Here is a 57671-nt window from a genome sequence, read left to right on the forward strand (position 1 = left end):
AATCACGATCTCGCGCGCCGCATAGGCCGCGACATCCACCTCATGCGTCACCAGGATGATCGTAATGCCCTCATCGCGGTTCAGCGCTTCCAGGATTCCCATGATCTCCCGGCTTGACTGGCTATCCAGGTTGCCGGTCGGCTCGTCGGCCAGGAGCAATGAGGGCGATGTGACCAGCGCCCGCGCGATCGCCACACGCTGCTGCTGCCCGCCGGACAGCTGCGTCGGATAATGGTCTTCCCTGCCGTGCAACCCCACACGCCCTAACGCCGCCGCGGCCTGCGTCCGTTGGTCCTTGAGCGACAGCCCTCGATAGAACAATGGCAATTGGGCGTTTTCGAGCGCGCTGGTGCGAGGGATCAGGTTGAAACTCTGAAAGACGAACCCGATCTGCTGATTGCGGATCCCGGCCAATTCATCTGGCCGCAGCCCCCCGACCTCGACCCCGTTCAGGCGGTAACACCCTTTGGTGGGTTGATCGAGACAGCCCAGAATATTCATGAGGGTGGATTTACCGGAACCGGAGGAGCCCATGATCGCGACAAACTCGCCCTGCTCGATCGTCAGACTCAGGCCGCGCAGAGCCTGAACCTCCACGTCGCCGACGCGATAGACCTTCCAGACATCTTCGCATTCAATCAGCGAGCTCATCGTCCTATCTCGTGAAACGTGAGAGGTGAAACGTACAACGCGTCACAGGTGGCTACAGGCCCCGGTTGCGCGAAGAGCCCTTCTGGCCGCCGCTCCCGAATCCCGGTGGCAGATCCTTTCCGCCCCGCTCACCTTTGGGTCGCTCGATTCCCACAATCACCGGCGTCCCCTCGGATAATTCCTCCGACACAATCTCCGTGGCCACCCCGTCAGAAATGCCCGTTTGAACCTGAATCGGCTCAGGCTCTCCAGACGGTCCCTGCTTCCAGATGGTTCGATTGATTGCCGTGGCCCCTCTGTTGGCGCCTACCTGAGGCTCTGCGCTCTTCGCCTTGGCCGGTTTACCGCCTGACGCAGCACGATCGGACGGACCGGCGGTCGGAGGCGTGAATCGCAAGGCGGCATTCGGCACCTTGAGCACGGCGTCTCGTTGCGCCACCACGATGGAGACATTTGCCGTCATGCCAGGCTTCAGCCGGAGGTCTTGATTATCGACGTTGACCACGACGTTATAGGTCACCACATTTTGCACATTGATCGGGGCAAGACGGACCTGACGGATCGTGCCGGAAAATTGATGGCCGGGATAAGCATCGACGGTAAAGGTCGCTTCTTTCCCTTCGGTGATCCCACCGATATCGGACTCGCTGACGTTCGTATCGACCTGCATCTTTGTCAAATCGAGCGCGATCAGGAAAAGGTTCGGTGTGGCGAAACTGGCCGCAATCGTCTGACCGACCTCCACGGTTCGCGCTACGACGATCCCGTTCACCGGCGACCGGATGACGGTGTACTTCAAATCCAGCTCTGCGGCATTCAACGCCGCCTCTGCCTGTTTCACCTGCGCCACAGCCACGTTGACTTGGGCCTCGGCCGATTGGAAATTCGTCGTCGCCACATCCACGTCGTTCTGCGACACGTACTGCTGCGCCACCAGCGACTTCACCCGATCCAACTCGCGCTTGCGCTGCGCCAGATCGGTTTTGGCCCGCGAGACATTCGCTTTCGACATTTCAAGATTGCTGGCTGCTTGATCGCGGCGGGCTTTGAAGGGTTCCGGGTCGATCAGAGCTACGATGTCGCCGGCCTTGACCACCGAATTGAAATCGGCATGCAGACTTTTGATCATGCCGGACACTTGGGTCCCGACCTGAACCGACACGACCGGATTGATCGTGCCCGTCGCCGTCACGAGCGACACGACGGAGCCTCGCTCAACCACGGCGCTCCGATAACGGACCGGCGCTTTCCGCTCCCCATTGAAGAAAACATAACCGCCGATGGCGGCTCCAACGGCCAGCACTCCGACGATCAAAATAGCACGACGCATCAATTCGTTCTCCAGTTCCCCCGTCTACGTGAGTGGCATTGTATCAACAGGGCCGAAGGGAATCACCTGGCAGCGACGATCCCAACAACAAACAGGCCGTCCACCACACGATGGACGGCCTGTCAAACTGCGCACCATGCCTTCGATTAAGGACCGACGCTGATCCGATCCTTGATCATGTCGAAAATATCTTTAGTCACCACGTTCTTCGCCACCAACTCACCCTTCACCCGGTAGGGGCGGTTGGCCACGATACGATCGGCCACGTCCTTGGGGAGACCGAGCACCAACACGATGTCCCCGACAGAAGCCTTATTGATGTTCATGGAAGACGACAAGGCTTGAGGCGCGCTCGTCACAGGAGGGACAGGGGCCGCAACCGATGGGACGCTCGGAGTCGGAACGGCAGACTCGAGCGCTCCCGCCGCGGAGCGGGACTGGTCCTTGAGCTCTTTCTGATACCGGGCGACCAGGGACTTGAGCGTTTGATTGTGCCGCTTCACATCCTCATATTCCTGATGCACCGCCCGGTTCTGCAGGGCGAATTGCCTGATGCGATCTTCGAGTTCTTTAATTCGGCTCTCGGCGCTGCCGCGCTCCTTGTCGCGCCCGTGCTGGATACGCTCCAGCTCGTCGTGAGCGACTTGAGCCTCATTCCCGAACTTCGAGTTGAGATCCTTGAGCGTCTTGACTTGTTGTTCCAGCGAGTTCTTCTGCGCGCGAAGCTTCTCCAACTCGGACCGGGCCGAGTCGACATCGACCACCGCTTCATCATATTTCTTTTGAGAGACACACCCGACCATCGATACTGCGCCGATCATCACGACCGCCGCCATCCATCCTGATTTCATGCAAACCTCCCATCCACTAAACGTGGCACCTGCAACAGATACCAGCTACCGCCCTCATCCAACAGGCCTGTCGAGAGAAGAGGATCGTCCGGCACCTATACGTATGGTGTTGATGTATGCCAAGCCCCTCACTTTGTCAACAGATTTGCCAGTCGCCCGACCCCGCAGACCGGCGTGGAGGGCTGAGATCAATTCTCCGCCTGCTTGACGGACCGTCACCACTTTGTGAATATGCGCCAGATACGCAGTCCGCACTGTCACCTGTCTCAGAAAGAGATCGCATGAACGAATGGGGCCCCGGTCTCGCCACGATCCTCGGTATCGTGGAGGGGCTGACAGAGTTTCTCCCTGTCTCGTCGACCGGCCACTTGATTCTCGTTGGGCATGCCTTGGGATTCGAAGGAGATCTCGCAGCCAGCGCGGAAATTTCAATCCAGCTTGGCGCCATCCTCGCCGTCATCGCCTATGAGCGGCAGAAGCTGGCCTTCATAACCGGACAAGCCTGGCGTGAACGGCAGGAGGCCTCGGCCATGATCCGAGCCCGTGGCGCCACCTCCTGGACGGCAACCCTGCAAGCATCGTGGGTGGCCCACCGGAATCTCTGGTTTCTCCTCGGACTCGGGCTCGCCTTTCTCCCGGCAGCGGCGATCGGGTTCCTCACCCATAGCTGGATCAAGAGCCATCTCTTTACGCCACAAACCGTCGCCATCTCCTCCATCGTCGGGGGCCTGATCATTCTTGCTGTCGAGGCCCGCCGTAATCAGCCAACGGTCCAACAGCTTGAACAAGTCAGCTTGCGATCGGCCTTCTGGATCGGTATGGCCCAATGCGCCTCATTACTACCAGGCATGTCCCGATCCGGCTCCACGATCATCGGAGGGCTCTTGGTCGGGCTGGACCGGAAAGTCGCGACGGAATATTCTTTCTTCCTCGCCCTTCCGACCCTCATCGCGGCGACCTGCTATCAAATGTGGAAATCTCGGGACCTCTTCCGGCAGGAGGACTATCTGGCGCTCGGAGTCGGGATGCTGGTGTCGTTCGCCGTCGCCTGGATCGTCATCGCCGCCTTCCTCACCTTCGTGAAGCGCCATACGCTCCGCCCCTTCGCCTACTACCGAATCGTGATGGGCATTGCCGTATTCTACATCTTCGGGTTTTAATAGAGCGCTCACAGGCTGCTCAAAAAGCCCGTCAGCAAGGCCGCAGGCGAGTGGAAACCGGAGGCGTACCCTCAGGGGTACGTTGAGGATTTCGATGAGCCGAGAACGAAGCTGGCGGGATTTTTCAGCAGCCTGCTAGGAAGCGGGAGGAAACCCTTGAGACAAGAGTGCTTCGTCTTTCTTTTCGAAAGCAAAGTGAATAATCAAGAAGACCACCCCCACGCTAATCGCCGAATCTGCGACATTGAAGGCAGGCCAATGGTAGGAGTTCACATAGACATCGAGGAAGTCGATTACCTCCCCATACCGTAACCGATCGATCAGATTCCCGATCGCCCCTCCCAGGACCCCGGAAATACTGAGCTGCCCCACCCAATCCTTTTCCGGCAACCGGAAGAGGATCGTCCCCAGCAGGGCCAGAGCAATCAGCGACGTCACCCCGAAGAACACCATCCGAAAAGCATTGCTGCTGCCGGCCAGCAGCCCGAAGGCGGCGCCGGGGTTGCGGATGTAGGTTAGGCTGAAGAAATCCTGAACGATCGGGATGGATTCATGCAGCCGCATCGACTGCATGATGGACAGTTTCGTCACCTGATCGATCACGATGATCGTGCCGGCGAGCAGGGCCAGGAACGCATAGCGAAAAGACCGTCGCATCACTGCACCGCCTCCACACAACGTTCGCACAAGGTGGCGTGACTCGCGTCTTCCCCCACTGCCTCACGATAATTCCAGCAGCGTTCGCATTTTCCAAACGAGGACTTCGTCGCCACAATCGCCAGTGGGCCTTTGGCCGCGCCACTGGCAATCAACTTCACCTGCGAAACGATGAAGAGCGTGGTCAAGTCCTTTTGATAGGACTGGAGAAACTCATAGCTATCAGCATCGGCTCGAAGTTCCACCGATGCCTCCAGCGAGGACCCGATCACTTTGTCACGTCGACTGCCTTCCAACACGCCCTGCACTTGTGTGCGGTAGCCCAAGAGCTTCTCCCATCGCTGAGCCAGCTCGGCATCCTGCCATTGAAGCTGGACCTCCGGGAATGTACTCAGATGGACGCTGCTCACGCCCTGCTTCCCTCCCGGTTGAGTCGCCAGGGTCCGCCAGATCTCTTCCGCCGTAAAGCTCAAGACCGGCGCCATCAGCTTCGTCATGGCCACGAGGATCTCGAAGAGCACCGTCTGCGATCCGCGCCGCAAGGGCGAATCGGCCCGGAAGGTATAGAGACGATCCTTCAGAATATCGAGGTACACAGAGCTCAGATCCACCGAACAGAAATTGTTGAGCGCGTGGAAGATCGTGTGAAACTCAAAGTCGTCGTAGGACTTTCTGACCCGCAGGATCAGCTCGCTCAGCCGATGCAGAGCCCAACGGTCCAGCTCGGGCAATTGCTCATAGGGGATGCGATCCTTCTCCGGATCGAAGTCGTACAGATTGCTCAGCAGGAAGCGGCAGGTGTTCCGGATCTTTCGATAGGCCTCGATCATATGGGTCAGGATTTCCGGAGAAATTCTGAGATCGTCGCGATAGTCCTGCGCCGAGACCCACAGACGCAGAATTTCCGCGCCAGACTGTTTGATTACGTCCTGCGGCGCGACGACGTTCCCCGCCGACTTGGACATCTTCTTGCCCTGCCCATCAAGAACAAAACCGTGGGTCAGCACGGCTTTGTAGGGCGCGCGGCGATCCGTCACGACACCAGCCAGCAAAGCGCTATGGAACCAGCCACGATGCTGATCCGACCCTTCAAGGTAGAGATCGGCCGGCCACCACTTGCGCGGCTTTAGCACCGCCGCATAACTGACCCCCGACTCGAACCAGACGTCGAGAATATCCCGTTCCTTTTCGAAATCAGTCCCCCCGCACTTCGGACAGGCCGTGCCCTTGGGTAACAGCTCGGCAGCCGATTGCTCGAACCAGACGTCGGCCCCTTTGGATTCCATCAAGGTCGCCAGATGCTCGATCACGGTCGGATCTGCCAAGACAGACCGACAACCGGTACAGGTAAAGCCTGGAATCGGCACACCCCAGACCCGCTGCCGCGACAAACACCAATCGGGGCGGTTCTGGATCATCCCGTTAATCCGATCGCGGCCGTAGGAGGGAATCCAGCGGACCCGTTCGATCTCCGCCAGCGCTTCTTTCCTGAGATCGTTCGTCTCCATCGACACGAACCATTGTTCGGTGGCGCGGAAGATGACGGGATTCTTGCAGCGCCAACAGTGGGGATAGGAATGGTTCAGCGAGCCATGGCCCAGCAACCGTCCATTGGCCTGGAGGAACTCCACGATCTTCGGATTTGCCTTCAAGACATGCTGGCCGGCAAATTCCTTCACGATTTCGGTAAAGCGCCCGCCGTTGTCCACCGGCGCCAGAATCTCCAACTTTTCTCCCGCCGACGCCTTGGCATTGTGTTCCAGGACGAGGATGTAGTCCTCCATACCGTGGCCTGGCGCAATATGAACGCAGCCGGTTCCCTGCTCGAGCGTCACGAAATCGCCGAGCAGAATCGGCGAGAGGCCGGTGCTCATGGGCCGTTGGGTCTCGATCCCTTCGAATCCTTCTTTCCCCTTCTTCACCCCGAATACTCGCGTCCCTTCGAGCTTGCAGCCCTTCGCCATGCTCTCGACCAGCTTCTCCGCCACGATCAAGACCTCGTCGCCGACCTGGACGAAGGCATAGTCGATATCACCATGGAGACAGACCGCTTGATTGGCCGGGAGGGTCCAGGGAGTCGTCGTCCAGATCACGACAGAGACCAGCTTGATGCCGCCGGGGAATGAAATGCCGGGGAAGGTCTTGCTCAGCACCGTGGGCGACGTAACCAGCGGGAACTTCACATAGACCGAGGGAGAGGTGTGATCTTCATATTCGACTTCCGCCTCGGCCAGGGCTGTCTGGTCCGCCGTGCACCAGAGCACCGGCTTCAGTCCCTTGTAGACACCGCCCCGCTCCACAAACTTTCCGAACTCGCGAATGATCGTGGCCTCATAGCCGGGATTCATCGTGAGATAGGGACGCTGCCAATCGCCCAGAATGCCGAGCCGCTGAAACTCTTCCCGCTGAATCGTATAAAACTTCTCCGCATATTCACGGCAGAGCTTGCGGATAGCCGGAGTATCGAGCGTCTTTTTCTTGTCACCAAGCTCTTTGAGCACTTGATGTTCGATCGGCAGACCATGGCAATCCCACCCAGGCACATAGGGCACCTGGAAGCCGGCCATCGTCTTGGATTTGATGATGATGTCTTTGAGGATCTTGTTCAGCGCATGGCCGATATGGATGCGGCCATTGGCGTAGGGCGGCCCATCATGCAAGACATACAGAGGCCGGCCCTTACCCGCTTCCTGAATCTGTTCGTACAACCGTTCCTGCTCCCACGAAGCCAGGAGCTCAGGCTCCCGCTGCGGCAGATTCGCCTTCATGGGGAAATCGGTCTTGGGGAGATTAAGCGTTGCCTTGTAATCCATAGCCTATCTGGTCTCTCTAGAGAATCTGCGCACGTGATGGGAATCAGGGGTAGGAATATACCGGAATGGCAGCCAGGGCACCAGCCCATAGCGTTGATGCGGGATCGTCAAAAACGTCTTCCAGCAAGGCCGCAGCGAGCGAAAGGCCGAGGCGTACCCGGAGGGTACGTTGAGGGTCTGAGCGACGCGAGAACGAAGCTGAAGGCGTTTTTCACGATCCCGCTAGCTGACCGCCATCATGCGATCAAGCGCAATCTTCGCCCACCGCTTTTCATCGTCCGGCACGACGATGTGGTTCACGACATGGCCTTCAACAAGGTTCTCCAGAGCCCAGCAGAGATGGGCTCCATCGATCCGGAACATCGTCGCGCACTGGCAAACCGTGGAAGAGAGGAAGAAAATCTTCTTGTCGGTGAGATCCCGCTTCAATCGATTGACCAGGTTCAATTCCGTTCCCACCGCCCAGACAGACCCGGCGGGCGCCGCCGTCACCGTCTTGATGATGAACTCGGTTGATCCTGAGAGGTCCGCCTTATTGACGACATCCTCGTGGCATTCCGGATGGACGATGACCTTCCCGTCCGGATACTGTTTGCGGAAATTGTCGATATGCACGGGCTGGAACATCTGGTGCACACTGCAATGGCCTTTCCAGAGAATGAGTTTTGCCCGCTTGATCGCCTCACGGCTATTGCCCCCGTTGGGTTGATAGGGGTCCCAGACGATCATCTCTTCTCGCGGCAATCCCATCTTGTTGGCCGTATTGCGGCCCAGGTGCTCGTCCGGGAAAAAGAGGATTTTCCCCCGCCTGGCCCAGCACCATTCCATCACCGCCCTCGCGTTGGAAGAGGTGCAGGTGATCCCGCCATGTTCGCCGCAAAAGGCCTTGAGCACTGCGGCAGAGTTCACATAGACCGCCGGCATGACCGTCTCTTCTACGGGGATGATCCGTCCCAACTCCTCCCAACATTGATCGACCTGTTCGATGGCCGCCATGTCCGCCATGGAACAGCCTGCCGCCATATCAGGAAGGATGACCGTTTGTTTGGAGCGGCTCAGGATATCGGCGGTCTCGGCCATGAAATGCACGCCGCAAAACACGATGTAGGGTCGCTCTGACCGCTCAGCTGCCAGTTTTGACAAGAGAAGAGAATCCCCACGGAAGTCCGCATGTTCAATGACTTCATCCCGTTGATAATTATGGCCCAGGATCATGACCCGGTCGCCGAGCACACGTTTTGCCTCAACCGTCCGGCGGAAGAGTTCCTCCGCAGACAGTTGCTGGTAGTCCGTGATCGGTTTCGGAAGTGTCGAGATAATTTGCATAGCTTCCCTAGCAAAATGACAGACCACACCATTCTACGTTAGGGGTCACCGACAATCAATGAACCGGCCCTGCGAGGAAGTCCTACACCGGCGATGGTCCACTCGGTTCGCCCCCGATAGGCCTAATACCCCGTTGACAACGGAGGGGGCCAGCGATACGATTCTTGCTCGAAGCTAGGGGAGCCACGTGGCTGAGAGTCCGCCCGAACGGACGACCCTCAGAACCTGACCTGGGTAATACCAGCGTAGGGAAGCGAGAACAACCAGACACTGTTGGTCTCTCTGCCGCACCCCTTTTCTCGGTGCGGTTTTTTTATTTCTGATTACTAAGCACAGTTCACGTTTCGGAGAAAGGATCTCCTCATGAGCGACCAGACAATCGGCAACGGATCTGCCACTGGCAACGGACAGAAATCTGCCGGATCGACCTTGACGACCACGCCCTTCCCCGCCTCGCGCAAAGTCTACGTGCCGGGCACCCAGGCCGGCGTGAAGGTTCCGATGAGAGAGATCAGCCTGACGCCGACGAAGGCGATGAACGGAGGGACGCCCACCCCCAATGAGCCGATCACGATCTACGATACCTCAGGCCCCTACACAGACCCGAACGTCACGATCGACGCAAAGGCCGGACTGGCTCCCTACCGGAGAAACTGGATCCTCGGCAGAAACGACGTAGCCGAACTCCCGGATGTCTCCTCGCTATATGGCCGCCTGCGCGCAGCCGATCCCAAGCTGGACGAGCTCCGGTTTCAGCACATTCGCAAGCCGCTGCGAGCCAAGCCGGGCATGAACGTGACCCAGATCCACTACGCCAGAAAAGGCATCGTCACACCGGAGATGGAGTTCATCGCGATCCGGGAGAACCAGTCCTGCGAAGTGGCGCGCGAACTGGCCTCGCGGAATGGCCATGGCGGCGGAGTCACCCAACATCAGGGCCAGTCCTGGGGCGCCAGCATCCCCTCCGCGATCACGCCGGAATTTGTCCGCGATGAAATCGCCCGTGGCCGCGCCATCATCCCGGCCAACATCAACCATCCGGAAAGCGAACCGATGATCATCGGCCGCAACTTTCTGGTGAAGATCAACTCCAACATCGGCAACTCCGCCGTTGCCTCCTCCATCGAAGAAGAAGTCGAAAAGATGATCTGGTCCATTCGCTGGGGCGCCGACACGGTGATGGACCTCTCCACCGGCAAGAACATCCACGAGACCCGCGAATGGATTATCCGCAATTCGCCCGTGCCCATCGGCACCGTGCCGATCTATCAAGCGCTCGAAAAAGTCGGGGGTAAAGCTGAAGACCTGACCTGGGAACTCTTCCGCGACACCTTGATCGAGCAGGCGGAACAAGGCGTGGACTACTTCACCATCCACGCTGGCGTACGCCTGGCCTATGTGCCAATGACGGCCAAACGGATGACCGGCATCGTGTCCCGCGGCGGGGCGATCCATTCGAAATGGTGCCTGGCCCATCATGAAGAAAACTTCGCCTACACCCACTTCGAAGAAATCTGCGAGATCATGAAGGCCTACGACGTCTCGTTCAGTTTGGGCGACGGGTTACGTCCCGGCTCCATTGCCGATGCCAACGACGAAGCGCAATTCGCCGAACTGGACACATTGGGCGAACTCACCAAGGTTGCCTGGAACCACGACGTGCAGGTCATGATCGAAGGACCGGGCCATGTGCCCATGCACATGATCCAGGTCAATATGGAAAAGCAGCTGAAGGTCTGTCAGGAAGCGCCCTTCTATACACTGGGGCCCCTCACGACCGACATCGCGCCTGGTTACGACCACATCACCTCCGGCATCGGGGCTGCCATGATCGGCTGGTTCGGCTGCGCGATGCTCTGCTACGTGACGCCTAAGGAACACCTGGGCCTCCCGGACCGGGAAGATGTGAAGACCGGCGTCATTACCTACAAGATCGCAGCCCATGCCGCGGACCTGGCCAAAGGCCATCCCGGCGCGCAAATCAGAGACAACGCGCTCTCCAAGGCCCGCTTCGAGTTTCGTTGGGAAGACCAATTCAACCTGTCGCTCGATCCGGACACGGCGAAACTCTTCCACGACGAAACCCTGCCGGACAATGCCGCGAAGATCTCGCACTTCTGCTCCATGTGCGGCCCTCATTTCTGCTCGATGAAGATCACGCAGGATGTCCGGGACTATGCCGCGCAGCTGCAAGTGGATGAACAGAAAGCGATCCAAATCGGCATGAAAGAAAAAGCGGAAGAATTTAAGAAAGCCGGCTCCGAGATCTATCGATAAGACTGTTCAAAATGGCTTTCCGGCAAGGCCGCAGGCGAGACCAAACCGGAGGCGTACCCTCAGGGGTACGTTGAGGATTTGGTAGAGCCGAGAACGAAGCCGGAAGTCATTTTCAGCAGTCGACGAAGGGAAGACACAATGGCAAAGCCACCAACACCAGCCCCACTACGAGAAAAAGATATTACCCGTCACATCGCGCGGGAATATTACAAAGAATTCGATCAGCTCATCGAAAGCGATGTGATCATCGTCGGGGCCGGGCCGTCCGGCTTGATCTGCGCCCATGACCTGGCTGAAATGGGATTCAAGACGGTCGTCGTCGAACAGAGCCTCGCCCTGGGCGGCGGCTTCTGGTCTGGCGGCTATCTCATGAACAAGGCCACGATCTGCGAACCGGCCAATGAAATCCTTGAAGAAATCGGCGTGCCCTGCAAGAAGATTACGGAATGCGCAGGCATGTACATGGTCGATCCCCCTCATGCCACCGGCGCGTTGATCGCCGCGGCCTATCGAGGCGGGGCGAAGATCATGAACCTCACGCGAGTGGTGGATCTCATCATCCGGCGCGACGGGATCCTCGAAGGGGTGGTGGTCAACAGCACGACGGCAGAAATGGCAGGCCATGACATCATCCATGTGGACCCGATCGCCCTCGAAAGCAAAATCGTGGTGGATGCGACAGGCCATGATGCCATCGTCGTGGAACTCTTGCATAAGCGGAATCTCCACAAGGCAGTCCCCGGCAACGGAGCCATGTGGGTCGCGCAATCGGAACAGGAAATCATGGACCGGACCGGCGAAGTCTACCCCAACTGTTTCGTAATCGGGTTGGCCGTGGCGGCAGTCTACGGCACGCCCCGCATGGGTCCGGCCTTCGGCTCGATGTTACTCTCAGGGCGCTACGGGGCTGAGCTGATTAAGAAGAAACTGAAACAAGAGTAGGAGCGTATAGCTGATAGCGAATGGCTAATAGCACGGACTCGGACGCTTCGAACTGCTATTAGCCATAAGCCATCAGCTCTTGAGGCTACACATGGATGTACAAGATTTCCTCATACAAGGCGGCGGCCGCGAAGAAGACAAGCGTGAAGCTTGGCAGCTATTCCAGCAGGCCTATGAACGGCAGATGAAAGGCGAGCTGGAAGCAGCCGTCTCTCTCTACAAGCAATCGCTTGAGACTCACCCGACCGCCGAGGCCCATACCTTCCTCGGCTGGACCTATAGCTTCATGGGACGGCTCGATGATGCCATCGAGGAATGTCACAAGGCCATCTCGCAGGACCCGGACTTCGGCAACCCCTACAACGATATCGGGGCCTATCTGATCGAAAAGGGCGAACTGAACGAAGCGATTGTCTGGTTCGAGAAGGCCCTGCAGGCGAAACGGTATGAAAGCCCGGCCTTCCCCCACCTCAACCTGGGTCGCGTCTACGAGCGCAAGGGCCGATGGACCGAAGCTATCGACTCTTATAAGAAAGCCCTGGCCCTCAATCCCAATTATTCCTTGGCGAAAAAAGCACTGGGACGATTGATCAGTTCACTCAACTGAACTGGTCTATCTGGTCTGGCTGGTCTATCTCGTCTGTCTCGTTCAGTCATGAAGAAGATCCATCAACTCTGATCCGAAAGCAGACCCACACAATGACCACGCATTCTCACCAGACCGACAAGACAGACCAGATAGATCAGAAGACCATCCTCGTCGGCGTCACCGACATCTTTTTTCACACCAAAGTCCGCGACGCTCTGATGGCGAAGGGCTACAAGTTCGAGCGGGCTCGTACGCAACAGGACATCGCCGAGAAGGCATCCACAAACAGCCCCGCCGCGGTGATTTTGAATATGAACGACGAGACCCTGAACGCCTTTCAAGCCTTGGAAACGCTCGCAGCCGACGCGCAGCTCAAAACCATTCCCATCCTTGCCTTCGCCAATCACGAAGAAGTCGATACCTTTAACCGGGCCAGAGCGCTGGGCGTAACCAAAATCGTCTCGCGCAATGAGTTCTCCGCTCGATTGAAAGATCTGGTCGAAGAAGTCGTAGGGAATCACGCATGAAACAGTCACGCCTCCACGATCACCACACGAAGCTCGGCGCCACCTTTGAAGAGGCCGCAGACTGGAACATGCCCGCGCACTATGGCAAATGGGTCGAGGAATATCAGGCGGTGCGCCAGGCCGTCGGCCTCTCAGACCTCTCGCACCGGGGCAAGATCCGCGTCACCGGCGACGACCGCGTGAAGTGGCTGCAAGGCCTCATCAGCAACGATATCCTCCCGCTTCAGCCTGGCCAGGGCCGCTATTCGAGCTTCCTCACACACAAGGGCAAGATGCTCGGCTATTTCCGGGTCTATGTCCTGGCCGACAGCCTGTGGGTGGAAGATGTCGGCGAGGTCGGCGACGCCACCATCCAAGCGCTCAAAAAATTTCTGCTCTACGGCATCAAAGCGAAGATGGAAAACTGCGCAGAATCCTGGGGACTTTTGCTCGTCAGCGGGCCCAAAGCCTGCGCGACCGTCAGCGCCGCCTTTGGCGTGGAGATGAGCGACCTCAAGCCAGTGAGCGCCGTCGCAGCCCAGATCGGCGGGCATGCAGCCTTCGTCCTGCGCACAGAGGAAACCGGAGAAATTGACATCGAAGTATTACTGCCCGCCGAGGCCCTCAACACGGCCTGGGAGCGCCTCATGGAGGCAGGGGCGACATATGGCATCAAAGCCATCGGAGGTCTCGCTCGTGAGGCCCTCCGCATCGAAGCAGGCCTACCCAAGGCAGGACCGGACCTCAACGAAGAAATCGTCCCGCCGGAAGCGAATCTGGAAGGAAAAGCCTTCAGCTTGAATAAGGGCTGCTACCCGGGGCAGGAAGTCGTAGCGAGGATGGATACCTACGGCAACGTACGGCGGCACTTAGTCGGGCTGGTCATGAAGGGCTCGACCATCCCGCCGAGAGGCGCCAAGCTCTTCAGCGGAGACCGTGAACTCGGCTGGGTCAGCAGTGCGACCCAGTCACCTCAGATGAAGGCCCCCATCGCCCTGGCATTCCCGCTTCGGGACTTTTCAGCCCCCGGCACAATCCTCACCGTTGAAGTCGATGGCGCTCGTCATGATGCGACGGTGCAGGCTCTCCCCTTCTACCGTCGCGCCTGACCCCTCAGGCTGCTGAAAAATCCCGCCAGCTTCGTTCTCGCGTCGCTCAGACCCTCAACGTACCCAGAAGGGTACGCCTCCGGTTTCGACTCGCCTACGGCCTTGCTGGACGGTCTTTTTGAGCGTCCTGCAAATCCCTACTTTTCGGGGTTCCTGACAGATGAGACCGCACTGGCAAAGGCCAGAAGGCTCGTCCGCTCTTCGTCTTCCAGCGCCAACAAGAGGTGGGCCTCTTCGGCATGCATCAGACGGAGGCTCAAGAACGGCTCTTCCTTGCGCTTTTCCTTGTTGTCCCACATGGCATCGATCACCTGGACTTTGTCCAACTGACCGACCGAGACCACATCGTAACGGAAATAGGAATCGCCGATGACCATATCGAACACCACATTCCCGGCGGTCAGCAGCACCAGGTTGAAGCGCCCCTGATCTTCGTAGCCCTCGGGCAAAAACTTGTTGATGTGGCAACGTGCAACTTTGCGGTCACCCAGGGCAGCGCGGATCTTTTCCTTCAACGCCGGGTAATCGATCTGCATGGCCTTTTCATCAGCATTCGTGGCCGCCGCTGCGGCATTCTGCGCCTTTTCAAAAATCTCATCCGCCGACATCAAACCCGCCATGTGCATATTCCTTTCATCCGAACCCTGTTAACTCGCGGTACGCCTGGTCTTCACGGCCCTGGCTACGCCGACCAATCCCAGGCCGGCCCACGCAAACTCCAAAAAAATAAATTCCACCCGCTGATCCGCAATCGCAACAATCCCCAGTAACAACGACCCGACGATATTCAGTGCAAGGTAACCCGCATCCAATTCACGCCAGACCCCGCCCTGAATCAAGCCATAAGCCGACAGGACCATCAGAGCGCCCAGCACGGAAATTACCTGTAAGAGCATCACGAACCTCGCCTGGGCCCCATTCACGCATAGAGAGGACCGTGTACCGTAACTGGCCGCCAGCCTATATTTCAAGAGGATTTTCCAGAAAGCCCTGGTTGCGAGCTCAGCAGAAACTGGGACGCAGTGCGCGACCAGCCGATTCAAGCCAGCGGGCGACCAGGTTGATAATCAGCCCGTCCGTCCTGCATACTATGGACTCTGAACCGGAGGATGGAATGCACGACCTGACCTGCATGATCAAAGGCTGCCAAACAAGAGTCTATGCCCCAGCCGGCACGCACAGTATCTGCCGTGAACACTTCCTCGCCTATCTCACCTGGCGCCGCCGCAAAGGCCCGCAGATGTTCATGAAGTATGCAGGGATGACAATGGAAGAACGTGACCCCCTCGTAGCCGAATGGGCCAGCACCATCCGAGTCGAAGAAGCCCCCACCGCCGCCACACCGAAATCCTAACGCCCCCACGCCTTCACACAAGAACACGGTTCCTGTCGCAAAGAATTTGGAGCGTCAAGAGCTAGTGGCCTCTTGCTGAGGCGTGACCTCTTCAAGGCGAAAAGGATTTATTTTCGTTATATACCGTCTTGATATTCCGCCCCCACTCCGAGTTGTAACCTGAATGTCGAGCTCATAATGATAGTGCCCTGGAGGCCCTATCAGCGGATGCTCCTGCTCGACCCATTGAAATTGAAGCCAAGGCTGAGTTCTCGCATTCCAAACCCATTGCACAACATCTATATATTCACAATCTCTTGCATTAATGCTGAATTCCTTCTTGGGTGGCTCTGGAGGATTATTTCCTTTTAGATGGAGGGCGGCTGGTAGCTTCCCATCAAATAATGATTCGCATTTCTCTTCTGTAACCAACCGAACTCCCATCAATTTAGCCTTAACACCATCAATCTCATCAAATGCTTCATTCTGAACTCCTAGGCGGAGCAACTTGAAATTATCACCTTCGTGATAATACGGAGGGACCTCATTCCCTTTGCATAATATCGAAATGACCGGCTTCAGCTTGCCCTCAAGAGCACTTTTCTCATCTATTAGACCGGCAATCTTCTGGTCTTTTTCTCTACAAATCAAAATTGGTGCGCGAAATACATTTATCAGGAAAATGGCCACTGCAATTGAAGCAATTGCGCCTAACCCAGCCGCCGCCAAGTTCATCTCGCCAAAGACCACATTCCCTTTACCAAACAGCCATAAATAAAACCATATAATTGGGACCGCCGAAGCAGAGATAACAAGAAGACGTAATTTCTTATGCCAATCCAGCACCTTGCATGTTTCTGTATAGGCCCTACTAAAGAACATAAAGACCATCGCGCGCTCCCTTTGAAAGGTTACGCAATCATATCGGTTAGCTCTGCATCAAATAAATAATTTCGACCGCATTACGGTTATGGGCTGATTAGTTCCCCCACTCCGCCCGTCGAACGGGCACTCTGCCTTTTCTCTTTCCACCCTCTCAATGGGGGAGTGGCCTGCCAGCTCTCACAGTGCGCGCGTCGATCGAGGCCCTTCCACGGGCGCGCGATCCGCGAGCACAGAGAGCGGCAGCCTGCTACCCCCTCAAACCCGATCCGTTCGAAGAGACTCGACACTCGCCGTTTTTCCACCCTCTGTCCCCATCTAACGGTCACCCCCTCGACTTCCAATAGCCGGGACGGCGACTTTGGTGTGCGACAGCCTCAATGCACAGAACATCGCCTATGACGCTGTAGTATAGGGTGAAGGGGAACGGGTCAGAATGAACTTTCGAAGGCCGGGACCGACGGAAGTCCCGATCTCAGGTTGATCGAGCAACAACTCAGTTGCGTAGCGGATCTCGGATTCAAAACGCTCGCCTAAACCTGAGACTTGTTTGTCGTAAAACACAGCGGCTTCGATGAGTTCCACCTCCGCTTCGGGGTGGAACTCCAGTCTCATTTCTTGAGGCGGGCGCGAAGGCTTCGAAAGACTTCTCTGGCAGGTATCGTCTTCACTTTCCCTTCAACAATCTCACGATGCCGTCGTTCTGCCTCTAGTGCCCAAGCCTGCTCAACATCGGCGTCAGCCGGGCCATCGAGCTCGGCAATCAGGGAGCGAAGCAATTCGGCTTTATCTTCGGGACTCAGCGCTCGAATCCTGGCTTCAATCTCAGCGACATCGGTTGACATGGCGACCTCCGTGCTACCGGCTATTTCTCACTGAACGAGACTCTAGCCAGAGGACCCTAAGTTGTCAATGACTCCCCTGTCCATTTCTTTTCTTCCGCCCCCCCCTAAAACAATGGGGAAGGGAGCTGGCTGGTCTCCGATTGCGCGCGTCCAACGAGGGCCTTCTCAGGCCGCGCACTCTTTCTCCCACCCCACATCCCAGGGAAGGCGGACTGACCGTTTTCTACTGCGCGCGTCGAACGAGCACCTTCTGAGCGTGCGCGTTCCGTGAGCAAAGAAAATGATCAGCCTGCCTTCCAGCCCTACCCCATGACTGCACTTCCATGATGATGTATCAGCAACCACTCGTCTCCGATCCGCTCGAAGAGATTCGTGGCTAACACCTGCGCCTCCTGCGGCTCCTCGGATTGATGGGTGGTGATGTGCTCCACACAGACGACCCAGGCCATATCACCCGCCACCTGCACCATCACGTCGCTGAGTTCGAACGTCATCGAAAAGGTGTTATTGAAGATCAAGACCCAGGAATCGCGGACCGCAGGCCAATCCGATCGCAATGACCAACCGGGATGGATGCAGGTGACGTATTCCTGATGCGCCCAGACCTTATCCATCTCATTGATGTCGAGACTGCCAAACGCGGCATAGAATGCGTGATTCGCTTTATTCACTTCTTCGATGCGCTGTTCCAGCATGAGGACTCCTTGCCTGAGAAAAGTGCCGTATCATACTGCAATCACCGAGAGAAGGGCGAGGGGGACGGAAATAGCCAGGCCACCCTTCTTGCTCGCAGAACGCGCACGCTCGGAAGGTGCTCGTCCGATGCGCGCAGGGAAGGATGGCCTCGCTATTCTCTTTATTAGGTAGGAGAAGCAAGAAAAGCTCGATCTTGCAGGCTGCTCAAAAAGCCTGTCAGCAAGGCCGCCGAGGTTTCCCTCTCTCTAAAAGGGTGGCCTGGTCGATCCTCGATTGCGCGCGTCGAACGAGCACCTTCCGAGCGTGCGCGTTCCGCGAGCAGGAGGACGACCAGGCTACCCTTTCCTTCATTTTTCAGCCGCCTGTCCGCTTGGAGGTTTGCCGATCGACCACCCAGACCCCTGCCAGGATCAGCGCGATACCGAGGATTTCGTTCGTGCCCACCGGTTCTTTTAAGAGCACAGCGGACAACACGATGGCTGCCACAGGAGTCAGGTTGCCCAGGACCGACGCGCGCGAAGGCCCAATGCCCTTCACGCCGAACAGCCAGGCCTGTTGCGCGATGGCCGTGGCAAAGAGGACCAGATAGCCCAGCGCCATCCAGTCTGCCTGCGTCACGGACCCGAGTCCCGCATCCAACATCTTGCGATCCGTCCACAAGAGAGGAATTTGCAACACTGTGGCAACCAGCAAGGTCGTCCAATTGACGGTGAGGGCCGAGTGGCGCTCCATGAGCTGCCTGCTGCCGATACTATAGAGAGCCCAGCTCGCCACGCCGAGAAAGACCAGCAGACTGCCGAACAGAGGCTGATCGCCCGCTGCTTGAAATCCGGCCACTGAGACCAACGCCACCCCCGCAAAGGACAGGAGACCGCCGGCCCAAACGGCGCGGAGCGGGACGTCCTGAATCAAGAGAGCCGAGAGCAGCGCGGTCACCACAGGACTCGCGCCGATGATCACCCCGCCCACGGCCCCGCTCACATATTTGAGGCCCATGAGAATGAGAAGGTGGTTGCCCAAGACGCCGAGCCCGAGCAGTCCCAGCAGGCGCAGATCCGCCTTGGTCAGCTTAGCCAAGGTGCCGTCCTGCCACCACCAGGTGGCCAGGAGAATCGCCAAGCCGCCGATGTCACGCAGGACCGATGCCTCGACGGCAGAGAAGGACCCGAGGGCCATTTTCTGCGCCACGATCGAGCCGCCCCAGAGGGCCGCAGCGAGAAGAACCGATCCGTAGGCTAGGCTATTGGAGGGAGGAGTCATGTCCTATGGGGATACAATCGTTTGTGTCTGCCGTCAAGGAGTATTGTCGGCGCGGCCAGTTTGAAAACAAGGCAGTCCGTTACGTAGACTACAGGCCGGATATAACGAGACACGATCACCGACTGACGATTTCTGGAGGAGACCCCTACCGTGAAGACCCTGAAGACCGTGGAAGATTTAACGACCAGACTCTTGGAGATCCAGCGGATTAACAGCGCCGCCTCACTCCTCTCATGGGATCAGGAAACCTATATGCCGGCCGGAGGAGGCGAAGCCCGCGCCGAACAGATTTCGACGCTCCAGGGCATCGCCCACCAGAAACTGGTCTCGCCGGAGATTGACGGACTGCTCGCAACCTGGATCGATCCCCAGACCGGCGCCATCCAGGATAGCCCTGGGGATGCCTGGGATGAGCCCTCGCGATCCCTGCTCCGTGAAGTATGGCGGGACTATAGCCGCGCGAAGAAACTACCGTCCGACTTTGTGATCACGCTCAGCCGGGAATGTTCGCTGGCGCAGCAAGTCTGGGCCGAGGCAAAGAAGGCCAGCAACTTTGCCCTGTTCCTGCCGAACCTGCGCACCATCCTGTCGCTCAAAAAGCAGGAAACCCAATATCTCGGCTACAAAGACTCGCCCTACGATGCGTTACTGGATGTGTATGAACCGGGCTCGACGATCGCCGCGCTCCGCCCTCTCTTCGCCCAGGTGAAGGCACGGCTCGTTCCATTACTGCAAAAAATTCAGAACAGTCAGACTCAGGTCGACGACTCGGCGCTCTTTCGCAGTTACGATACAGCGCGGCAGATGGAATTCGGCCGGTTGGTCTTGGTCGCCATGGGCTATGACTTCGAACGGGGCCGCCTCGACCTGTCGTCTCACCCCTTCACGACCTCCTTCCATCCGACGGACGTGCGCGTCACCACGCGCGTCTTCGAACATGACCTGCAATCCTGCCTGTTCAGCTGTATCCATGAAGGAGGCCACGGCCTCTACGACCAGGGCCTCGATACGCGCTACTTTGGGACCCCGCTTGGCGAGTCGGTCTCGCTCGGCATTCATGAAAGCCAGTCACGCATGTGGGAAAACTGCGTGGGCCGCTCGCGATCGTTTTGGCGCTTCTTTTACCCCCTGCTGCAACAAACCTTTCCGCAGCAATTGGGTTCTCTCGACGGAGAACAATTCTATGCGGCCATTAATCGCGTGAAGCCCTCGCTGATTCGGGTCGAAGCCGATGAGCTCACCTACAACCTCCACATCATGTTGCGGTTCGAAATCGAGCAGGATCTCATCGAAGGCAGGACGAGCCCGGAAGACTTGCCGGGGATCTGGAACCAGAAGATGCAGGACTATCTCGGCATCCGTCCCTCGAACGATGCGGAGGGCGTGCTGCAAGACGTGCATTGGTCGCTTGGAGCCTTCGGCTACTTCCCGACCTACACGCTGGGCAATCTCTACTCCGTCCAATTCTACGAGCAGGCCAAACTGGAGGTTCCACGGCTGGAGGAGAACATTGCGGCAGGGCAACTACTGGAGCTGCGGCGCTGGCTCGAACAGAAGATTCACCGCTGGGGCCGGATGTTCACGCCGGATCACCTGGCCCAACGAGTCACGGGCAAGAGCCTCGACCCGGAACCCTTCTTATCCTATGTGGAGAAAAAATACGGCGAGATCTACCGGCTTCCCGGTTCGTAACCCATCGCGACATTCAGTTTGGCCAACACCGGAGCCGGCAGCGTGAACTCCGCCTGCACCTCGATACGGGACGGCACCAGGAGCGTCGTGTGGAAAACGATATCGCGGATCGGAATTTTAAATTCAGGATCCTGAGGCGTACTCAATTCGACTGACTCGACCGACTGGGTGATCTGACCGCTATCCTGCGGCCCATAGACCGTCACAACCGCCTTCAAAATCTCCACGATCTTCTCGTTCGTTTCGACCCCTTCAATATGTTTCTCCAGCAAAGGAACGACCTCTTCCCTGGCCTGGTCCGAAAGGGTGAAGTTTTCCACCCGCTCCTTCCGGCGCAGTGAGGTCAGGTCGTTATCCAGATCCTTGCTGAAGGCCCCGTAGGCAAACCGGAAAAATTCGAAGTGAAAGCCCTTGAATCCCTTGCCGAACATTTGCAGTTCGCACAAAAAGCAGAGCTGCTGCAGCTTCACGTCGCTCAGCAGGCCGTGGGGCTCCGTCAGATGCAACACATAGAGAAGGAGAGCCCGGTCGACTGTAATCTGATTGGGTTTCCGCATGCGCTAGTGCCTCGCTCGTTCCATGTTTGGGCCTGCGCACTATAAACAGCGCGGAAGAACTCCGTCAATTCCGCGTCTCCGCCTCCGCTCCGGTTCAGCGCCCCCTTGACCGGTTGGACCAATTTCGTCTTTAATGGGCTCCGTTCGGAGGCTACCGTTATGGCGAATACACATGTGAAAGAAATGAAGGCGCTCAAGGAGCACCTGGGCAAGCATCAGCTCAAGCTCACCCGCCAGCGGGAATTGATCCTGAGCGCGTTTCTTCGACAAGAGCACATTACGGCGGAAGCCATGTATCACCAGCTGGCGAAGTCCGATCCTCACCTGGGGCTCGCCACTATCTACCGGACGCTCAACCTGTTCTGCGATGCAGGCCTGGCGCAGGCCCGCCACTTCGGCTCCCAGACACAGTACGACAATATCGCGCACAAGGGCCACCACGACCACCTCATCTGCACTGGTTGCCAGAAGATCGTGGAATTTGAAAATGAAGAGATCGAGCGGCTCCAGGAAGAAGTGGCCAGCAAGAACGGATTCACCATCACCACCCACCGGCTTGAGCTCTACGGTCTCTGTTCCCGCTGCCGCCATTGACGGAACGGCTTTTTTTTAGTATCATCTTGATACGGCTTATCAATTTCAATTACATGAGGATTCCTCCATGTTATTCACCTGCCCCCTACCAACATTGCGCCGGACGATCCTCTCCGGTCTCATGCTCTTCGTTGGCGTCGGGCTCTTCGTGCCTTCCGCCCAAGCAACCGACAAACTCACGATCTACTCTGGCCGCGGGGAACGGCTCATCAAACCAGTCCTCGACGCCTTTACGGCGAGCACCGGCATTCAAATCGAACTTCTCTCCTCCGGCACGACGGAATTGGTCAATCGACTGAAGGCAGAAGGCGATCGCACCTCGGCAGACCTCCTGATCACCAACGACGCGGGCAGCTTGGAGCTAGCCAGGACAGCCGGCCTCCTCCGCCCCTTGAACATGCGGGAAGTCGAACGGGCTATCCCGGCGCAATTCCGCGCGCCGGACAATGCCTGGGTCGGACTCTCTGGGCGATTCTGGATCGTCGTCTACAACACCACGCTGGTGAAGCCGGACCAAGTGAAGTCGCTCCTCGACCTCGCCGACCCCAAATGGAAAGATAAGATCGCCATTCCGAATTCCGGCAGCGAGTATCTGCAAGCAGGCGTGTCGGTCATTCGCGCCACCCATGGAGACGAAAAGACCAGACAGTTCCTGCAGGGCCTCAAAACCAATGCGGACGGCCAGGTCTATCAGAAGAGCTCGCAGATCGTGGATGCCGTCGCCAAGGGGCAAGTCGCGTTGGGAATCGTGAACCACTACTACATCTACCGTCACCTCGCCACGCAGCCCAACGCGCCGATCGCCGCCTTGATGCCGGACCAGCAGGAAGGCGGCATGGGGGCCATCATGAACGTCGCCGGTGTCGGCATCATCAAGTCGACCAAACATTTGGATAGCGCCAAGCTCCTGGTCGAATTCCTAGTCGCACAAGCAGGGCAGAAATTATTCGCAGACCTCGACAAGGAATATCCCCTTCACCCGGACGTGAAAGCGGACCCGGCCCTCGTGGAGCGCAAGAGCTTCCGTGCCGCCTTGGTCCCCCTTACCAAGCTGGCGGAATTGCGCGAGCCGACCCTCACGCTGATCGAACAAGTGGGTCTCCGGTAACGCAAAGGGACCCACCGTGAGCACGATTCGCCAACAGCTTGCTTCACCGCTGCAACTCCTTGCCCTCGCCACTGCGGGCCTCATCCTGCTCCCGCTTGGCTATGTCACGGCACAAGCTCTCTCGGCTGACCCGGCTGTCTGGAGCCGTTTATGGAGCACCCGCATTCCCGAGCTGCTGTTCAACACCATCTCCTTAGCCGCCAGCGTAGCGGTCATCACGCTCTTCCTGGGCGTCTCGACCGCCTGGCTGGTCACTCGCACAGAATTTCCCGGCCGCAGACTGTGGGAGGGCGCCTTGGTCCTTCCGCTGGCGATGCCGACCTACGTGCTGGCCTATGTCTATTCCTATCTTTTGGGATTCGGTGGTCCGGTCGAACATCTCTGGCAACTGATGGCCGGCCCTCAAGCCAGGATCTTTTCTCCCCATAGTTATTGGGGCGCGACGCTCGTCATGGCCTTGGATACCTTTCCCTTCGTCTATCTCCTCAGCCGGAGCGCCCTCCTCAGCATGAACGTTTCGTTCGAAGAGGTGGCGCGGGCCAGCGGCGCCTCCCGTCTCTCGACCCTCTGGCGCGTGACCCTGCCCTTGATGCGCCCCTCGATTGCCGCCGGGCTCGCCCTCGTCATTTTGTACGTCGTGTCGGACTTCGGCGCAGTCTCCTTGCTTCGCTACCAGACCCTCACCTATGCCGTGTTTCAGCAGATGACCGGACGATCCGATAATACGGCCGCGAGCATCTTGAGCCTCTTGCTGGTTGCCCTCGCGCTGATTTTCCTGATCACCGAACGGTGGTTCAGACAGCGGAGCCGGTTCTACCAAACGACCGGCCGCTACAGAGCTCCGCAACGGCATCAATATGGATGGCTCGGCACGGTCGCCATCACCAGCTATCTCGGCCTGATCGTCGGCGCAGCCTTCGCGCTTCCCGCCTCGCTCTTGATCCAATGGAGCCTGTCTCCCGAGGCGCAAGCGACGCTCGATAGCCGGTTTTTTGGGTTCGTTTGGAACAGCGGCATCCTGGCCGCCAGCGCCGCCACCGGCGGGGTTTTGATCGGCTTGCCGCTCGCCTACCTGGCGAGCCGCCGCCCGACCCTGCTGAACGTGGGCTGCCTGCAAGCAGCCTATGCCGGCTATGTGCTGCCGGGACCGGTGGCGGCGCTGGCCGTCCTCGTCCTCTTTACCAAACTAGCTCCGGTATTCTACGGCTCGGTCCTGATCCTCATCGTGGCCTACGTGATCCACTTTCTCCCGGCCGGCCTCCAATCGCTGGAACCGGCGCTCCAGCAAATTACCCCGAACCTGGAAGAGGTCTCGCGCACGCTAGGCTTTGGCATGCGGGCTACCTGGCGACGGGTGACGCTGCCGCTGGTCCGAAACGGATTTATCGTCGCCTGGGTCTTGATGTTTCTGCAGACGATGAAGGAGCTGCCTGCGACCCTCTTGTTACGGCCGGTGGGATTCGACACTCTGGCCATTCGCGTCTGGATGGAAGCGAGTGAGGAATATTTTCAGCTCGCCGCCCCCGCCGCGCTTCTCATTGTGTTACTGAGTCTCCCAGCATTGGCCTTGTTAGTCTCGAAAGATTGGCGCGCCGCCTAATAGGATGCTGAAAAAGTCCACCAGCTTTGTTCTCGCATCGTTCAGACCCTCAACGTACCCTAAAGGGTACGCCTCAGGTCTTCACTCGCTGCGGCCTTGCTGGACGAACTTTTTGAGCATCCTGCTAAAGGAAGGATTGTGATTCTGTGACCCCAGACCATTCCACCACACCAAGCTCTTCCGAGGAGAGCAGGCTCCAGAGCCACCAAGCCGAACCGGCCTCCTCGGTCTTGGAACTGCGACAGGTTTCCTGTTCCTATGAAACAGGACGGCCCGCGGTTCAGGACATTTCCTTCGCAGCGAGGGAGGGGGAAATTCTCTGCCTGCTTGGCCCCTCTGGCTGCGGAAAAACGACGATTCTTCGGGCCATCGCCGGGTTTGAACCGGTTCGCTCAGGGCAGATTTTCCTGTCGGGCCAACTCGTGTCGTCGCAGGAGGTGATGACCCCGACGGAAAACCGGCGCATCGGGATGGTCTTTCAAGAATATGCGCTCTTCCCCCATTTGCGCGTACAGGACAACATCGCCTTCGGGCTCAGCCAGCTCACGCGAAGCCTCCGTGCCGCGCGGGTCCAGGAGATGCTGCGGCTCACAGGGCTGGAGGGATTCGAACGGCGGTATCCGCACGAATTGTCGGGCGGCCAGCAACAGAGGGTCGCGCTGGCTCGCGCCCTCGTCCAAAGCCCCGTCGTGCTCCTGCTCGACGAACCATTCAGTAATTTGGACCCTGATATGGCAGGGCGCATGCGCCAGGAGCTGCACGACCTGTTACGCCGGACGAAAACGACGACCATACTCGTCACACATGACCATGATGAAGCCTTTGCCATGGCCGATCGCATCGCTGTCCTCAACCAGGGCCGCCTGGAGCAATTCGATACGCCGGAAATGATGTACCACATGCCGGCCACGCCCTTCGTGGCAGACTTTGTCGGTCAGGCGGACTTTATTCCTGGAACCGTATCTCGCGGCATGGTCCAGACCGAACTGGGAGAGTTTCCCGACACGCTCGAATGCCAAGACGGCACGGCCGTGGTCGTCATGATTCGTCCTGACGACATTCACCTCGTCCCGACGGAAGGTGCCCGCTCCCGCGTCCTCTCCCGCCAATTCCGTGGCTCGGAAAATCTCTACACGGTCAGCCTTCCCTCCGGTCAAATCGCCCATAGCAGTCAAGGCTCCACGAGCCTCTATCAGGCTGGCACGACGGTGGAGCTCCGTGTCCTGGCGACGCATACAGTACTCTTTCGACAAGAAAAGTCAGCCGGCTAGGCGTCGCAACTGAGACTGCCGAGCGCACGAAAGCATTGACAGGCTTTTTCACGATCTGGCATTGATAGAAGCTTACGACGGGTCCCTGCCCCACCGATCCGTGAATCACGCAACGAAAGTGAGACCTCCTCTATGAACGCGCTGCAAAACGTCGTCGATTACGGCATCATCGGACTCCTCTTGGCGCTCAGCCTCTGGACCGTGGCCGTGGCGGTAGAGCGGTGGCTCTTTTACCGCCGCGTCAACCTCGCCCAGTACCCCAGCAGCCTGGGATTGGAAATGGCTCTGACCAAACGACTGGTCATCATCGGCACGGTCGCCGCAAACGCCCCCTATATCGGCCTGCTGGGCACCGTACTGGGCATCATGCTCACCTTCCACACGATGGGCACCTCCGGCACCATGGCCGTCAATGCCATCATGATCGGACTCAGCCTTGCGCTGAAAGCGACGGCGGTCGGACTGCTGGTCGCGATTCCCTGCGTCGTCATGAACAACGTGCTCCGTCGAAAAGTCACCGAGCTCCTCGCCCTACACAAGGAACAGCATGCAGCGCGACATTGATCAGATCAACGTCATCCCCCTCGTGGACGTCATGCTGGTCCTCCTGGTCATCGTCCTGACCACCGCTACTTTTATCAGCAGCGGCCAGATCCCGGTCAATTTGGCCAAAGCAAAAGAAGTCGGCGACCGTAAGGATGCCCCCGTCGTGATCACCCTGACTGCCGAGGGTGCGCTCTTCCTCAACGACCATGCCATTCCTGAAGGAGGGCTCCCTAGCGCCCTGGCGGCGGAGCCTCGAGAATCGGCGGTCGTCGTGCGAGCGGATAAAGTCATTCTGCTCGAACGGTTCGTGTCTGTGGTGGATGAAGTACGCGGGCTGGGATTTCAACAAGTCAGTCTGGAGGTCGTTCGGCTGTGACCGCTGCCGGACCACAGCACTCCGGATTCCGGAAAGGCTCTCACGTACAAGGCTGGGTCGTCTCACTCCTCCTGCACGGAGCAGTGGTGCTCGGCGCGATCCTGCTCATGAAGCAAATTCAACTCGCGACGCAAGAAAAGCCGTTCAAGTGGGATGTCTCCCTCGTCTCGCCAACAGAGCCTGTGACGCCGGAAGCGTCACCCTCGAGCCAGGCTCAGGCCCAGCCAGCCCCCGCTCCCAGCCTGCAACAGACTGTACCGGCACAACAGCCCCAGTCGCCACAGCCTCCCGCGCCACAGACTACTCCATCGATTACTGAACGGACCGTCACTCCAGTGGTCCCAAAGACTCCTGTATCGCCTCCACCACAACCGGCTGAGCCGATCAAACATGAAACTGTGGCGCCGATGGTCACAGAGGCCCCAGCCGTCAGAAAGCCAACCGAAGCGCCGGTGACCGTTCCTGCAAAACCTGCGGCGCAGACGCCTCCGCCCGCGCCGCCCGCAATCCTTGAACAGACAGCCAAACCTGACGTAGTGCCAACGCAGACTGCCGCGATCGCCCCTGCGCCGGCGAACGAACCGACGAAGCGAGACTATGGATGGCTCTCTGAGGCAATTTTACGACGCGTAGAAGAATTGAAACGCTACCCAGCCGCAGCGCGAATCGATCGAGCCGAGGGAAGGGTCGTGGTGAAAGCGGTGATCAACGAAGATGGCAGCGTCGGCGAGATCGAGGTCGCTCAGAGTTCCGGATTCCCCAGCCTCGACAAGGCCGCGATGGAAACCATCAGACAGGCAGCGCCCTTCCACCTGCCTCATCCACTGGGCCGGCCACGATTGACGATCAAGATTCCCATCAGCTATCGATTGGACCGATGAGACACCGCGTCAGGGTTTGCGAATCCGATCCCGCAACCCTGAAGACACATGGACCAGGCCGTCACGATCGACGATAACGGCCTCGACATCCGGCAAGGCTTCGACAAGCCTCATTCCCGGCTCAGCCCCCATCACAAAGATCCCCGTGTCCAACCCATCGGCCCAGACCCCTTCTTTCGCAATCACCGTCACACTCTGACAAGCGCGCGCCGGCTGGAGCGTGAGCGGATCGAGAATGTGATGATACCGGACCCCGTCCCGCTCAAAGAACCGTTCGTAATCCCCGGCGGTTGAAATGGCTTCGTCCTGTAAATCGATCCAGGCCAGTACCGCACCCTCCTGTCGCGGGTGCTGGATGCCAACGGGAAACGGCTTTCCGCCCGGTAACCGGCCGAATGTTTTGATATCCCCTGAAAGCGCGACAACCCCAGCAGCAGCTCCAGCCTTCTGCATGGCCGTCACCGCTTGATCTGCTGCGTACCCCTTGCCAATCCCTCCCACATCGATCCTCATCCCTATTTTCTCAAGATAAATCGTCCGGTCCCGCTCGTTCACATGGACCGCTCGCAGATCCACCAAGGAACGGAGGGCCTCCAGTTCAGATGCCGCCGGTATCCGTTGCGCCTCGGTCACGCGCCAGGCATCGACCGCCGGCCCGATGGCAATGTTGAAGCCGCCACCGGTCATCTCCGCTGCCTGCATCGCGCGCTGAACGACCGTCAACGTGTCGAGACTCACAGGGACCGGCATAACTCCCGCCGCAGCATTGACGCGGGACAGTTCGCTCGTGAGAATCCACGTGCTCAAGAGCTCTTCCAGACGACGGATCTCGGAAAACCCCGCAGCAACCGCAGCCTGCGCGTCAGACTCACTTCGCCCCACAGCCGTAATCTTGACCAACGTGCCCATCTGCATCTGGGCTCTGGTGACCACGACCGACTCCTGGCCAGATAGAACTCCCGCACAGCCGAAGAAGAGGCCAGCCAGCAACGTCAGACAGCACGTCTGGATATAGAGCAACTTTCTTAACGGCTTGAAACGCATGAATTCCCCTCCATAAATGGCAACGAATTATAGGGCATGAGAGGGACTAATGCACTGTTTCCTCCTTGCAAATAGGCATTTACACCCTACTTGACAAAGAAGCCATTTGTGAGATATTAATAATCGTTCTCAATTTCATTTAGACAGAAAAGCGACCGATCATGGCCAGCGCGACGCCTCAGATAAACCACCCAACCGATTGCGGCGAAACCCGCTGCGAGTGCGGGCAATTGATTGCCAAGGTGTGCGGGCAAGGGCTGGAGCTCAAGTGCAAGCGCTGCAAGCGCATTGTCGTGATCCCCTTCTCTGCCATTCAAGGATGGAGCACGGCCACATCATGATCGACCGATCCCTGTCTGCTCAAAAAAGACCAGAGACCAGCGAGTCCCGAGTCAAACCATCACCCCTATTTTTCTCATGGAGGTTTGCAATGAGGATACGCTCAATCCTCGGGGCTCTCGTACTCGCCAGCTTGCCGGTCATGCCGGCCATGGCAGAAAACATGACCCCGGAAGACATCAAGAAATTAGTCGATGAAGCAGTCAACAAGCGGATGCAGGATTACGAGCGCCGCGACGGCGCCTCCGAACGCCGAGAAGGAACCGTAAGCCAAACCAACGAACCAGGCATAGGCTCGCTTCCGGAAGTTGGCAAGGATCTCCGTACGGAAAAACAGCAGGCCTTGTCTTTTAGTTCATCCGGCTCAGGCCGCCTGGTCTATGCCAAACCCTTCGTCGCAGCACCAAAGGCCATTGTCGGCGGCTACATGGATATCCAATATCGAAGCCACCGCAAGGGTGTCCTGGAAACCGGCGACTACAAGGATATCAACCACAAGCAAGGGACGACCAACGGCTTTGACCAGCAACGATTCGTCCCTTTCATTTATGCGGACATTACTGAGCATGTGAAGTTTGCTTCTGAGCTTGAGATCGAACATGGGATCAGAGAGTCGGGCGGTGTAAATGAAATCAGCCTCGAATTTGCCCATATGGACTATCTCGTGAATGAGCCTTTCAACATTCGTGCGGGAATTCTGCTCATCCCGCTCGGCAAGTTCAACCTGCTCCACGACTCACCACTGAACGATTTGACCGACCGCCCGCTTGTCAGCCGGCTCGTGATTCCATCAACCATGGCCGAAACAGGCGCAGGCTTCTATGGGACCTTCTATCCAGGCCGCACGAGCAAACTGGACTATGAGCTCTACGTCACGACCGGTCCATGCGGATATAAGGCTGACGGTACTCCACGCGTCAGTGAGGAAAACGGTACGAAAAAGTCTCGCCAACGGACCTGTGCATCCGATGACGGACTGGACATCAATAACGGCAAAGCGATCTCAGGCCGCGTGGCTTTTAGCCCGATCCTCGGGATAGAAGTCGCCGGTTCGAGCTATTACGGCAATCAATCCCCTACCAGTTATAACCCCCTGAGTATCACGGCCATTGACTGGACACTCCAAAAGGGGCCACTTGAGATCATCGGAGAAGCAGCCTGGGCCTATGCGAGGGGAAACTCCCGCGCAATTCCAGGCAATACCCTGGGGTATACCACAGGCGCGCGGCTGACTGGCCTTGACACTATGAATCCCTTGGCGGCCCCTCCTCAGCGGATGCAAGGGTTCTATATACAGGGAAACTACCACTTCATGCCGTCGTTCCTGACCAAACTCTCGCCGAAACGGTTTGGCGAAGGCTCGACCTTTACGGCGGTTGTCCGGTATGATCGCGTCAATCTCAACATGGATAACCATGCTGAAAGCAAGGGTGATCTCGAGCAGGTGTCCTTTGGCCTAAACTATCGGCCCGTCGAAGACGCTGTCTTCAAGATCAGCTATCAGTATATGCCAAAGGCGTTTAACCCGAACACGGGGGAACGAATTCACGACGGTGCTCTGGTCATCTCAGCCGCGACCTATTTCTAGGCGGATACAGGCGATCCCTCCCTCAGAAGGGAGGGATCGCCATGAACAAGAAAGAGCAGCGTACACAATGTCTACACGTCGAATCACTCTGGTAGCCGTCGCGCTCCTCTCTGTCGGGTGCGCGTCGCTCAGCGGAAGCCATGAGCAATATTTCGTCTGTTCCTACGACATCGTCTGGGATGCCGCGCTGGAGACCATGAAGGGTCAATCCGTCGCGACCTACGATAAAGAGAAGGGGCTAATCGAGACCAACTGGCTGGACGTTGTCCCAACTTCAGAAAATTCATTCGGCATCTTTGGACGGGAAGGCTTCGGCAACAAAGAGCGGGCCCGCATGACGGTCTCCGTCAAACGCATGAACGACGTGGCCTCTGTCAGTGTATTGGAAACCAGGCAGCGCTGGCATTCACGCGGCGGCGTCACCTCGCAAGCCACCAAATGGTGGCCCGCAGAGCCATCGGAGGATGCGACGAACGAAGTCGTCGCGCGGCTCAACGGAAGATTGAAAGAGAAGGGCTGTATCCACCCATGATCACTCGATGGTTCGCACTCTCACTGGCGCTTGCCTTCCTCATCTCCCCGGCCATAGCCCTGGCTGAACGAGTGTGGGACAGCGAGCTCAAACGGTACTTGACAGAACAAGAAATGTCGATGGCCGAAGTCTTCATGAGTGAAGAAGAGGCGGTCAAGCTGATGTTCCCAAAGTCCGAGCGCATCAAAAAAGAGCTCCTGAAAGTTTCTGCGGAGAAGAAAACGGTGATCGAGGAGCGGATCGGCTGGAAATTCCCGGAGGAGGCCTTTGAGGTCTACATCGGCGAAACCGGCTCACAGATCGATGGCTATGCCCTTGTGCAGAATACCATCGGCAAACACAAACCGATGACCTATATGGTCGGGGTGGACGCGCGCGGCCGTGTTTCGAACGTCGAATTGCTCGTCTTTCGCGAAGCGCGCGGCAGCGAGGTGAGAACCAAGCGATTCAACGTCCAGTACGAGGGGAAAACGGTCCTCGATCCGGTCCGCATCAACAAAGACATTATCAACATCAGCGGCGCTACGATGTCGGTCCGGTCGATCAGCGCCGGCGTCAAACGTGTCCTCGTCCTCGTCGACGAATTCTATTTGAAACCGGCGGGGCTGGGCAGCGATACTGTCGCTGCCAAGAAATCCGAGAAGGGGATACTCGGGTCCATCTTCGGAAACTAACAGGGACGGACGACCTTCTCAACCATGCGCAACTTCAACACCCGTTTCCGCCTCCGCGACTCAGACCGGCATATCCGTCTGGTCTATACCTTCTTTCTCTTCTTGATGCTGGTTGGCTTTACCTTTTCCTTCTTCTGGGCCCACAGCATGACAGGTCTGTCGCCGGAAGGGATCGCCAATCACTATCGAGGCTCCGACGTCACCTTCGGCGAACCGATGTCGTTCAGAGAGCTGGCGGAAATCACCCACTTCCACCTTTTTACGATGCCGGTCGTGTTCATGATCCTAGTCCATGTGCTCTATCTCACCAACGCCAGCAGCAGACTGAAAATCGTCACGACCTGGATCTCCTTCGGCGGCGTGACGCTGGACCTCTTGTCCCCCTGGCTCATCAGCTATATCTCGCCGGTATTCGTAATCACGATGCTAACGGGCGACACCCTCATGACCGTGGGCTTCTTCATCATGATGGTCGTCCCCCTCTACGAGATGTGGGTCTTGAAACAGCCGTTGATGGCAGGCAAGCACGGACACGGGAAAGAAGAATGACCTAACGCGCCCCGACGTTCGATACAAACTGCGGCCAGAGGTTTTCACCCAGAGCCCGAGATCACAAGAGTGGTCTCGGGCTTTTTGTTTCTCTTGGAGGAATAACGATGAAACAGCGCGTCGCTGAACATATCCACCCCGGGATCGTCACGATGCAGGCCATGCTCCGGAAGATCGACCGACTCCGACTCCCGTTGGCATCACGCCGTGACGTCGAAAGTATCCTCGTGCGGCAAGTGAGCAAGGAGTTGGATCGCGCACTCCCCTCCCAGGCAGGCCACGGACGCCGCACGGCTGTAATCTCAGGGCTGATCGGACAAGCGGTGGGACTGGCTCCCGGCGAGTTGCACAACCTGACACTCGCCGCGTTACTCCACGATATCGGGCTCTTGATGCTCCCGACTGACCTCGTGGAGAACAACGACTCCCTCGATTCCGAGGATTACGTCGCCATTCAGAACCATTCCCGCCTTGGCGCGACGCTGCTCGAACCGTTTTTGTTCTTGAGGGAAGCCTCGATCCTCATCGCCCATCACCACGAGCGCTGGGACGGATCGGGCTACCCCTACGGAATCAGAGGCGCCTTCATTCCTCTGGGAGCCAGGATTCTAGCCATCGCCGACGCTTTCGACGCCATTCAGGTGCCAGGCGTCTGTTGCCGCTCACGGCGCCAAGCCATTGCGTTACGGATTATTCAAGTCTCGGCCGGCAGCCAATTTGACCCTGAATTGGTGCAGATACTCGTGAGGTCTTTCAGCGGCATGCCGGAGGCGCAGCATCCAGGGGCGAGAGAGAATGTCAGACGAAACATTATGCCGGTGCCTGACTAACACCGGCCACGAAGCGGGAGTGCCCTCCCGCTTCGCGGGCGGGGGCCTCTCTTCCTCCTGAGGCCCCCGCCCTCTCTTTCAAAAAGGGAATTGGGAAATGACAGATGATGGAGAGTAGTATGGAAGGGTCGCTTACTTCTTGATCTGCTCGGCGAGATACCGGTCGAGACCAACCTGCTCGATCGTCCTGAGCTGCGTCTCAAACCAGTCGACATGCTCTTCGGAATCTTCGATCATAACCTCAAGCATATGGCGAGTCGTAAAATCTTCAACCTTGGCGCAGTGGGCGATGGCCTTGCGGAGCAGCTCCACATCCTCACGCTCAAATCTCAAATCTGCCGTGAACAGGTCCTGTACCGTGCGCCCCACCCCCACCCGATCGAGGTGCCCGACCTCCGGGGTCCCGTCCAGATACAGAATGTGACCGATCAGGCCGGAAGAATGGCCCACTTCCTCATTGGCGAGATGGCTCAATTGCTCATGCAGCCGTCCATAGCCCCAATTCTTGCACAAGGCCGCATGGAGCAGGTACTGATGCACCGCCGTCAGTTCCGACTTCAAGACCTGATTCAAATACTCTAGGACTCCTTCTTTAGATTTCATGATCGTGGTTAGCTCTCTTTCTTGATTTGCTCAGAAAGATAGTTCTCCAGACCGACCTGCTTGATCGTTTCCATCTGCGTTTCAATCCAATCGATGTGCGCATCGACATCTGTCGCCATCTCTTCGAACATATGCCGTGTGGTGAAGTCAGCCACCTTGGTGCAATGCACAACCCCTTCACTGAGCAGCGTGAGCATTTCCTGCTCTGCCTTGAGATCGAGATTCAGCTGCTCAGGAACTGTTTCTCCCACCTGCACTGCGTTCATGCGTTGCACGTTCGGCACGCCCTCCAGATAGAGAATGTGACCGATGAGTTCATCGGCATCCTTCATCTCATCGATGCTACGCGCCCGCACTTTATGTTGGAGCCGTTCATAGCCCCAGTTCTCGCACATCTTGGCATGGACGAAGTACTGGTTTATGGCGGTCAAATCAGCCGTCAAGACCTTGTTCAGAATGTTGACGACACCTTCTTTAGCTTTCATAAAATCTCCCTCTCATTTCTCACTCATCCCATTTTAAGCAACGCAATAGGGTGACCGAAACGCCCAGCATCATGCTAACACACCGCATAACCGTCTCACTACGCTTCCGTCGCCCGATCACCCAGCGGGTGAGCGGGCATGTTGTTGCGCAATGGCCGTCAAGGCCTCAATTTTTTTAAGGCAACGCCCACAGCAGTCCGGCTCGTTCAGACCCAACTCGCAGGCCAGAGCATGAGGACACACAACACCCTCCTCACCTAACCGCTTTATTGCACTTTCGGTGATGCCACGGCAAAGACAAATGTACATAGCCTGCCAGCCTCCATGTCGATACTGATAACTATTATCAATAGTAAAACAACAGACACCCCCTGTCAAGCAGGCAGATTCTCCCGATTGTCTGAATTCAATATGCTATAGAACTGTGGCGGGGGAATGAATTAACTGGCTTCCTTGTAACCGCATTCCTCGTTGCGGCACTGGACGCTGCGGCCAACCTGCTTACTGACTTTCTCGATGAGGAACGGGGCGCTGCAGGTCGGGCAGGCCTTGTTGATCGGACGATCCCACATGGCATATTCGCAGGCCGGATACTTGCTACAGGCAAAAAAGGCCCGAGCTCCTTTCTTGGTTCGCTTCTGAACGAGATCGCCCCCACAGTCTGGCTGGGGGCATTTGACGCCCAACGCAAGCGCTTTGGTGGTTTTGCACTCAGGATAGGCGGAGCAGGCAATGAACTTCCCGAACCGCCCGGTCTTCACCACCATCGGGCTGCTGCATTTCTCGCACTTCTCGTCCGTCGTCAGCTCGATCTTCGGGACAATCTTAATGGTGCCGTCCTCGAGCTTCTCGAAGTTCTGCGTATTCTTACAGGGTGGCTTGTCCTTGTAGGCCGGACAGGCGAGGAACTTGCCATTGCGGCCCCATTTAATCTCCATCATCTTGCCGCACTTCTCGCAGGGGATATCCGTCGGCGGCTCCACGATGTCCTTGGGCCCAGGAATCGTCTTCGCCTTCTCCAAATCCACCGTGAAAGGCCCGTAAAATTCGCGCACTGCCGTTACCCACGGCTTGCTGCCCTCTTCGACCGCGTCCAACTCCTCCTCCATGTGCGAGGTGAAGTCGACGTTGATCAGGTCCGGGAATCCCTTCATCAAGAAATCATTCACGGTCCGCCCTGTTTCAGTGGGACCGAACCGCCCATCCACCTTCTCGGCATATTTGCGATCCTGAATCGTCGAAATGATGCTCGCATAGGTAGACGGCCGGCCGATGCCTTTTTCTTCCAATTCCTTGATCAGCAAGGCTTCGTTGTACCGGGGCGGAGGCTGGGTGAAGTGTTGCTTCGAGAGCACGCCGGGAACCGTCTGGCCCTCCAGAGAGACGAGCTGCAGCTTCTCGCCCTCATTGAGCAAGGGCAACTGGCGCTCGGCCTCGTCTTCGACTTCCTGTTCACCCTTTTGCTTCTGGGCGAACAACTCCTTATCGCTCCCCTCCATATAGACGATCGTATGGCCGGGAAACTTCACCACGGTGCCGGTCGAGCGAAACAGATATTTTCCGGTTGTCTTGACGGGGCTCGACGCCACGCGCGTCACATCAAAAATAGCAGGCACCATCTGCGAGGCAATAAACCGGTTCCAGATCAGCTGATACAGCTTATAGACATCCGGCTCTAAGTACTGCTGGATCGACTCAGGGTCGCGAGATGCTGATGTGGGACGAATCGCTTCGTGGGCCTCTTGCGCCGCCTTTTGCGTCTTGTACACGTTCGGGGTGGCGGGTAGATATTCTGCACCGAATCGCGCCTGGATCACCTGACGCGCTTCCTCCATCGCTTCGTTCGAAATGCGCGGCGAGTCGGTTCTCATATAGGTAATGAGACCGGTCTGGCCCTCCGCCCCGATCTCGATGCCTTCGTACAGCTTCTGCGCCAGCGTCATCGTCTTCTTCGAGGAGAAATGCAGCTTGCGCGACGCTTCCTGTTGAAGCCGGCTGGTAATGAACGGCGCGACGGGGTTCCGCTTCTTTTCTTTCCGTTCAATCGAGTCGACAACAAACTCTTTCCCCTGAATGGCATCGACGATGCGCTGCGCCTCGGTCTCCGTCGCAATCGAGGCGTCCTCTCCATTGATACTGTGCAGCTTAGCTTCGAACGGAGGAGGATTGGTCCCGGACAGCGTCACCGCGATGGACCAGTACTCTTCGGCGCAAAAGGCTTCCCGTTCCTGCTCACGCTCGCAAATCAATCGCATCGCCACGGACTGGACCCGGCCCATGCTGAGGCCACGGCGCACCTTAGTCCAGAGCAATTGACTGCCCTGGTATCCGACAATCCGGTCGAGCACCCGGCGGGCCTGCTGCGCATTCACCAGCTTCATATCGACCTGCCCCGGCGACTGCAGCGCGCGCTTAATGGCCGCTTCCGTGATTTCATTGAAGCGCACACGGAAGATCTTGTTGCTCTCGGTCTTTTTCTTGGACTTGGATTTGGGTTTCCCGAGCAATTCCTGTTCGAGATGCCAGGCGATGGCTTCGCCTTCCCGGTCGGGGTCCGGCGCGAGGAACACTTTGTCGCAGGCTTCCGCCTTGGCCTTAATCTCCGACAGGATTTTCGCTTTGCCCTTGATCGTCACATATTGCGGTTCGAAATCATGCTCCACGTCGACGCCCAGCTTGCTGGTGGGCAGATCCTTAATATGCCCGACCGACGCCATAACGGTATACCCACGCCCCAAATACTTGCCGATGGTGCGTGCTTTCGTCGGAGACTCAACAATGATCAATGCCTTGGCCATGAAAACTCCGGTTCGCTGTGAGGCTATCCCTCACATCCGTATCAAATAATACACATCCGTGCAACTGTTCAGCGATTACGCTCGAAGATAACGTTGCCCCGGCAGCTGTCTCACTCGCTGTCGAAGCTCCAAAGACAGGAGCGAGGCCATCACTGCAGATACTGACAGGCCTGTGGCGACAATCACCTCGTCCACGGTGAGAGGTTCATACGGCATGGCATCATACACCAGCTGTTCCTCTTTGCCCAACTGATCGCCTCGCTCGCTCTTCGCGCGAGAGGGTTGCAGCCGCAGACGGAGCACCGGATCCAATTGCGGCAAGACCGCCTCGATCACATCCTCCGCTCGCTCGATCAAAGCCGCTCCGTCTTTGAGCAGGGCGTTCGTGCCGCGGCTGGTGTCTTCCTTCACAAAGCCAGGAACGGCAAAGACCTCTCGTCCCTGCTCTGCTGCCAGCTTCGCGGTAATCAACGAGCCGCTGTTGATAGCGGCTTCTGTCACGACCACGCCCAGGGACAAGCCGCTGATGATACGATTCCGCCGGGGAAAGTGATGACTGTGGGGCGGCGCGCCCATCGGCACCTCGGAGAGGACCGCTCCTCGCTCTTCGATCTGCCTGCGTAATCGGTCATGTTCCGGCGGATAGGTCCGGTCGATCCCGCAGCCCAACACCGCAATGGTGCGTCCCTGCGCGGCAAGCGCGCCTCGATGGGCCGCCGCGTCAACTCCTCGCGCGAGCCCGCTCACCACCGTCATACCTGCTGCCGCCAGATCATGGCTGAGCTCTTCGGTCAGGACACGCCCGGCAGCCGTCGCACGCCTGGCCCCCACGATCGCCACAGCCAACTCATCCTGCTCCGTCAATGTGCCGGTGATGTACAAGAGTGGAGGAGGGTCCGCAATCATCTTCAGTCGCGCAGGATAGGCAGGATCAAAAAAGCTCAAAACCTCAATGTGCTTACGCTCGATGGCTTTGAGTTCCCGCTCAATGTTCCGGCAGGCCGGACTATCGGGCCCGCGCTTGATCGCGTCCGCCAATTGCGGACTGCATCCATGCTGGATCAAGTCATCACGGGAGGCTTGCAGGACTGCGTCGGGAGAGTGCCAATGGCGAACCAACTGCAAAGCCGTCAGATCCCCCACTCCATCGATCGCTCGCAGGCGGAGCCAGGGCTCTAGCTGCGCCAAGGTCATACGACGGCCCGAAGGCCCTACGACCTCAACGGAGGGAGTACCATCTACAGATTGGCTATCCATAGATCTCGCCGCACGGAAACTACGACCCTACAGCACCGCCAAATCGTATTGTTCCAAGTGCAAATGCTCGTCCGGCATCACAATGATCTTTGCGGAACATTCCCGTTCCACCGCCTCAAGCCCCTGCCGCTCTTCATCTTGCAGCAACCCGACAACCGAGGGATGGGCACCGACGACGATCTTCTGCGGCTCGGGGCTGCTGCCGATCCGACGAACATCGCGGAAGATTTCATAGACCACCGTGGTGGGCGACTTTGTATAGCCTCGCCCTTCGCAATAGTGACAGGGTTCGGAAAGCGAACGCAGAAGATCCTCGCGCACCCGCTCACGGGAAATCTCGATCAGCCCCAGATCGGAAATCCTGGACACTCTGGTGCGGGCCTTGTCGGTCGACATGGCATCGAGCAATGCGTGGTACACCTTATCGCGATTCTTCTCCCGCTCCATATCGATGAAGTCAACGATGATGATCCCGCCGATCCCGCGCAGCTTCATCTGATAGGCCACCTCTTTCGCGGCCTCCAGATTGTTCCGGAGAATGGTCTCCTCCTGATCGCGCTTCCCGACGAACCGTCCGGTGTTGACGTCGATGACGGTCATCGCTTCGGTATGGTCGATCACAAGATGCCCGCCGGACTTGAGCCAGACCTTGCGGCTGAGGGCCCGCGCCATCTCCTGCTCGACGCCCAGATGATCGAAGAGACTTTCGTCCTTGTCGTAGAAATGGATGCGGGAGGTCTGCTCAGGAGAAAATCGCTGCACGAAATCCCTGACCGCCTGATACTCCTCGCGCGAGTCAATCCATAACCGATCGACTTTCTTCCCGAAGAGATCGCGCACGACGCGGAAACTCAGGCTCAAATCGGCATGGAGCAAGGCTGGCGCCCCCTTCTGCTCGCGCTTCGCCAGGATGTCCTGCCAGAGCACATGCAGAAAATCGACGTCGGATCGCAGCTCGTCTTCTTTGACCCCTTCGCTCACCGTGCGGACAATGTAGCCGCAGCCTGGATGCCGCACCCGCTTCATAATGTCCTTGAGCCTGGCGCGCTCCTCGTCACGGGCGATGCGGCGGGACACGCCGATGTGCTCCACGTTGGGCATGAACACGAGATACCGGCCCGGGAGCGACACATAGGTCGTGACCCGCGAGCCCTTCGTCCCGATCGGCCCCTTGGAAATCTGGACCATCAGCTCCTGCCCTTCGGTCAGCAACTGCTCGATCGGCTTGGAGCTTTGGCGCCTGGGACCCACCATGTCCCCGTCTTTATCGGCATCCTTGTCATCCTCATCTACATCGACGAGGGTGTCGCCCGGTTCGGCGTCCAGCGACAAATCCGAGACGTGCATGAAGGCCGCCTTTTCGAGGCCGATATCCACAAAGGCCGCCTGCATGCCCGGCAGCACCTTCGCCACTTTTCCCTTATAAATATTCCCGACGAAGTCTTTGTGCTTCGCCCGATCTCCGAAGAGATCCGTGACGACTCCGCCGTCCAAGACCGCGACGCGAGTTTCCTCGCGTGCGACTGTAATGGCAATTTCTACTCCCATACCGACTCCTTCCGTTCAGGAGAACCGTCGAACCGATGGGGAGGACGAACGCGGGGATCCCCAGGTTCCGGCCTCCACTCAACACCTCGTCGACCGACGGTTTCCACCATACATCGACCCCTGTGCCTCGATCCCGATTCATTCGAGACCGCGCAATCACCTGTTCACTAAAGAAAACTCAATCGCCGGCGTTTGACATTCAAGAGCAGACCGAGCGACGCCAGCGTCATCACCGTCGCGCTCCCTCCGTAACTCATGAGCGGAAGGGGGATCCCTACGATGGGAAACATGCCCGCCGTCATGCCGATATTGACCACGATGCAAAAGCTCAACATGCAAGTAATGCCAACCGCCAGCAGCGCCCCAAGCCGGTCCTTCGCGCGCGCCACAATTTCCAGCGACAGCCAGATCAAGGCCACAAACAACAACAACAGCGCCAACACTCCCAAAAATCCCCACTCTTCAGCAAAGACCGAAAAGACAAAATCTGTGTGCCCTTCGGGCAAAAATTTCAATTGGCTCTGGGTCCCTCCGTAGAGTCCCTTCCCCGTCAGTTCTCCCGCGCCGATGGCAATCCTGGATTGAAGCGCATGGTATCCCTTACCCCCCGTGTCATACGTCGGGTCAACAAAGGCCATAATGCGCTGCCGCTGATAATCATGCAATGACCCCCACATCGCCTCCCAGGCGAAGGGGAACAGCATCAGCGAAAACAAGAGGATCACGCCCAGGGCTTTCGACCGCATCCCCACCATCAGCAACATCGCCGCATAGACCGCCAAGAAGCTCAGCCCGCTCCCGAGATCCGGCTGCTTCAGGATCAGGAGTAGCCCGGGAAAGACCAATACCCCAGGCAACACCACTCGCTGGAGCCATCCGACCCTTGGCGCCTTTGAATAGTAATGCGCCAAGGTCAGAATGAGGACCAGCTTGGCAAACTCCGATGGCTGGAACGCAAAGGGTCCCATTGGAATCCACCGTTGCGCCCCCCGGCTGCTCTTGCCTTCAAACAGCACGACCGCCAAGAGGACCAGAATAATAACATAGGCAGGATACGCTAACCGGGCGATTCGATGATAGTCCGAGAGCCACATGACCAGAAACGCGACCGCGCCGAGCAGAATCCAGACAACCTGTTTGGCATAAAATGGGAACGCCGCATCCTGGTCATGCGTCACGCTATAAATCGACAGCACGCCGACCCCCAGGATGGCCACGATCAGTCCGATAAAACGGAGATCGAAACTGTCAAAGCCGCGGCTATTGATTACCCGGTCGATCATCGTGTGCCCTGTCCTCCAACATCACCGTCCCGCGCAACGATGCCATTCGTAGCGCTGGCAGAAAGAGGCGGCATCAGCTTCACATAGGTCTCGATCAGCTCCTTCGCGAGAGGCGCCGCGGCGGACCCTCCGTGCCCCATATGTTCCCCCAGCACCGCGACGGCAATGGTCGGCGCATCGACCGGAGCGAAAGCCACAAACCAGGCATGGTCACGAAACTTCTTCGGAATATCCTTCTCGGCCTTTTTGTCTTTCCCTAAGGCCGTCGTCTGAGCCGTACCGGTCTTCCCGGCAATCGTGATCAACGCCGACTTCGCCCGCGTGGCAGTCCCCTCTTTCACCACCCCGGCCAGCGCCTCTTTAATCAACGGCAAGATCTCGGGTCTCAGCTTCAATGTGCGCTTCGGAACCGTCGGCCTTTCCTGCAGCTCTCCGGTCGCTCGGTCCATCACCGCCTGGACCAATCGCGGGCGGAAGGTTACGCCGTCGTTGGCTACTGTGCCGATCAGACTCGCCATCTGCAGCGGAGTCACATTCACATAACCCTGTCCGATCGAAGCCGAAATCGTTTCACCTGGCAGCCATGGTTCATTCTTGGCCTTCAGTTTCCAGGCTGCGGAAGGCACAATCCCGATCCGTTCAGACGGCAGCTCGATCTCCGTCTCCTCCCCCAACCCGAACTGATGGGCGAAGGAGGCCATCGTCTCGATGCCCATCCGCTGCCCGACCGTATAGAAATATACGTCACAGGATTGCACCAGCGCGCGCCGGAGATCCACCGACCCATGCCCGCCGGCCTTCCAGTCATGATACAGGCGGCGACCGAATTGATAGCCTCCATTGCAGTGGATGGTCGTCGCAGGCGTCACCGTATTGGTCTCCAGCGCGGCAGCGGCCATCATCACTTTGAAGACCGAACCGGGCGGGTACTGGCCTTGCGAGGCGCGATTGTTCAACGGGCGTCCCTCGTTTTGCACGATCTCGGCCCATTGTTTCGGGGTGAGTTCCCGCGAAAGGATGTTCGGATCAAAACCTGGCCGGCTCGCCATGGCCAGCACGTCGCCCGTCCTAGGATCCAACGCGACGATCGCGCCCGACTCATCCCCCAACAGATTTTCTGCCACCTTTTGCAGCCGCACGTCGATCGTCAGATATAAATTATCCCCGGCATGGGGCTGTTCCACGACGACCGTTCGTTTCTCGTGGCCCACCGCGTCGACTTCAATACTTTTCTGCCCAGCCTGCCCCCGCACAAACCGGTCGAAGAACTTCTCCACGCCATATTGGCCGACGATGCTGCCCTGATGCAGGTCTGAAAATTCCGGTCGCTCCAACTGCTCCGGCGAGACTTCCCCGACATAGCCCAACAGATGCGACGCCGTCACACCACCGGGATAATTCCGCTGGGATTCGACTTGCACCATGACCCCGGGCATGTCCAAACGATGGGACTCGATTAACGTCGCTTCACGGAGGCTTAAACGATCCTTCACCTTGCGCGGCAATTGCTTGCTGCCCCTCGCCATGATCTTCTTTCTGACAAACACAGGATCCAGCCCCACCAGATTAGTCAACTGATCGATGAGCACATTACGATCCTTGACGTCTTCAAGCGATACATAGAGCGTGAAGCTGGGAACATTGTTTGCCAGCAACACCCCGTTGCGGTCGTAGATCAGCCCTCGCGCCGGCTCCATGATGACCGAGCGGGTGCGATTGTTCTCGGAGAGATCGCGGTAGTAGAGCCCCTCACGAATCTGCAAGTGCCAGAGTCGCAACCCCAAGAGGGCCACGACGAGCAACAGCCCCACGCGCAGAATGATTAGCCTGCGTTGGAGCTCACCGAGTTCAGAATCGTGTAGACCAGCTGTTGCCATGACTCACAAGCAATATTATTCCGCCACGCCCATCGCCGAGACCGCTATTCGGTCCTCAGGCGGGCCACCTGAAACCGTTGCGAGAGCAGCCAATAGAGCCCTGCTCCGACCAACCCGTCAAAACAGGCTTGAGGCAGGACGATCGCCCCCACCATCTGCCAGACCTGCGCGAGATCAAGACTCTTGAAGTTCGCGGCGGCGAGCAGTCCGCTCGCCAGGGACGCCGCCAACAATCCCACACCCACTGAGATCGACGTCACTTGCGACACCTGCCGTCCCAAGAACCCCGCCAAGAGCCCCACGCCGCCGTTCGTCAGGAGACTGAGCCCAAGTTCGCCGGCAGAGAACAGACTCAGCACCCAGCCGATCGCGAGCCCCACGAGCAGGCCTTCCATTTCACCGGCAAATAGCCCGACAAACGCGGCAGCCACCAGCCCTAAATCCGGCTTAATGTTCCATACGCTCAGATGTGGCAACAGCGTCGCCTGCACAGGGACGAGCAGCAGCACAAGAATCAGATAGAGGAGAAATTTCATGGTTACGGCTTCCCGGGCAAATCCACTCCTCCCGCAGTCTTCGTGGACTGTCCGTACGACGCCTGAATCACCAACACTTCTTCCACGCGGCCGACATCGACTTCCGGCATCAGCTCGGCCGACTGGAACAGGGCGCCTTCCTGCTTATCGATATGCGTAATCGTGCCGATCGCGAGCCCTCGCGGGAAGTCACCGACGAGGCCCGACGTCACAACCCGATCGCCGTCTCGAAGCGTCGACAGCAACGGAAGATACTTCAGCTGGGCCAGCCCCTGCTGGGTGCCTTCCACAATCCCTTCGTCTCTCGTCCGCTGGATGAGACCGGCGATGGCATTGTTCGGGTCCGTCACCAGGAGCACCACCGAGGACGCCCCGGTCGTCTTCACAATGCGCCCGACGACACCGGCAGGCGTAATCACGCCCATATCCGGCTTGATCCCGTCGCTTTCGCCCTTATTGAGGATAATGGCTTGATACCGGTTGGTGGTGTCGCGCCCGATGACTCGAGCTGCAACCATCGTGGGGAGCGCCTGTTCCTTGAACTCCAGCAAGGCTGTCAATCGTTCTGTCGCGGCAGCCAGCTCACGCAACTGGCTGTTTTGTCCGCGCAACCACTCAATGTCTTTCCGGAGTTGCTGGTTCTCTTCCCAGACGCCTTGCAAAACCACGTACTGTTGCCAGCGATTGGCAATACCCGTGTCGATGGACGCAATCACTTCGAGCGGAATACGCGCGACGTGCCCGACTGGCCCGCCGAGATACTGCAAGAGTCCTTGGATTTGACCGGGAAACAGGAAAAGAGCCGCCAGCAAAAGTGCGAAGCAGACGAACGCCAGCCGTCTGGCACCGGAGGAAGAACGAGAGTTAGCCATCCACATAAGGAAATTAGGGATGGAACCTTATCGGTACGTATTGGCCTGGGACATGACCGACACCTTGGCCAGCAGATCCAACTCATCGAGGATTTTCCCGACCCCCAAGACCACGGAGGTCAAGGGATCGTCCACGGTGATGATCGGCAGATTCGTCTCCTCACGGAAGCGGGTATCCATGCCCTTCAGCAAAGATCCGCCGCCCGTCAGCACGATGCCACGGTCAATAATATCGCCCGCCAACTCCGGCGGGGTGTTCTCCAGGGCCACTTTAATCGCGTTCACGATCGTCCCGATCGGTTCCTGCAGCGCTTCCCTGATTTCCGCGTCATCCACCACCAAGGTGCGGGGAATGCCGGAAATCAAATCGCGCCCCTTGATCATCATGGTCTTGCGTTCCTCAAAGGGATAGGCGGATCCGATTTCAAACTTGATCCGTTCCGCCATATGTTCACCGATGAGGAGGTTATACTTCTTCTTAATATAATTCATGATCGCGTCGTCCATACGATCGCCCGCCACCTTGACGGATTCGCTATAGACGATGCCGCCGAGCGAAATGACGGCGATGTCGGTCGTGCCGCCACCGATATCGACAACCATGTTGCCGGAAGGCTCGGTGATCGGGAGCCCGGCGCCAATCGCGGCAGCCACCGGTTCTTCGATCAAATACACTTCACGGGCGCCGGCCAATTCCGCCGAATCTCGCACCGCCCGCTGTTCCACCTGCGTAATACGCGACGGCACACCAATAATGATGCGCGGGCGCACGAATGCGCTGCGGTTGTGCGCCTTCTGGATGAACCGCTTCAACATCTGCTCGGCCATTTCAAAGTCCGCGATCACGCCTTCTTTCATGGGTCGCACGGCGATGATGTTGCCCGGAGTGCGGCCCAACATGCGCTTCGCCTCTGTGCCGACCGCGAGCACTCGTTCGGTCTTCTTCTCAACCGCCACGACCGAGGGTTCGTTCAACACGATCCCTTTCCCATGGACATACACGAGGGTCGATGCCGTCCCTAGGTCAATGGCCAGATCGTTTGAGAACCATCCGAAGATATCGCTCGCAAAACCCACGATTGCTCTCCCTTCCCCTCAGACTCCGACGACACGCTCAGTCGGGCAACGCCAGTCGCCCCACATCCAACACCTGGGTACCGGCCACCTCGTCACCAAGACGCCGCCCCTGTTCATTCCCAAGAATCAAGATCGCTTCGAACGCAATAATTGCCACCGACACAATCCAGCCCACATAGGGGACGGCGAAGGCTAACTGCGCGACCGCAAAGGGCATATTGCGAATGATGGATTCCCGAAATCCTGCGGCCTCATGCCGGCCTGGAAGCACCGTCTGGAGGCCGATCAATCGCTTGCCGATACTCCGCCCCCCGGCAAACCCATCAGCAATCAGTATATACGCTAACCCTGCGAGGAAACCTACCGGCACAATCACTTGACCGGCTGCCGCCACGATGAACAAATCGATCAACTTGGCGATACCGCGGTTCAAGACCTGCGCCTTGGGATAGATCCCGGCACCGATTGAATGAACCCCGCTAACCTCCTCCGCCAAGAGCGCTCCTCACAATTTAATAACAAAGTATAGCAAATCAAACTATCCAGCACAAACAAAGACCATTCTTCAGCAAATCGACAGGACGGCGCGATTTCACGCCTGTTCGAACAGGCCCGCAACCAGATCCTGAACGCGCCGCATGACGGAACGGTCGTCTCTTGCCTTTGCACAAGATCCCTGAGTACAATCCGCCTCTACGAATTTCCTGAGGAGTGGTCATGATCAAATTGATGCGCGACGCGTCCCATAACTATCCCTGGCTCCTCAAATCCATCATGGGGATCATCGCCCTCGCCTTCGTGATCACCATGGGCTGGTGGGGATTCGGCGAACAGACCGGCACCGTCGTCGCGTCAGTCGGCGATCTCACCGTATCCCACGATGAGTTTCGGCGCGCCTACGAAAATACCTACCGCTTCTACAAAGACAAAGTCCCCGGAGATTTCAAAGACGAAACGATCAAGCAGTTTGTGGTCGAGCAGCTGATCGACAATCGAACCTGGCTGATCGCGGCGAAGAACATGGGCCTCACCGTGGCAGACGACGACCTGCGCGACGTCATCATGCAGATCCCGGACTTCCAAAAGAACGGCACCTTCGATCCGGAAGTCTACCAGCGGCTCCTGGCCGCGAACCATCTGACGCCGGCGCTGTTCGAAGCGATGGAAGCGAAAGAAGTGCTCAGCAATAAAGCCCGGATGATCATCCGGGACGCAGTGGCTCTCACTCCTGCCGAAATTGCCGAGGCACAGACCCTCACGCTCAGGCAGACGGAATCGGATCCGGCCAAAACTGCCGCAGCCAAGGACCGCGCTATCCAAGACGTCCTCTTTCAAAAGCAGCAACGAGCGCTGCTGGCCTATACGGAATCGCTCAAGACTACGCTCCCGATCACGATTCACCGCGAGCTGCTCTAGTACCCGTCAAACGTCATCACGTCTTCAAGTCCCAACGTCTCAGGCGATCTTCGCCCTGGACTTTCTGACTTGAAGACATGACGACGTTCCGACCTTCTCAGAGAATCAACATCGCATCACCATAACTGTAAAAGCGGTACCGCTCGCGAACCGCCTCTGCATAGGCTTCTCGAAGAAACTCCGTCCCGGCCAGTGCGGAGACCAGCATCAGCAAGGTCGTTCTGGGCAAGTGAAAGTTCGTGAGCAGGGCATCGATCGCCTGAAACGAAAACCCCGGCGTCATGAAGATATCCGTCTCTCCCTGATAGGGTCTGACCCGGCCCTCCGCACGAGCCGCCGTTTCAAGCGCACGGACCACGGTCGTCCCGACCGCGACGATTCTGCCCCCCGCTGCGCGCGCCTGCTCCATGGCATGGACCGCCTCTGCTCCAACCTCGATCCATTCAGCTCCCATCCGATGGTCTTCGATCTGCTCGGCCGTCACCTGCTTGAAGGTCCCGATCCCCACATGGAGCGTGACGGACGTGAGACCGATCCCGCGCTGTTGCAGCCGCGCCAACAGATCCGGCGTGAAATGAAGCCCGGCGGTCGGCGCGGCAATCGCCCCTTCATGTTGCGCAAAGAGGGTTTGGTACCACTCGCGATCCTGATCGGTCGGCGCCCGCTTCAAGTAGGGAGGCAGCGGCATCCGGCCATGTTGCCGCAACCACTCGGACCATGGGATAGGACTCTCCACCCGGACCCTCGTTCCGGCCGCGCCGCGCTCGACCACCACCGCAGAAGCATCCGCGCCAATCTCAATCACCTGGCCAGGCCGAAACGTGCCCTTGATCAACACTTCCCACATCGCATCGCCGAGATCCTTCACAAAGAGAATCTCGACCTCCGCCCCGGACGGGCGTTTCCGTCCCGCCACGCGCGCGGCCACCACCTTCGTATTATTGACCACGAGGAGATCGCTTGGCTGCAGCAAATCCGGCAGCGCGTCAATGCGGCGATGGGCCAGCGAACGATCAAGCGGCTGCAGCACGAGCAGCCTGGCCTGGTCGCGCGGAAGGCTTGGCTGCGCAGCGATCAGCGAAGCATCGAATGGAAAGTCGAATTCGGAGAGCTGCATCAGGAAGAAGGGGGAATCGGAGGTTTGACCAGCGTCATATTCTGCACTTCGGTGCCGGGATAATAATACTGAAGAATCGTCGAGAAGTGATAGCCCAGCTCGGCCAGTTCCTTGGCGCCCCACTGGCACATCCCGACGGCATGGCCCGCGCCATAGCCGGACAGCACCACGTCGCGGCCCATGGATTCGATGGCAAACTGCGTGCTGGGGATGATGGTATACCCAACCGCTTTCCGCAGCTCTTCTCCGCGAAGGATCAATTCTCCACCGGAATGGAGAATGCGCAGCTTCGCGACTCGCCCCCCACGGCTGAACGAGATGGGCGCCATCGTGGAGATCCTCCCCACAGAGAAACCCTGCTGCCGCAAATTCAGTTCAAGGGTGTCGACTCTGAACGAGGACTTCCATTGATAATTGGGCGACGCAAGGTCGAAGGGGCACTCCACCCCCTTGAGATAGGGATATTCCTTCAACCATACATTCATGGCATCCTCCGTCAACCCCGCGGCGGTCGAGGAAAAGGCAGCATAGATCGGCGCATCTTGATAGGTCACGACCAGGCCTCTGGTCTCTTCGACCGCGCGCAAGATCCCGGCATCGATCCCCTGCTTCCCGCGATAGACTTGGTCTTGCACCGTAGCTGCCACGTCGTACTCACGCTTCCCGCTCAACATCTGCTGATAGAGCGCATAGGTCCTGGCTGCAACCGCCTGAGTTTTCAACATCTCCGGGTGCCAAGTCGAACTGACCTCGGCGGGAACCACCCCCTTGATGTACTCTTCAAAATCCACCAGATTGATGACGAGAAACCCCTTCCCCTTTCGCACAAGAGACACAAGGCCGCTCACCGAAATCTCCGTGCCGAAGTCGCCCGATAACACCGCCGCCCCATTAGGCTTCTTGGCAGGCCGTGGGAAGGTCAGCGTAAGACCGCTCTCTCCGCCGCCCAGCGTCAGCCGATCCGTCTGCATGAAGACGCCATTCAGCACAAACCCCGTTCCCTCTGCTGACACATGAACCGATGCGCGCATCGCCAGACCACGGCCCTTTGCATCCGTCACCCAGAGGGAACGGTCGGCGCGGACATTGAGCTGTGCCACATCGGTCGAGAGCATGACCCGGATCGACTGCGCCGCCTCGGCGTCAGCAACTAAACTGAACAGACAAGCCCCTGCCACAATCATGGCGCGGCACAGTCCTGTCCCTCGTTGTGTCATCGGCGAAAGATCCATGTGATGAAATAGAATACCAGACTGAAAATGATACTGAGAAGCAGGCTGGTGGCAAGGGGAAATGAGAAGCTGAAGTTGTCTCTCCGAATGGAGATGTCGCCTGGCAGCTTACCGAACCAGCCCAGGAGATGCCCCACTCCGGGAACGCGATTTGCCATCAGCAATAGCACACCGACCAGGGCCACACAGAGCCCGATTCCGATAAAGACTTTACCGAGACTCCCCCACTCAGCCATCAGCCTTTGGTCAAATGTTCTGCGATTTGTACCGCATTGAGGGCGGCCCCTTTGCGCAAATTGTCCGCCACCACCCATAGATTCAGACCGTTCGAGATCGACTCGTCTTCACGAATACGGCCGACGTAGACCTCGTCCTTCCCCGCAACCTCCAGCGGCATCGGATAGATCTTATGTGCCGGATCGTCGTAGAGCAGCACGCCTGGCGCAGTCGAGAGAATCGCGCGGGCCTCGTTGACCGTGAGCTTCCGCTCCGTCTCGATGTTGATGGCTTCCGAATGGCCGACATAGACAGGGACCCGCACCGTCGTCGCCGTCACATGGATCGACTGGTCGCCCATGATCTTTCTGGTCTCATCGACCATCTTCATCTCTTCCTTCGTATAACCGGACGGAAGAAAGTCGTCGATCTGCGGCAAGCAGTTGAAGGCGATTTGATAGGGATAGACCTTGGGATCTGGCTGCTTGAAGCTGAGCAAGTCCTGGCACTGCGCCATCAGCTCATCCATGGCGTCTTTCCCCGTGCCGGACACGGACTGAAAGGTCGTGACGACAATCCGCTTAATCCTGGCCTTATCATGCAGGGGTTTCAGCGCCACGACCATTTGAATCGTGGAACAGTTCGGGTTCGCGATGATGCCCTTATGCCGTTGGATGTCGTGCGCATTCACTTCTGGCACCACGAGCGGCACCTCCGGTGTCATCCGCCAGGCGGCGCTATTATCGATCACCACAGCCCCGGCCTTCACCGCGATCGGCGAAAACTCCCGACTGAGATCCGCCCCGGCGGAAAAGAGCGCGATGTCTACGCCGGCGAACGAGTCCTTCGTCAAGACCTCGATCGGCACCTCGTTTCCGTCGAACGTCACCATCCCGCCGGCAGAACGAGTGGAGGCGAGGGGAACCAAACGTGAGACAGGGAACTTTCGTTCCTCAAGCACCTCGATCATTTCGGTCCCGACTGCCCCGGTTGCACCGACGATCGCCACGACATAGCCTGTTTTCTTTTTCAACATAAGCCTTAATCCTACCTACAGCGAGATCTCACGAATACGATGATTGAAGGTATCGGCCACGAGCAGATGCCCGGATCGATCCATCACGATTCCAAACGGATAACTCAAACTGGCATCACGGGCCGCTCCCCCATCGCCCCCGTAACTGGCCACACCGACACCGGCGATACGCTCAATCAGCTTGGTGGTCCGATCCCATCGCCGCACCAGATGGTTATCCGAGTCGGTGAAAAAGATATTCCCATCCCCATCCAACGCCATGCCAGATGGCCGGGAGAGACTGTTGCTGGGCGGTTCATCCGGCCCCTGATGTCGATATTCACCGCCGCCTCCCACCACCGTCCGAATGAAACCGGTGACGGGATCAACGGCCCGAATCCTTCCGCTGAAGCTATCGGCGATGAACAGGGTGCCGTCCGACGCGAGAGCCAATCCGCCGGGACCGGCCAAACCGGTTTCCGTCGCAACCATGCCATCTCCATTATACGCAGCCGTGCCTGTTCCTGCGACCGTGCGAATCATCCCGGTGGCCAAATCCACCGCCCTCACTCGGTTGTTGCTCTGGTCGGCAATATAGAGGACCCCGCCGTCACTCACCACCAGGGCAGCCGGCTCATTCAACCCAGCCTCGACAGCCAAACCTCCGTCACCGGAATAGCGAGGCAGCCCCACCCCGGCGACGGTCGTGATCACCCCCGTGATCGCATCCACACGCCGCACCCGATGGTTCAGCGTGTCCGCAATGTAGAGATGCCCGGCCCGATCGACGGCCACCGCGGTCGGAAAATTCAACAATGCTTGATCGGCAGGGCCACCGTCGCCGCTGAACCGTTTGGCCGGCGCGGTCCCAGCCACCACATACCGAACGGTCCCGCTCAAATCAGTCTGTTGCGTAAAGGCATGTGATGCGACCGAATGGCTTTCTGCGAATGGATCGTTCTCCACTCCATCCGTCACGGGAGTTGGCGCAATTGGCGCTGCGACTGGCTCAACTCCCTGAATGAAGCCCGCAACCGTGCTGATGCAGTTGGTCTTCCGGTCGATCTTCCGGACGACGTGATTCTCAGAGTCGGCGATGAACAGGTTGCCCTCTGCATCGAGCGTGAGACTCTTCGGCTCATTCAGGCAGGCAGCGAGAGCCGCCCCTCCGTCACCAGACCAGCCGGAGTCGCCGGTGCCAGCCAGGGTCTTGATCTCAACTGCTGTGAGGTTCGTACTCATCAACTTCGACAGGCCTAGCTAGTTCAGATTTCGCAGAATGGCCTCGCCCATTTCCGTCGTACCGACGAGGCGAGTCCCGGGGCTATGAATATCTTTCGTGCGATAACCGAGCTCGAGGGTCTTTACGATCGCCTGCTCGATGGCCTCCGCTTCCTTGTCCAACTTGAACGCATAGGACAACAGCATGGCAGCCGAGGCAATCGTCGCAATAGGATTCGCCACATTCTTCCCGGCAATGTCCGGCGCGCTACCATGAATCGGCTCGAACAATCCGACTTTCGCGCCAATACTGGCCGATGGCAACATGCCGATGGAGCCGGTCAACATCGCCGCTTCATCGCTCAGAATGTCGCCGAAGATATTATTACAAAGCATCACATCGAACTGCTTCGGGTTGCGCACGAGCTGCATCGCTGCATTGTCGACATAGATATGGCTCAACTCCACACCTTGATAATCTTTATGGGTCTCGATGACCACACGACGCCAGAGCTCGGACGATTCCAGCACATTCGCCTTATCGACGGACATCACTTTATTCCGACGTTTTCTCGCCGCCTCAAATGCCACTTTCGCAATCCGTTGGATTTCTTCCGTGGTATAGACCTCGGTATTGAATCCTCGCTCGCTCCCGTTCGGCAGCTTCTCGATCCCTTTGGGTTTCCCGAAATAGATACCGCCGGTCAATTCACGAATGACGAGGATGTCGATCCCTTCGATCACCTCACGCTTCAACGTAGAGGCATCGGCCAACATCGGGTATAACTTTGCCGGGCGTAAATTCGCGTAGAGGCCCAGATGCTCGCGCAATCCCAATAAAGCTCGCTCCGGACGCAAGCTATATTCCAACCCCTCCCACTTGGGACCGCCGACCGCACCAAGCAACACGGCATCGCTCTGCTTGGCCAAGGTCAGGGTCTCCTGAGGAAGCGGCACCCCCACTTTATCGATAGCCTGCCCGCCGACATCGCCGGAAACGAACTCGAACTGGTGCTGGAACTTCTCGGCGACAGCCTTCAGTACTTTCACCGCTTCAGGCACGATCTCCCGACCCACTCCATCACCAGCTAATACGGCAATCTTCGCCTTCACAGACCACTCTCCCTCTTTGTAAGTGATGACCGCACAGACCTCTACTCCAGGACGTCCTCATCCTCCAGCCGCCAAGCTGGATCGACCAAACAGAGGAACTCGATGGCAGTGGATCCGCTATTTTCTAGAGACTGCTTGCCTCCGGGAGGCACATAGACGACGGAGCCAGGTCCCACCGAGACGACCGAGTCATCCACAGTCAATCGCCCAGATCCGGCAATAATGTAATAGACCTCTGAGGATGTCAGCCTGTGCCATTTCGAGCGAGCGCCGGGAGCCAAGGTCCCCTGCACCAGACTATACCCAACCGCGAGCGGTTGTTTGGCCGGATGCAGCAACTCCCGTAAGACAGTATGGTCGCCGGCCAGAAACTCCGGCCGATCTGCCAGGGTGACATGAACCACGGAGTGCCTCCCAGCCAACAATATGTTCCCGCCCCAGGCTTGAGCCGGTGACTCTACCGTGGCCACTTTCGCTAAATCAAGTTCACCTTCTGCTCGCCCTGCGCCTGTTTTCCCGCCAAGTAGGAGAGCTTGTTCAGTGCGTTCAGATAGGCCCGCGCCGAGGCCATAATGATATCCGTATCTGCCCCATGCCCTGACACGGTGCGCCCCTCTTCCTGCACCCGGACCGAAACTTCGCCCTGGGCATCGGTCCCTCCCGTGATCGCCTTGACGGCATACATGAGGAGGGTGCTCTTCGTCTGCGTGATGGCGGCAATCGTCCGATAGATAGCGTCCACCGGCCCGTCGCCGGTTCCAGTCTGCGTGACGGTGCGTCCGTCGAACTCGAGCTCGACCGTGGCGGTCGGCACCTGATCCGTCCCGCTAGCCACATGGAACGACTTCAAAGTGATCCGATCAGCCATTTTGGCCAGTTCTTCTGAGACAATGACTTCGAGATCCTCTTCGTAGATCTCTTTCTTCTGATCGGCCAGCTTCTTGAACCGCTCAAACGCGCGATTGACCTCCTCGTCCGAGAGCGTATAGCCCAACTCCACCAGCCTCTGCCGAAACGCGTGCCGCCCTGAGAGCTTCCCCATGACCATCTTGCTCTCGACCAGCCCGATCGTCTCCGGCTTCATGATTTCATAGGTCGTCTTGTCCTTCAGCAGCCCGTCCTGGTGGATGCCGGAGGTATGGGAGAAGGCGTTCGCCCCGACAATCGCCTTGTTGGGCTGCACCACCATGCCGGTGATCTTGCTGACCAATCGGCTGGTTTTCGCAATCTCTTCGGTATGAATCTTCGTATCGGCTTGATAGAAATCTTTCCTGGTCCTGAGCCCCATGACGATTTCTTCCAACGCCGTATTCCCCGCCCGTTCGCCGATTCCGTTGATCGTGCATTCAACCTGGCCCGCCCCTTCGTACACCGCCGCCAAACTGTTCCCTACGGCGAGGCCAAGGTCATTGTGGCAATGGACGGAGATCACCGCCTGCGAACTGTTCGACACCTGTTCGCGAATGCCGCGAATGAGCTTGCCAAATTCCTGCGGCACCGCATAGCCGACTGTATCGGGGATATTGATCGTCCCGGCTCCCGCGGCAATCACCGCCTCGATCACTTCATAGAGGTAGGCGGGGTCGGAACGGCTGGCATCCATGGGCGAGAATTCCACATCGTCCACGTAGCCCCTCGCCCGTTGCACCATCTCGACCGCGCGCTTCTTCGCCTCGTCGCGCGTCATTCTGAACTGGTGCTTCAAATGGATATCCGACGTCGAGAGAAACGTATGGATGCGGACCTTAGGCGCCCCCTTCAAGGCCTCCCAGGCCCGATCGATATCCTCCGGCCTTGCCCGCGCCAAGCTGCAAATCGTCGGCCCCTCGACCTCCTGCGCGATCCGCCGCACCGCTTCAAAATCTCCAGGCGAACTGTAGGCAAACCCCGCTTCGATGATATCCACCCCCAAGCGAGCCAGCTGCTTCGCCACCATGATCTTCTCTTCCACATTCATGCTGGCGCCAGGCGATTGCTCGCCATCGCGCAGAGTCGTATCGAAAATTCTGATCATCCTGGTCATGGTTTCCCCCTTCTCCCTATCGCTTTGAGGCTGCTCAAAGCGGTTGTCCAGCAAGGCCGCAGGCGATTCGAAACCGGAGGCGTACCCTCAGGGGTACGTTGAGGATTTCGATGAGCCGAGAACGACGCTGGCAGCCGCTTTCAGCGGCCGGCAAAACAAAAAGCCTCCATCCCCACGCCCAGGGACGGAGGCTCGAGAAGCTCCGTGGTACCACCCTGATTCAGCTATGAACAACGTAGTGCTGCCCACAACCCTTCATTCCGCCTTATCACGGGGGCGAGACGGAATCCATTACTCGGGTTTCACGGATTCTGGCTCAGAGGCGAGTTCGGCAACGCACAGGCTGGTTTGCACCATCCACCAGCTCTCTCGATTTCTATGCGAGGTGCCTACTACTCCTCGTCGCAGCCTTCTAAAACTTCGATCCTGACACCGACTGCTCGGTCTTGCTCGGCGCCCGTTTCCCGGCCATCTTGGGTAGAAACCCGACGAGCCGTTCTGCCGGACCGAGCAGGGCATAGCCGGCAAAAATGACAAATAGCATGACCTGTGGCCAAGCGGCCACGAGCATGACGGCTAAAATTCCCCACACCAGATAAGTAATGTGACGACCGCCGCTAAACTTCATATCTTTAAAGCTTCGATACTTAATGGTGCTGACCATCAAGAACGACAGGGCCAACGTCATCACCAGAACGAGAATGGGCTTCACGTCCGCCGCAATCTTCATGCTGTAATGATCGAACACCACGAGCGAGGCCACGACCCCTGCCGCAGCAGGAATCGCCAAGCCAGTGAAGTACTTGCCGTCCGCCACAGCCGCTGTCGAATTAAACCGGGCCAACCGCACCGCACCCATCGCGACATAGGCAAACATCACGGCAATACCAAACGTCCCCTGTCCGCTTAGCGCCCAGGAGTACATCAAGAGGCCGGGAGCCACCCCGAACGACACCACATCGGACAACGAGTCGTACTCGAGGCCAAAATGGCTGGTGCTATTCGTCAACCGCGCAGATTTTCCATCGAGCACATCGAAGATCATCGCCACCAGAATGGCGATGGCTGCGATCAGGTAGTTCCCATTGAACACGGACAGGATCGAAAAGACGCCGCAAAAGAGATTCCCTGTCGTGAACAAATTCGGAATGAGATGCATGGCGGCTTTACGCCGCTTCCCATCTCGCCCGAACGATTGACGAAGTCCGGTGGTTTTCATCGCAGCTCTCCTAAGATGGTCTCTCCACCCTTCACCCGATCGCCGACGGCAACTGTGATCGCCGTCCCGATCGGCAGAAACGTATCCATCCGCGACCCGAATCGAATCAACCCGTATCGTTCACCACAGACAGCCCGGGCGCCCGGCGAGATCCAACAGACGATCCGTCTCGCAATCAACCCGGCCACCTGCACACAGAGCACCTTTGCTCCCTGCGCCGTCCTGATCATCAAAGCATTTTGCTCGTTCCGCAACGTCGCATCAGGCCTGCTGGCCACGAGAAACAAACCCGGCTGATACTGCACATCCTCGACGACCCCTTCGCAGGGGATCCGATTGATGTGCACATCGAACACGTTCAAAAATATCGTGACGCGAATGCTGCGATCCTTGATAAATCGCGGCTCGAACTCTTCTTCGATGGCGATGACTTTTCCATCACCCGGCGCCACGATGAGACCAGGCCCTTGCGGCACCACTCGAGCGGGATTGCGAAAAAACCAGGCGACAAAGAGCGTCAGGAGCGCCCCGCCGACCGCCGCAATAATCCCACCCAGCCATCCTGCTAGCAGTGTAACGCCAACAGCAGCCCCGATGAAGGGAATTCCTTCTTTGGCAAACGGGATGCCGACGGCACGATCTGCCACAGAAACCTCGTTTCTTAGTTTTTGTTCTTATCGACCAACTGATCCTTCTTCAGCCAGGGCATCATCGCCCGCAGCCGGCCGCCGACCTCTTCGATCGGATGGGCTTCACCCTTCGCCAACAGCGCATTGTAGACCGGACGGTTCGCCTGGTTCTCCAGGATCCAGTCTCTGGCAAACTTGCCGTCCTGGATTTCACCCAGGATCTTCTTCATTTCCTGCTTCGTCTGCTCCGTGACAATCCTGGGACCGCGTGTGATATCTCCGTACTTCGCCGTCGTGCTGATAGAGTAGCGCATGTTGGCGATGCCGCCTTGATGGATCAGGTCCACGATCAATTTCACTTCGTGCAGACATTCGAAATAGGCCATCTCCGGCGAATAGCCTGCTTCCACCAGCGTTTCGTAGCCGGCCTGAATGAGGGACGTGAGACCTCCGCAGAGCACCACCTGTTCGCCGAAAAGGTCCGTCTCGGTCTCTTCGCGGAAGTTCGTTTCGATCACCCCGGCCCGCCCGCCGCCGATCGCGCTGGCATAGGCCAACCCAATCTGCTTGGTCGTTCCGCTGGGATCCTGATGGATCGCGAGCAGACAGGGCACGCCGCTGCCCTTCGTATATTCCGACCGGACAAGGTGGCCCGGTCCCTTGGGCGCGACCATAAACACATTGGTCGTGGCCGGCGGCACGATTTGCCCGAAATGAATGTTGAAG

General features: G+C 58.0%; 57 protein-coding genes and 1 riboswitch (2 of these 58 only partly in view). Of the genes, 21 read left to right on the forward strand and 36 right to left on the reverse strand.

All coding sequences use genetic code 11. From position 1 onward, the window contains the following. The 3 genes from NT179_05075 to NT179_05085 all read right to left on the reverse strand — a co-directional run. Positions 1-642: the 5' portion of an ABC transporter ATP-binding protein gene (locus NT179_05075; protein ID MCX5721387.1), read on the reverse strand. It extends 75 nt beyond the left edge of the window; the window shows 642 of its 717 coding nt (coding positions 1-642); its start codon is at positions 640-642; its stop codon lies beyond the left edge, outside the window. A 61-nt stretch (positions 643-703) separates the two neighbouring features. Beyond that, positions 704-1981: an efflux RND transporter periplasmic adaptor subunit gene (locus NT179_05080; protein MCX5721388.1), complete on the reverse strand. Its 1278-nt coding sequence runs from the start codon at positions 1979-1981 to the stop codon at positions 704-706. Between the two features lie 146 nt (positions 1982-2127). Further along, positions 2128-2832: a helix-hairpin-helix domain-containing protein gene (locus tag NT179_05085; protein ID MCX5721389.1), complete on the reverse strand. Its 705-nt coding sequence runs from the start codon at positions 2830-2832 to the stop codon at positions 2128-2130. Between the two features lie 281 nt (positions 2833-3113). Here NT179_05085 and NT179_05090 point away from each other — a divergent pair, with 281 nt between their 5' ends. Continuing rightward, positions 3114-3992 carry an undecaprenyl-diphosphate phosphatase gene (locus tag NT179_05090; protein MCX5721390.1) on the forward strand — a complete coding sequence of 293 codons (879 nt, stop codon included), beginning with the start codon at positions 3114-3116 and terminating at the stop codon, positions 3990-3992. Between the two features lie 135 nt (positions 3993-4127). Here the strand turns inward: NT179_05090 and lspA are convergent, their stop codons facing one another. The 3 genes from lspA to nadA form a co-directional block, all read right to left on the reverse strand. Beyond that, the gene (gene lspA, locus NT179_05095) at positions 4128-4649 is read right to left on the reverse strand and encodes a signal peptidase II (protein ID MCX5721391.1); all 522 of its coding nucleotides are present in this window, start codon (positions 4647-4649) and stop codon (positions 4128-4130) included. After that, the gene (ileS, locus tag NT179_05100; protein ID MCX5721392.1) at positions 4649-7462 is read right to left on the reverse strand and encodes an isoleucine--tRNA ligase; all 2814 of its coding nucleotides are present in this window, start codon (positions 7460-7462) and stop codon (positions 4649-4651) included. The genes lspA and ileS overlap by 1 nt, the downstream gene beginning before the upstream one ends. Before the next feature lie 222 nt (positions 7463-7684). After that, the gene (nadA, locus tag NT179_05105; GenBank protein MCX5721393.1) at positions 7685-8788 is read right to left on the reverse strand and encodes a quinolinate synthase NadA; all 1104 of its coding nucleotides are present in this window, start codon (positions 8786-8788) and stop codon (positions 7685-7687) included. A 166-nt stretch (positions 8789-8954) separates the two neighbouring features. Then, positions 8955-9057: riboswitch (TPP riboswitch) on the forward strand. Positions 9058-9151: 94 nt separating this feature from the next. On the opposite strand from nadA, the gene thiC reads away from it, so the two are divergent. The 5 genes from thiC to NT179_05130 all read left to right on the forward strand — a co-directional run bounded on the left by thiC (position 9152) and on the right by NT179_05130 (position 14211). Then, positions 9152-11065: a phosphomethylpyrimidine synthase ThiC gene (gene thiC, locus NT179_05110; protein ID MCX5721394.1), complete on the forward strand. Its 1914-nt coding sequence runs from the start codon at positions 9152-9154 to the stop codon at positions 11063-11065. Positions 11066-11203: 138 nt separating this feature from the next. Then, positions 11204-12007, forward strand: a complete 804-nt coding sequence (locus NT179_05115) for a sulfide-dependent adenosine diphosphate thiazole synthase (GenBank protein MCX5721395.1) — start codon at positions 11204-11206, stop codon at positions 12005-12007. Positions 12008-12098: 91 nt separating this feature from the next. After that, positions 12099-12614: a tetratricopeptide repeat protein gene (locus tag NT179_05120; GenBank protein ID MCX5721396.1), complete on the forward strand. Its 516-nt coding sequence runs from the start codon at positions 12099-12101 to the stop codon at positions 12612-12614. A 92-nt stretch (positions 12615-12706) separates the two neighbouring features. Continuing rightward, on the forward strand, positions 12707-13123 hold the full coding sequence (locus tag NT179_05125) for a histidine kinase (protein ID MCX5721397.1): 417 nt from the start codon (positions 12707-12709) through the stop codon (positions 13121-13123). Continuing rightward, positions 13120-14211, forward strand: coding sequence for an aminomethyltransferase family protein (locus NT179_05130; GenBank protein ID MCX5721398.1), 1092 nt, complete (start codon positions 13120-13122; stop codon positions 14209-14211). Before NT179_05125 ends, NT179_05130 begins: the two co-directional genes overlap by 4 nt. A 137-nt stretch (positions 14212-14348) precedes the next feature. Here NT179_05130 and NT179_05135 read toward each other — a convergent pair whose 3' ends face one another. Beyond that, positions 14349-14831 (reverse strand): hypothetical protein, encoded by a 483-nt coding sequence (locus NT179_05135; GenBank protein MCX5721399.1) that lies wholly within the window; start codon positions 14829-14831, stop codon positions 14349-14351. Positions 14832-14858: 27 nt separating this feature from the next. Further along, on the reverse strand, positions 14859-15107 hold the full coding sequence (locus NT179_05140; protein MCX5721400.1) for a hypothetical protein: 249 nt from the start codon (positions 15105-15107) through the stop codon (positions 14859-14861). A 218-nt stretch (positions 15108-15325) separates the two neighbouring features. On the opposite strand from NT179_05140, the gene NT179_05145 reads away from it, so the two are divergent. After that, positions 15326-15565, forward strand: coding sequence for a hypothetical protein (locus tag NT179_05145; GenBank protein ID MCX5721401.1), 240 nt, complete (start codon positions 15326-15328; stop codon positions 15563-15565). Positions 15566-15619: 54 nt separating this feature from the next. Here NT179_05145 and NT179_05150 read toward each other — a convergent pair whose 3' ends face one another. The 4 genes from NT179_05150 to NT179_05165 form a co-directional block, all read right to left on the reverse strand. After that, entirely contained in the window at positions 15620-16435 is an 816-nt protein-coding gene (locus NT179_05150; protein ID MCX5721402.1) for a hypothetical protein, read from the reverse strand. A gap of 602 nt (positions 16436-17037) precedes the next feature. Next, positions 17038-17271, reverse strand: a complete 234-nt coding sequence (locus NT179_05155) for an addiction module protein (GenBank protein MCX5721403.1) — start codon at positions 17269-17271, stop codon at positions 17038-17040. A 302-nt stretch (positions 17272-17573) separates the two neighbouring features. Then, positions 17574-17966 (reverse strand): nuclear transport factor 2 family protein, encoded by a 393-nt coding sequence (locus NT179_05160; GenBank protein ID MCX5721404.1) that lies wholly within the window; start codon positions 17964-17966, stop codon positions 17574-17576. 355 nt (positions 17967-18321) lie between these two features. Next, positions 18322-19227 (reverse strand): DMT family transporter, encoded by a 906-nt coding sequence (locus NT179_05165; GenBank protein ID MCX5721405.1) that lies wholly within the window; start codon positions 19225-19227, stop codon positions 18322-18324. A 150-nt stretch (positions 19228-19377) separates the two neighbouring features. Between NT179_05165 and NT179_05170 the strand changes: the two genes are divergently transcribed. Next, positions 19378-20919, forward strand: coding sequence for a carboxypeptidase M32 (locus NT179_05170; protein ID MCX5721406.1), 1542 nt, complete (start codon positions 19378-19380; stop codon positions 20917-20919). Here NT179_05170 and NT179_05175 read toward each other — a convergent pair. Next, positions 20898-21476, reverse strand: a complete 579-nt coding sequence (locus NT179_05175; GenBank protein ID MCX5721407.1) for a hypothetical protein — start codon at positions 21474-21476, stop codon at positions 20898-20900. The genes NT179_05170 and NT179_05175 overlap by 22 nt on opposite strands. Before the next feature lie 159 nt (positions 21477-21635). Here NT179_05175 and NT179_05180 point away from each other — a divergent pair, with 159 nt between their 5' ends. The 7 genes from NT179_05180 to NT179_05210 all read left to right on the forward strand — a co-directional run bounded on the left by NT179_05180 (position 21636) and on the right by NT179_05210 (position 27852). Next, positions 21636-22070: a Fur family transcriptional regulator gene (locus tag NT179_05180; GenBank protein ID MCX5721408.1), complete on the forward strand. Its 435-nt coding sequence runs from the start codon at positions 21636-21638 to the stop codon at positions 22068-22070. 67 nt (positions 22071-22137) lie between these two features. After that, a complete protein-coding gene (locus tag NT179_05185; protein ID MCX5721409.1) occupies positions 22138-23178 on the forward strand; it encodes an extracellular solute-binding protein in 1041 nt (346 codons plus the stop codon). A gap of 16 nt (positions 23179-23194) precedes the next feature. Then, positions 23195-24778: an iron ABC transporter permease gene (locus tag NT179_05190; protein ID MCX5721410.1), complete on the forward strand. Its 1584-nt coding sequence runs from the start codon at positions 23195-23197 to the stop codon at positions 24776-24778. A 146-nt stretch (positions 24779-24924) separates the two neighbouring features. Next, positions 24925-26049: an ABC transporter ATP-binding protein gene (locus tag NT179_05195; protein ID MCX5721411.1), complete on the forward strand. Its 1125-nt coding sequence runs from the start codon at positions 24925-24927 to the stop codon at positions 26047-26049. A 132-nt stretch (positions 26050-26181) separates the two neighbouring features. Then, positions 26182-26613, forward strand: a complete 432-nt coding sequence (exbB, locus tag NT179_05200) for a TonB-system energizer ExbB (GenBank protein ID MCX5721412.1) — start codon at positions 26182-26184, stop codon at positions 26611-26613. Beyond that, positions 26597-26971, forward strand: coding sequence for a biopolymer transporter ExbD (locus tag NT179_05205; GenBank protein ID MCX5721413.1), 375 nt, complete (start codon positions 26597-26599; stop codon positions 26969-26971). The genes exbB and NT179_05205 overlap by 17 nt, the downstream gene beginning before the upstream one ends. Then, positions 26968-27852, forward strand: a complete 885-nt coding sequence (locus tag NT179_05210) for an energy transducer TonB (protein ID MCX5721414.1) — start codon at positions 26968-26970, stop codon at positions 27850-27852. Before NT179_05205 ends, NT179_05210 begins: the two co-directional genes overlap by 4 nt. A gap of 9 nt (positions 27853-27861) precedes the next feature. On the opposite strand, the gene NT179_05215 is transcribed toward NT179_05210, so the two are convergent. Further along, a complete protein-coding gene (locus NT179_05215; GenBank protein ID MCX5721415.1) occupies positions 27862-28896 on the reverse strand; it encodes an FAD:protein FMN transferase in 1035 nt (344 codons plus the stop codon). A gap of 430 nt (positions 28897-29326) precedes the next feature. Here NT179_05215 and NT179_05220 point away from each other — a divergent pair, with 430 nt between their 5' ends. From NT179_05220 to NT179_05240, 5 genes are all read left to right on the forward strand, one after another. Next, the gene (locus NT179_05220) at positions 29327-30823 is read left to right on the forward strand and encodes a hypothetical protein (GenBank protein MCX5721416.1); all 1497 of its coding nucleotides are present in this window, start codon (positions 29327-29329) and stop codon (positions 30821-30823) included. Positions 30824-30890: 67 nt separating this feature from the next. Further along, positions 30891-31355 carry a hypothetical protein gene (locus NT179_05225; protein MCX5721417.1) on the forward strand — a complete coding sequence of 155 codons (465 nt, stop codon included), beginning with the start codon at positions 30891-30893 and terminating at the stop codon, positions 31353-31355. Next, complete coding sequence (locus tag NT179_05230; GenBank protein MCX5721418.1) at positions 31352-32029, forward strand: FMN-binding protein; 678 nt, start codon at positions 31352-31354, stop codon at positions 32027-32029. Before NT179_05225 ends, NT179_05230 begins: the two co-directional genes overlap by 4 nt. Positions 32030-32053: 24 nt before the next feature. Next, on the forward strand, positions 32054-32578 hold the full coding sequence (locus NT179_05235) for a hypothetical protein (protein MCX5721419.1): 525 nt from the start codon (positions 32054-32056) through the stop codon (positions 32576-32578). Between the two features lie 107 nt (positions 32579-32685). Continuing rightward, entirely contained in the window at positions 32686-33408 is a 723-nt protein-coding gene (locus NT179_05240) for an HD domain-containing protein (GenBank protein ID MCX5721420.1), read from the forward strand. A gap of 132 nt (positions 33409-33540) precedes the next feature. Here the strand turns inward: NT179_05240 and bfr (NT179_05245) are convergent, their stop codons facing one another. The 11 genes from bfr (NT179_05245) to NT179_05295 all read right to left on the reverse strand — a co-directional run bounded on the left by bfr (NT179_05245) (position 33541) and on the right by NT179_05295 (position 46240). Then, positions 33541-34011, reverse strand: coding sequence for a bacterioferritin (bfr, locus tag NT179_05245; GenBank protein MCX5721421.1), 471 nt, complete (start codon positions 34009-34011; stop codon positions 33541-33543). An 8-nt stretch (positions 34012-34019) separates the two neighbouring features. Further along, positions 34020-34496, reverse strand: coding sequence for a bacterioferritin (bfr, locus tag NT179_05250; protein ID MCX5721422.1), 477 nt, complete (start codon positions 34494-34496; stop codon positions 34020-34022). Positions 34497-34936: 440 nt separating this feature from the next. Beyond that, on the reverse strand, positions 34937-37294 hold the full coding sequence (gene topA / locus NT179_05255; protein MCX5721423.1) for a type I DNA topoisomerase: 2358 nt from the start codon (positions 37292-37294) through the stop codon (positions 34937-34939). Between the two features lie 75 nt (positions 37295-37369). Next, positions 37370-38551, reverse strand: coding sequence for a DNA-processing protein DprA (dprA, locus tag NT179_05260; protein MCX5721424.1), 1182 nt, complete (start codon positions 38549-38551; stop codon positions 37370-37372). 27 nt (positions 38552-38578) lie between these two features. After that, entirely contained in the window at positions 38579-40099 is a 1521-nt protein-coding gene (locus NT179_05265) for an Rne/Rng family ribonuclease (GenBank protein ID MCX5721425.1), read from the reverse strand. Between the two features lie 167 nt (positions 40100-40266). Continuing rightward, positions 40267-41382 (reverse strand): rod shape-determining protein RodA, encoded by a 1116-nt coding sequence (gene rodA, locus NT179_05270; GenBank protein ID MCX5721426.1) that lies wholly within the window; start codon positions 41380-41382, stop codon positions 40267-40269. Continuing rightward, positions 41379-43259, reverse strand: coding sequence for a penicillin-binding protein 2 (gene mrdA / locus NT179_05275; protein MCX5721427.1), 1881 nt, complete (start codon positions 43257-43259; stop codon positions 41379-41381). The genes rodA and mrdA overlap by 4 nt, the downstream gene beginning before the upstream one ends. 44 nt (positions 43260-43303) lie before the next feature. Further along, positions 43304-43795 carry a hypothetical protein gene (locus NT179_05280; protein ID MCX5721428.1) on the reverse strand — a complete coding sequence of 164 codons (492 nt, stop codon included), beginning with the start codon at positions 43793-43795 and terminating at the stop codon, positions 43304-43306. 2 nt (positions 43796-43797) lie between these two features. Continuing rightward, positions 43798-44667 (reverse strand): rod shape-determining protein MreC, encoded by an 870-nt coding sequence (gene mreC, locus NT179_05285; protein MCX5721429.1) that lies wholly within the window; start codon positions 44665-44667, stop codon positions 43798-43800. A gap of 27 nt (positions 44668-44694) precedes the next feature. Continuing rightward, positions 44695-45726 (reverse strand): rod shape-determining protein, encoded by a 1032-nt coding sequence (locus NT179_05290; GenBank protein MCX5721430.1) that lies wholly within the window; start codon positions 45724-45726, stop codon positions 44695-44697. Positions 45727-45781: 55 nt separating this feature from the next. Further along, positions 45782-46240 (reverse strand): RDD family protein, encoded by a 459-nt coding sequence (locus tag NT179_05295; protein ID MCX5721431.1) that lies wholly within the window; start codon positions 46238-46240, stop codon positions 45782-45784. A gap of 221 nt (positions 46241-46461) precedes the next feature. Here NT179_05295 and NT179_05300 point away from each other — a divergent pair, with 221 nt between their 5' ends. Beyond that, the gene (locus NT179_05300; GenBank protein ID MCX5721432.1) at positions 46462-47160 is read left to right on the forward strand and encodes a SurA N-terminal domain-containing protein; all 699 of its coding nucleotides are present in this window, start codon (positions 46462-46464) and stop codon (positions 47158-47160) included. A gap of 97 nt (positions 47161-47257) precedes the next feature. On the opposite strand, the gene queA is transcribed toward NT179_05300, so the two are convergent. From queA to ilvC, 11 genes are all read right to left on the reverse strand, one after another. Then, a complete protein-coding gene (gene queA / locus NT179_05305; GenBank protein MCX5721433.1) occupies positions 47258-48277 on the reverse strand; it encodes a tRNA preQ1(34) S-adenosylmethionine ribosyltransferase-isomerase QueA in 1020 nt (339 codons plus the stop codon). Then, positions 48277-49494 carry a SpoIID/LytB domain-containing protein gene (locus tag NT179_05310; GenBank protein ID MCX5721434.1) on the reverse strand — a complete coding sequence of 406 codons (1218 nt, stop codon included), beginning with the start codon at positions 49492-49494 and terminating at the stop codon, positions 48277-48279. The genes queA and NT179_05310 overlap by 1 nt, the downstream gene beginning before the upstream one ends. Continuing rightward, positions 49491-49745 carry a DUF2905 domain-containing protein gene (locus NT179_05315; GenBank protein MCX5721435.1) on the reverse strand — a complete coding sequence of 85 codons (255 nt, stop codon included), beginning with the start codon at positions 49743-49745 and terminating at the stop codon, positions 49491-49493. Before NT179_05315 ends, NT179_05310 begins: the two co-directional genes overlap by 4 nt. Beyond that, positions 49745-50761: an aspartate-semialdehyde dehydrogenase gene (locus tag NT179_05320; protein ID MCX5721436.1), complete on the reverse strand. Its 1017-nt coding sequence runs from the start codon at positions 50759-50761 to the stop codon at positions 49745-49747. The genes NT179_05315 and NT179_05320 overlap by 1 nt, the downstream gene beginning before the upstream one ends. Positions 50762-50776: 15 nt before the next feature. Further along, on the reverse strand, positions 50777-51982 hold the full coding sequence (locus NT179_05325; protein MCX5721437.1) for a hypothetical protein: 1206 nt from the start codon (positions 51980-51982) through the stop codon (positions 50777-50779). Between the two features lie 18 nt (positions 51983-52000). Next, the gene (leuB, locus tag NT179_05330) at positions 52001-53074 is read right to left on the reverse strand and encodes a 3-isopropylmalate dehydrogenase (GenBank protein MCX5721438.1); all 1074 of its coding nucleotides are present in this window, start codon (positions 53072-53074) and stop codon (positions 52001-52003) included. Between the two features lie 41 nt (positions 53075-53115). Continuing rightward, positions 53116-53478, reverse strand: coding sequence for a cupin domain-containing protein (locus NT179_05335; GenBank protein MCX5721439.1), 363 nt, complete (start codon positions 53476-53478; stop codon positions 53116-53118). 71 nt (positions 53479-53549) lie between these two features. After that, positions 53550-55097, reverse strand: a complete 1548-nt coding sequence (locus NT179_05340; GenBank protein MCX5721440.1) for a 2-isopropylmalate synthase — start codon at positions 55095-55097, stop codon at positions 53550-53552. A gap of 412 nt (positions 55098-55509) precedes the next feature. Further along, positions 55510-56316: a CDP-diacylglycerol--serine O-phosphatidyltransferase gene (pssA, locus tag NT179_05345; GenBank protein ID MCX5721441.1), complete on the reverse strand. Its 807-nt coding sequence runs from the start codon at positions 56314-56316 to the stop codon at positions 55510-55512. Further along, positions 56313-56963: a phosphatidylserine decarboxylase family protein gene (locus NT179_05350; protein ID MCX5721442.1), complete on the reverse strand. Its 651-nt coding sequence runs from the start codon at positions 56961-56963 to the stop codon at positions 56313-56315. The genes pssA and NT179_05350 overlap by 4 nt, the downstream gene beginning before the upstream one ends. A 14-nt stretch (positions 56964-56977) precedes the next feature. Continuing rightward, positions 56978-57671: the 3' portion of a ketol-acid reductoisomerase gene (ilvC, locus tag NT179_05355; GenBank protein MCX5721443.1), read on the reverse strand. It continues 320 nt past the right edge of the window; the window shows 694 of its 1014 coding nt (coding positions 321-1014); the start codon falls outside the window, past its right edge; it ends in the stop codon at positions 56978-56980.

Source organism: Nitrospirota bacterium (assembly GCA_026387665.1).
In the GTDB taxonomy this organism is placed as follows: domain Bacteria; phylum Nitrospirota; class Nitrospiria; order Nitrospirales; family Nitrospiraceae; genus Palsa-1315.

Excerpts from the sequence above, each read along its gene's own strand:
- NT179_05080 (MCX5721388.1), bottom strand. The coding sequence starts at position 1,981 with ATGCGTCGTGCTATTTTGATCGTCGGAGTGCTGGCCGTTGGAGCCGCC.
- NT179_05085 (MCX5721389.1), bottom strand. The coding sequence starts at position 2,832 with ATGAAATCAGGATGGATGGCGGCGGTCGTGATGATCGGCGCAGTATCG.
- NT179_05090 (MCX5721390.1), top strand. The coding sequence starts at position 3,114 with ATGAACGAATGGGGCCCCGGTCTCGCCACGATCCTCGGTATCGTGGAG.
- lspA (MCX5721391.1), bottom strand. The coding sequence starts at position 4,649 with ATGCGACGGTCTTTTCGCTATGCGTTCCTGGCCCTGCTCGCCGGCACG.
- ileS (MCX5721392.1), bottom strand. The coding sequence starts at position 7,462 with ATGGATTACAAGGCAACGCTTAATCTCCCCAAGACCGATTTCCCCATG.
- nadA (MCX5721393.1), bottom strand. The coding sequence starts at position 8,788 with ATGCAAATTATCTCGACACTTCCGAAACCGATCACGGACTACCAGCAA.
- thiC (MCX5721394.1), top strand. The coding sequence starts at position 9,152 with ATGAGCGACCAGACAATCGGCAACGGATCTGCCACTGGCAACGGACAG.
- NT179_05115 (MCX5721395.1), top strand. The coding sequence starts at position 11,204 with ATGGCAAAGCCACCAACACCAGCCCCACTACGAGAAAAAGATATTACC.
- NT179_05120 (MCX5721396.1), top strand. The coding sequence starts at position 12,099 with ATGGATGTACAAGATTTCCTCATACAAGGCGGCGGCCGCGAAGAAGAC.
- NT179_05125 (MCX5721397.1), top strand. The coding sequence starts at position 12,707 with ATGACCACGCATTCTCACCAGACCGACAAGACAGACCAGATAGATCAG.
- NT179_05130 (MCX5721398.1), top strand. The coding sequence starts at position 13,120 with ATGAAACAGTCACGCCTCCACGATCACCACACGAAGCTCGGCGCCACC.
- NT179_05135 (MCX5721399.1), bottom strand. The coding sequence starts at position 14,831 with ATGGCGGGTTTGATGTCGGCGGATGAGATTTTTGAAAAGGCGCAGAAT.
- NT179_05140 (MCX5721400.1), bottom strand. The coding sequence starts at position 15,107 with ATGCTCTTACAGGTAATTTCCGTGCTGGGCGCTCTGATGGTCCTGTCG.
- NT179_05145 (MCX5721401.1), top strand. The coding sequence starts at position 15,326 with ATGCACGACCTGACCTGCATGATCAAAGGCTGCCAAACAAGAGTCTAT.
- NT179_05150 (MCX5721402.1), bottom strand. The coding sequence starts at position 16,435 with ATGGTCTTTATGTTCTTTAGTAGGGCCTATACAGAAACATGCAAGGTG.
- NT179_05155 (MCX5721403.1), bottom strand. The coding sequence starts at position 17,271 with ATGTCAACCGATGTCGCTGAGATTGAAGCCAGGATTCGAGCGCTGAGT.
- NT179_05160 (MCX5721404.1), bottom strand. The coding sequence starts at position 17,966 with ATGCTGGAACAGCGCATCGAAGAAGTGAATAAAGCGAATCACGCATTC.
- NT179_05165 (MCX5721405.1), bottom strand. The coding sequence starts at position 19,227 with ATGACTCCTCCCTCCAATAGCCTAGCCTACGGATCGGTTCTTCTCGCT.
- NT179_05175 (MCX5721407.1), bottom strand. The coding sequence starts at position 21,476 with ATGCGGAAACCCAATCAGATTACAGTCGACCGGGCTCTCCTTCTCTAT.
- NT179_05180 (MCX5721408.1), top strand. The coding sequence starts at position 21,636 with ATGGCGAATACACATGTGAAAGAAATGAAGGCGCTCAAGGAGCACCTG.
- NT179_05185 (MCX5721409.1), top strand. The coding sequence starts at position 22,138 with ATGTTATTCACCTGCCCCCTACCAACATTGCGCCGGACGATCCTCTCC.
- exbB (MCX5721412.1), top strand. The coding sequence starts at position 26,182 with ATGAACGCGCTGCAAAACGTCGTCGATTACGGCATCATCGGACTCCTC.
- NT179_05205 (MCX5721413.1), top strand. The coding sequence starts at position 26,597 with ATGCAGCGCGACATTGATCAGATCAACGTCATCCCCCTCGTGGACGTC.
- NT179_05215 (MCX5721415.1), bottom strand. The coding sequence starts at position 28,896 with ATGCGTTTCAAGCCGTTAAGAAAGTTGCTCTATATCCAGACGTGCTGT.
- NT179_05220 (MCX5721416.1), top strand. The coding sequence starts at position 29,327 with ATGAGGATACGCTCAATCCTCGGGGCTCTCGTACTCGCCAGCTTGCCG.
- NT179_05225 (MCX5721417.1), top strand. The coding sequence starts at position 30,891 with ATGTCTACACGTCGAATCACTCTGGTAGCCGTCGCGCTCCTCTCTGTC.
- NT179_05230 (MCX5721418.1), top strand. The coding sequence starts at position 31,352 with ATGATCACTCGATGGTTCGCACTCTCACTGGCGCTTGCCTTCCTCATC.
- NT179_05235 (MCX5721419.1), top strand. The coding sequence starts at position 32,054 with ATGCGCAACTTCAACACCCGTTTCCGCCTCCGCGACTCAGACCGGCAT.
- NT179_05240 (MCX5721420.1), top strand. The coding sequence starts at position 32,686 with ATGAAACAGCGCGTCGCTGAACATATCCACCCCGGGATCGTCACGATG.
- bfr (MCX5721421.1), bottom strand. The coding sequence starts at position 34,011 with ATGAAATCTAAAGAAGGAGTCCTAGAGTATTTGAATCAGGTCTTGAAG.
- bfr (MCX5721422.1), bottom strand. The coding sequence starts at position 34,496 with ATGAAAGCTAAAGAAGGTGTCGTCAACATTCTGAACAAGGTCTTGACG.
- topA (MCX5721423.1), bottom strand. The coding sequence starts at position 37,294 with ATGGCCAAGGCATTGATCATTGTTGAGTCTCCGACGAAAGCACGCACC.
- dprA (MCX5721424.1), bottom strand. The coding sequence starts at position 38,551 with ATGGATAGCCAATCTGTAGATGGTACTCCCTCCGTTGAGGTCGTAGGG.
- NT179_05265 (MCX5721425.1), bottom strand. The coding sequence starts at position 40,099 with ATGGGAGTAGAAATTGCCATTACAGTCGCACGCGAGGAAACTCGCGTC.
- rodA (MCX5721426.1), bottom strand. The coding sequence starts at position 41,382 with ATGATCGACCGGGTAATCAATAGCCGCGGCTTTGACAGTTTCGATCTC.
- mrdA (MCX5721427.1), bottom strand. The coding sequence starts at position 43,259 with ATGGCAACAGCTGGTCTACACGATTCTGAACTCGGTGAGCTCCAACGC.
- NT179_05280 (MCX5721428.1), bottom strand. The coding sequence starts at position 43,795 with ATGAAATTTCTCCTCTATCTGATTCTTGTGCTGCTGCTCGTCCCTGTG.
- mreC (MCX5721429.1), bottom strand. The coding sequence starts at position 44,667 with ATGGCTAACTCTCGTTCTTCCTCCGGTGCCAGACGGCTGGCGTTCGTC.
- NT179_05300 (MCX5721432.1), top strand. The coding sequence starts at position 46,462 with ATGATCAAATTGATGCGCGACGCGTCCCATAACTATCCCTGGCTCCTC.
- queA (MCX5721433.1), bottom strand. The coding sequence starts at position 48,277 with ATGCAGCTCTCCGAATTCGACTTTCCATTCGATGCTTCGCTGATCGCT.
- NT179_05310 (MCX5721434.1), bottom strand. The coding sequence starts at position 49,494 with ATGACACAACGAGGGACAGGACTGTGCCGCGCCATGATTGTGGCAGGG.
- NT179_05315 (MCX5721435.1), bottom strand. The coding sequence starts at position 49,745 with ATGGCTGAGTGGGGGAGTCTCGGTAAAGTCTTTATCGGAATCGGGCTC.
- NT179_05320 (MCX5721436.1), bottom strand. The coding sequence starts at position 50,761 with ATGTTGAAAAAGAAAACAGGCTATGTCGTGGCGATCGTCGGTGCAACC.
- NT179_05325 (MCX5721437.1), bottom strand. The coding sequence starts at position 51,982 with ATGAGTACGAACCTCACAGCAGTTGAGATCAAGACCCTGGCTGGCACC.
- NT179_05340 (MCX5721440.1), bottom strand. The coding sequence starts at position 55,097 with ATGACCAGGATGATCAGAATTTTCGATACGACTCTGCGCGATGGCGAG.
- pssA (MCX5721441.1), bottom strand. The coding sequence starts at position 56,316 with ATGAAAACCACCGGACTTCGTCAATCGTTCGGGCGAGATGGGAAGCGG.